The organism is Hallella bergensis DSM 17361 (assembly GCF_000160535.1).
GTDB lineage: Bacteria > Bacteroidota > Bacteroidia > Bacteroidales > Bacteroidaceae > Prevotella > Prevotella bergensis.
In genome coordinates, this window is the sequence record NZ_GG704783.1 from 158850 (window position 1) to 216520 (window position 57671).

The window sequence follows — 57671 nt, forward strand, 5'->3', positions numbered from 1 at the left end:
TTCAGAATTGCAAAACTATATGCCTACCCCCATTGAAATACTACTGAGCCGTCAGCTCCTTGTGAATTGAAAATTGTGACGAGTTGATGAACTCGCAAATCATTGTGAATTACAACTCCGTTGTGAGTTGTGAAAGATGCATGCCATTTGAGCCTTTGACAAGGATGCAGTAGCCGGAAGGCTGTTCAGTGGCGAGCGCTGCTTTCACTTCCTCCACATCCTTGAACTTGCGGAATTTGCACGAAGTCTTGGCAAACTCCCCTCCGACAAGCCAAATCGTATCGATGTCAGAAGCCTTGAGACTGTCTGCTATCTTCTGATGTTCCTCTTCGCTCACCTCTCCCAGCTCTCGCATGTCGCCCAGAATCGCCATTCTGGGCTGCGTCATGCTCATGCGTTCAAAGTTGTCTATGGCTGCCGCCATACTCGTGGGGTTGGCGTTGTAAGCATCTATGATGAGTCGGTTGCGGCTTGTTTCAACAAATTGCGATCGGTTGTTGCTCGGCGTGTAGCTTTCGAGCGCCTGACGGATTTGCTCTTCCGACACACCGAAGTGCAACCCCACCGTGATGGCTGCCAACACATTGTCAAGGTTGTAGGCACCGACAAGATGGGTCGACACCTCCTGCATAGAGGTGGGAGAATGATGTTCGGCATGTGAAGCCCCCCATTGCAGCTTGAGAAATGGGTCACAGCTCATCACCTCACCCCACACTTGTGCCCCATCGTCCTGGCCATAGCTGATGATGCGCTCAAGCCTGCGCTGGTGAGCCATGTCCACCAGATGCTCGTTGCTCGTGTTGAGAAAAACCGGCGCGTGGCACGCCTTGAGATAGTCATAGAGCTCGCCCTTGGCCTGCATCACACCCTCGAACGACCCGAAACCCTGCAGATGGGCACGCCCCACGTTGGTGATCAGTCCGCAGGTGGGTTCCACGTAGTCAACCAATTTTTTAATGTCGCCCACGTGAGAGGCTCCCATCTCCACCACCGCGATGTCATGCGTCTTGTTCAGTCGAAGTAGCGTCTTGGGCACCCCCACATCGTTGTTGAAGTTGCCCTCGGTGTGCATCACGTTGTATTTCTCCGACAGCACCGCCGAAAGCAGTTCTTTGGTTGTTGTCTTGCCGTTCGTCCCGGTAATGCCAATCACCGGTATGTCGAACTGTCGGCGATGCTCGCGGGCGAGTTCCTTATAGGTAAGAAGACAGTCGTCCACCAGAATGATGCGGTCGTCGGCCTCGTCATCGTATTCCTTCTCGTCGATAACGGCATAGCTGCAACCCTTGTCGAGCGCAGCCTTGGCAAACTTGTTGCCGTCGAACGAAGCCCCTTTCAGGGCAATAAAGATGCTGTCCTTGGGGCAGTTGCGGCTGTCGGTCGTTACCTCCGGGTGCTGCAGGTATAGTTGATATAATTCTTTGATGTTCATGACTTTTCTTAATAGGATGATAATCGTTTTGTGTTCGCGTTTCTCAAGGTGCAAAAATACTCCAAAAGTTCATGACCTGCAAGAAATGGGTAAGAAAAAAACAGGTCGACTTGTCCCCGTGGTCAGGACAATGGACTCATATAGACAGGCGATCTTCTTGACCCTTCCTTCACAAGTATTCCGAGTTCGGTGAGTTGCTTGAGCCATTGCAAGGCAGCCGACTTGCGCAACCCAAACTCGTCCTCCATGATTTTCCGGTTGATGAATCGATGACTGGCAAGATAAGACCTCACTTTTTTCGCCATTTCATCGGCATTATACCGGTGCGAACGCGTGGTGCCCTCCATGCGCAAGAACCTCACCCTGCCTTGCATGTCGCTCATGACAGACGCTTCGGGACGAAACAAGATGCCCGAGGCATAGAGATGGTTGCCCCTCATCTTTTTCCGGTCTTCGAGCTTGATGCTCCTCACTTTCAACGAAAAATAACCAATGCTCGACAGATGTAGGCGACGACCTGCCGAGAGTTCCGTGGTCATGACATGGTTCAGGGCCGCCAAGACGCTCCTGATGTCGCTGGCGGTGAGGGTGCAGTTGTGGCTTATTTTTTCTTCCAGTTCTCTGGGAGAAAGGGATTGTTCATACTGCGGACGGGCATAAAAACGTTGCTCGCCGCTTCCGTTAGAATTCTCAATGGAATGAATGTCAAATTTGATGCTCATAATTGTTGAATGAATTTGTTGAATAGATAGGGTAGAACATGCGCGTAAGCTTGGACTTTTCCGCATTCCACCGTATGTGTGTTGTCGTGTGGCAAAGATACGCAACCCTTTCCCTACGATCATCACCACATGGGGGTATGGCGGCAACCATGTCGTATGGCGAGTGCCGGACACCCGTCGCACGGACGCAGTTCATGTGGATGTCGGCCGCCGAACAGTTGTTTCGCGGTCGGAAAACAGCAAGGTGCAGTTGTGATGAGAAAAGTATGTGACGAAGATGAATATTTCATTGGCAGTTTACTGATTATTTTGTAAGTTTGCAGAAAAGTATCGCAACAATGGACTATACAATCAATGTTCGTGGTCGCCTGATGTCTCTGGGCGAACCGCAGGTGATGGGTATTATGAATGTCACGCCCAATTCGTTCTACGCGACGAGCCGCGTACAGACCGAGACGGCTATCCGAGCTCGTGTGAAGCAAATCCGTGCAGAGGGAGGGACCATTATAGACGTGGGTGCCTGCTCCACGAATCCCTATCTCGAGAAGCTCACCTCCGAGGAGGAAGAGATGCGCCAACTTGACATGGCGCTGACCGTGTTGAAGGAAGAGGATGCCGAAATCGCTGTTTCCATCGATACTTTTCGTGCCAAGGTGGCACAGATGTGCATTGAGAAATATCATGTCGACATCATCAATGACATTTCCACCGGGGAAGACCCCGAGATGTTTCCCCTCGTGGCGGAAACCGGTACGCCCTATATCCTGATGACGCAGAAGGCGACCCTCCACGATATACTGATGGAATTCTCGGAAAAGGTGCAGCAGTTGCGCGACCTTGGACAGAAGGATATCATCCTCGACCCGGGATATGGCTTTGGCAAGACGATGGCCGAAAACTTCAAATTGTTCGATGAAATGGACCGTTTTGAGGTGATGGAGCTACCCTTGCTTGTAGGAATTTCGCGCAAGCGTATGATTTATCAGACTTTTGGCACCACGCCCGAGGAATCGCTCAACGGCACTACCGTACTCAACACCATCGCGTTGACGAAGGGAGCCTCAATCCTTCGTGTGCACGACGTAAAAGAAGCCGTAGAGGCCGTCAGGCTGTATAAGGCACTCCGAAGTTAGGAACTGCCTTCTCAACATTTTCACTCCCTAAAGTAAAGAAGCTATGTTCTTTGAATTTGGAATTAAAGACGCCATCGACATCCTGCTTGTCGCCCTGATGCTTTACTATATCTACCGACTGATGAAAGAGAGCCGGTCGCTCAACGTTTTTGTCGGTATCATGGTGTTTGTGCTGATGTGGTTGTTTGTGTCGCAGGTACTTGAAATGCGCCTGCTGGGAAGCATCATGGACAAGTTGGTGAGTGTCGGTGTCATCGGGTTGATCGTGCTGTTCAAGGACGAGATACGCAAGTTTCTCTATCAGCTGGGCGAGCATCAGCGGGTGAAGCACCTGTTGAGGTTTTTCAAACAGAAGAAAGACGGCAGTGAGGAAGAAGACAAGGAGACCATCATGCCCATCGTGTGGTCGTGTATGGATATGGCCAAGGGTAAAGTGGGTGCACTCATCGTGATAGAACGGGGTATTCCGCTCGATGACATTGTGCAGACCGGAGAGGTGGTGGATGCAGCGTTGAACAAGATTCTGATCGAGAACATCTTCTTCAAGAACTCACCGTTGCATGACGGAGCCATGATTATTTCCAAACGACGCATCAAGGCGGCCGGTTGTATCTTGCCTGTGAGCCACAGTATGGACATTCCCAAGGAGTTGGGGCTTCGACATCGGGCTGCCTTAGGCATCTCTCAGGATTCCGATGCCATTGCCGTGGTGGTGTCTGAGGAGACCGGTCGAATCAGTGTGGCCATCAAGGGTCGGTTCCATCTGCGTCTCTCGGCAGAGGAACTTGAAAGCACGCTGGCGCGGGAGATGACGAAGCGGACTTGACGAAAAATGTTAACGACATTTAACCCAAGCCCGTTGCACGATTTCTTGCCAGGCTCGCAAAAGATAAGTAACTTTGTGGAAATAACAGTTATCTAATCGAATAAAATCAAATTATGAATTTATTAGAAAGCATTGTAGCGCGTGCTAAGGCTGACAAGCAGCGCATCGTTCTGCCCGAAGCAGAGGAGGAACGCACATTGAGAGCAGCCGACAAGGTGCTGGCCGATGAAATGGCCAATTTGATACTCATCGGCAATCCCGATAACATCAGGAAAAAGGCTGAGGAGTGGGGATTGAAGCATATAGACAAGGCTACCTTGGTCGACCCGTCGAACTGCGACAAGACCGAGGAATATGCAACCTTGCTGGCTGAACTGCGCAAGAAGAAGGGCATGACGGTTGATCAGGCTCGCGAATTGGTGACTAAGAACAATCTCTATTTGGGTTGTATGATCATCAAGACTGGCGATGCCGACGGTCAGATCTCCGGAGCATTGAGCACCACGGGCGACACACTCCGTCCGGCTCTCCAGATTATTAAGTGCGCACCCGGCGTTACCTGCGTGAGCGGTGCAATGCTGTTGCTGACCAACGAGCAGCAGTATGGCGAAAATGGTATTGTGGTGATGGGCGATGTGGCCGTGACACCTAATCCAACCGCCGACCAGTTGGCTCAGATTGCCTATACCACGGCTCAGACGGCCCGTAGCGTTGCAGGAATTGAACAACCACAGGTTGCCATGCTGAGCTTCTCTACCAAGGGGTCGGCTAAGGATGCCATTGACAAGCAGACGGGCAAGAGCGTCTATATTATCGACAAGGTGTTGGAGGCAACGAAGATAGCCAAGGAGAGGTATCCTGATCTGAAATTGGATGGGGAACTTCAGGCCGACGCAGCGCTCGACCCTAAAACGGCTTCAACGAAAGCACCGGGTAGTGAGGTGGCCGGTAAGGCCAACGTGCTCGTAGTGCCTAACCTTGAGGTAGGAAATATTGGTTATAAATTGGTGCAGCGCTTGGGTGGTGCAACGGCTATCGGCCCAATCCTCCAGGGTATTGCTCGTCCGGTGAACGACCTCAGTCGTGGCTGCTCGGTAGATGACATCTATTATATGGTGGCCATTACGGCTTGTCAGGCGCAGGAAGCGAAGGGCAATTCATAATTCATAATTCATAATTCATAATTGGTGCAGCGCGTTTGCAATTCCCAATTTACAATTTACAATTCACAATTGGCGCTGCATCAATTCTTCATTCTTCACTCTTATCTCTTAACTTTCATCTCTTAACTTTTAATTTAAAATGAAAATATTAGTACTTAACTGCGGAAGCAGTTCTATAAAATATAAGCTGTACGACATGGCCGACGAGAGCGTGCTCGCTCAGGGCGGCGTGGAGCGTATTGGGCTCGACGAAGCCTTTATCAAGGTGACTCTTGGTAACGGTGAGAAAAAGCAAATTATGGCAGACCTACCTACTCACAAAGAGGGGGTTGCCTTGGTGTTCAAGGTGTTGCTCGATCCGGAGATCGGCGCGCTGAAGAGTGTCGACGAGATCGACGCTGTGGGGCACCGCATTGTGCAGGGTGGCGACCTGTTCGAAAAAAGTTGCCTCGTTACACCGGAAGTGGAAAAAGGCATTGAGAGCCTGATCGATCTGGCTCCTGTACACAATGCCGGACACCTGCGTGGACTTCGCGCGGTAGATGAACTGATGCCAACTGTGCCTCAGGTAGTGGTGTTCGACAATGCATTCCATAGCACGATGCCCGATTATGCCTATTTGTATGCCATCCCCTATGAGCTGTACCAGAAATATCATGTACGCCGTTACGGATTCCATGGAACGAGTCATCGTTACGTTTCCCAGCGCGTGGCCGAGATTCTGGGCAGGGATATCAACGACATGAAAATTATCACCTGTCACATCGGAAACGGTGCCAGTGTTGCAGCCATCAAGAATGGTAAGGTGGTCGACACCTCCATGGGACTCACCCCGCTGGCCGGCCTGATGATGGGCAGTCGTTCGGGCGATATCGATGCCAGTGCCGTGACGTATCTCATGGAGAAACTTGACAAGAAACCGCAGGAGATGGCCGACTTCCTGAACAAGGAGAGCGGTATGCTCGGAATTACGGGTATATCCAGTGATATGCGCGAGATTGAGGCTGCCGAAAAGGCCGGCAACGAGCGAGCTGTTCTCGGTATGAAGATGTACAGCTATCGTATCAAGAAATACATCGGTGCCTATGCTGCGGCCATGGGTGGTGTGGATGCCATCGTGTGGACGGCCGGTGTGGGTGAAAACCAGATTGGTTTACGCATGACGGCTGTCGAAGGCCTTGAATTTCTTGGCATCAAGATGGATGCGGAGCGCAACAACTGCCGTGGCGTGGAAAAGATTATCTCTGCCGATGACTCCAAGGTGAAGGTGGTGCTGGTGCCCACCGACGAGGAGATCGTCATTGCTCGGGATACGCGCGACTTGGTGGAGAAATCATGAAGATTGTAACCTTTGGTGAACTATTGCTCCGGCTGTCGAAGACTGACAGCCAGAGGCTGTTTCAGGCCGGTGGGTTTGCTGCCAACTATGGAGGCTCAGAGGCTAACGTAGCAGTGAGTCTGGCACAGCTGGGCGATAGGGTGGAATACGTGACGAGTGTGCCCGACAACCCCATCGGCGACGCTGCGCTCAACCATCTGCGCAGTTTGGGGCTCGACGTGTCGCATGCTGTCAGGAGGGGCGCGCGCTTGGGAACCTACTATTTCGAGCCATCGGCATCGTTTCGCAGCACCAAAGTGGTTTACGATCGCGACAATTCCTCATTCAACACCATGGCTCATGGCGACATAGACTGGGATGCTGTATTCAGCGACGCCACCCTGTTCCATTGTTCGGGCATCACATGTGCCACCAGCCGTGACGCACTTTGCACCACGATGGAGGCCGTGGAGTTGGCCCATGAGCGTGGGGTAGAACTCACATGCGACATTAATTACCGAGGGTCGCTGTGGAAATATCCCGGTGCAGACGCCCGCCAAGCTACGCGTGAACTGATGAAATACAGTGAATTTGTGTTTGGCGACCAGATTGAATGGTATGTGGCCAGCGGCTTGAACCCCATTCCCTTTACAGCTGTCGATGCCTCATACGAGTTTGACAGGGATGCTTACCAGCGCTATTTCGACAAGATTCATAAGATGTTTCCCAATTGCAAGCGCATGCTTGTGGCTCATCGCAACCAGCTTTCTTTCCAGCATCATATCAATGCTGCAGTGCTTTGGGCCGAGGGTAAGATTTATACGTCGCGCATTTGGAACATCAATCCTGTGGTGGACCAGATGGGCGTGGGCGATGCCTGGGTGGCTGCATTTATCCATGCCCGCCACAAATGGCCTGACGACGACCAGCAATGCTTGGAGTTTTCAGTGTCGGCATCAGCTCTGAAAAATACCATTCCCGGAGATCAAAACCTTGTTACTGAAGCCGAAGTGCTTGCCAACATGAGCAGAACCGGTGGGCGCATTGACCGGTAAACAGGAAATGGTATGAAAAACAGCACCCGGACAAGATGCCCGGGTGCTGTTTTTCGTACTAACCCATTTTGATATCCACAGATTAGGGTTGGCTCTCGCCCTCTATATATTGTTCAAGGAAGAGATGCTCGCCATCGAACACGGCATACGTGAACTGCCATATCCAGTCGCCGAGGATGAGCACACGTGCCTTGTTTTCCAATGTAAGGTCGAGTTCAATATGCCGATGCCCATAGAGGAAATAGTCGATATTGGGGTGAGTCTTCATGTACTCTTTGGTCCAGCGAACGAGGAACTCCTTGTCTTCGCCCTGAAAGGGAAGTTCCTTGCCGTCGGCGCGTTTCATCCTGCTGTGCTTGGCCCAGTTCAGGCCGAGCTGCATGCCCCACCAAGGATGCAGGAAGTTGAGCAACTTCTGGCAGACAGGGTTATGGAACATCTTTCGCAAGAGTTTGAAATTGTTGTCGGGGTCGCCCAGGCCGTCGCCGTGTGCAATGTAAAATTCCTTACCATAAAGCTCGGTGGTGAGCGGCTTTCTATGCACAATCAGTCCACACTCCTGCTCTAAATAGCCGTAGGTCCACAGGTCATGGTTGCCGGTGAAGAAATGAACCTCTACGCCCATGTCGGTTATTTCGGACAGTTTGCCCAGGAATCGGGTGTATCCTTTGGGCACCACATACTTGTATTCGTTCCAGAAATCAAACATGTCGCCCAGCAGATAGATAGCATCAGCCTTGTTCTTGATGCTGTCCAGAAATCGCACCAAGCGTCTTTCCTGCGTTCTTTTATGCTTGAAAGCCAGCGAGCCCAAATGCGCATCAGATAAGAAATATATTTTTTTCATGATGAGTTGCCAATTCTTGATGATTTACTCAAATCCCAGTTCCACCCGTGCTTCCTCGCTCATCATGCTTTGATCCCATGCGGGATCGAACACGAGGTTCACATTGGCAGACGTCACACCCTCGACACTTTCCACCTTGGTACGCACGTCTTCGAGAATGAAGTCGGCTGCGGGACAAGAAGGAGAGGTGAAGGTCATGTCCAGATCCAGTGTGCCATCGTCTTGGAGATCCACCTTATATATCATGCCAAGATCCCAAATGTTCACGGGAATCTCGGGGTCGTACACGGTTTTGATAACGTCCACGATACGCTCTTCAATCTTGGCTTTTTCTTCTTGTGTCATGTTGCTAATGGTTTGTTTATGCTGCGAATTTAAGAAATAAAATTGAGAAATCCGACGAATCTATTGTAAGAAATCGGTGATGTTATAGAAGACGGCTCGTAAAAGCAAGGTCAAATACATGCAAACGCATGCATGACGGACTGGTGGAGTTATAGTTTTCCCTCCTCGTGATAACTGTAGTATTGGCCGTCGGTGATGATGACGTGATCAAGAAAACAAATGCGCATGGTTTCACAGGCTCTCTTGATTTGCTGTGTCAGCCGGTCGTCGTGCATGCTGGGGCAGGTGTTTCCGCTGGGGTGATTGTGGCATACGGCCATGACGGTGGTGTTGTTGAGCAAGGCATGCTTCATGATCACGCGGATGTCCACGGCGGTTTCGGTCATGCCACCATGGCTGATGGGGATGGCTTTGATGAGCTTGAAGGCCTGATTCATCAGCAGAACATGGAACTCCTCCACATCGAGGTCTTGCAGTTTGGGGTGCATATAGTTGTAGATGGCTGTGGCGGAGCCGAGGTCTTCGCGCTGTTCACGGTCAGACTCCCGTCGGCGCTTGCCCAGTTCGCAGGCGGCCAGGATGGTGATGGCCTTGGCCGGTCCCATGCCGTGATAGCGCTGCAGTTCGCTAATCGACATTTTTCCTAAAGAATTGAGATTGTTGTGGCAGTCTTTAAGAATGCGGCGCATGAGATCCACGGCACTCTCTCTGGCCGACCCTGACCCAATGAGGATGGCCAGAAGCTCAGCATCGCTAAGTGCTGAGGCTCCGAGGCGCTCCAGTTTTTCGCGTGGCCGGTCTTCTTCGGCCCAATGATTAATGGTAATGTTGCTCATGAGTGGAAAAGGTTTCGGGGGCGTGTGAAAGGTCGTTGACGGAATGGGTAGGATAGGATGAGAGAGGAAGATCAGCCTACTTGTAGAAGTTTTTCTCGTAAGCCGAGAACTCGCTTTTCTGGAGTACCATTCGTTTCCATATTGCCTCCATAAATCCACAACCATATCCCATGAGTTGCGTGAAGGCAGCACGAATGGACAGAATCCCGATTTTCAGGCTCTTGTTCAGAATTGACGAGTGGATCAAGACGACGAGGGCATAGAGGAGGATGGGCAGCGACCCGTAAACCATGGCTGCAAAGCCGAACGACTGCTGCATGTGGGTGGTGCCCCAAAAGTAGTTGAGGATGCCGAGGCACACAACGAGTACGAGGCCTATCACGCCAACGGTGAATACCATTGGTAGTACATGCACCAGCTTCAGGCTCTCAGGATACTTCATGTAGAGGTTGATGCGCGCGATGCCGCTGTTGTAAACTTGTCGCCAGAACTTGCGGAAATCGGTTCGGCGCTTGTGATATACCCATGCACCGGGAAAGAGGCGACACTTGCAGCCGGCCTTGAAGATGCGGATGGAGAAGTCGATGTCTTCGCCAAAGCGCATCTTGGAAAATCCCCCGAGCCTCCGGTAGACCTCGCGGCGAATGCCCATGTTGAACGACCGAGGATAGAACTTGTCGAGCTTCTTCTTCCCTCCGCGGATACCTCCTGTAGTGAAGACGCTCGTCATGGAATAGGAGATGGCCTTTTGCGTATCGGTAAACGAGTGGTGTGCGCGGTCGGGTCCGCCAAAGGCATCGCATGGTTCACGCAGCAATTCGTCGTCGATGGCCTGCAGATAATCTTCGGGTAACACCACGTCGGAATCTAATATAAGCATATATTCTCCCTCTGCGCGTTCCACACCATAGTTGCGGCTCTGCCCCGGGCCGCTATTGGCTTTCATGAAATACTTGATATCCAACTGGTTTTTGTATTTCTCACAAATCTCCTGGCAGGGCGTTTGCGATCCATCCTCGACGACAATCACCTCGAAATCGCGCACAGTCTGGCGTGTCAGGCTTTCCAGCAGCTCGTCCACCTCGTCGGGACGGTTGAAAACGGGAACAATGATGGAGTATTTCATAAAGGTAAAAGGTAATAAGATAAATAAGGTGTGAAATGAAAAAGCAAAGTGGAAGAAAAAGGATAAAAGGGGTGAAAAAGTAATAACGCGAAGCTCTCGCTCGGTTGGTTATTACTTTTTCACCCCTTTTATCCTTTGGTTTCCCGCTCTCTCATTATTTTGCTGTTACGCGTCCCACGTAGCTTCCGTCGCGGGTGTCTACGGTGATGGTCTCACCCTCATTGATGAAGAGAGGCACGCGTACTTCTGCACCAGTCTCCAGCGTAGCCGGCTTGGTGGCGTTGGTGGCTGTGTTGCCCTTCACGCCCGGTTCGCTGTGTGTAATAACCAAGTTGGTCTTGATGGGCATCTCGGCAGAGAGGATGGTGCCGTCTGAGGTGTCGGTCTGCACATCCACCACGTCGCCTTCTTTCATAAAATCAGCGCCGGTAATCATGTCCTTGGAGATTGGAATCTGCTCGAAAGTCTCCTGGTTCATAAAGATACAACCGGTGCTATCCTCGTAGAGATACTGATAGGGGCGATGCTCCACGCGTACATCATCGAGTTTCAGCCCAACGAGGAATGTGCGCTCCAGCACACGGCCATCGGCCACATTCTTGAGCTTGGTGTTCATAACAGTGTTACCTTTTCCGGGCTTGCGGTGTTGAAAGTCAATACACTTCCAAATGCCACCATCCATACGGATACATGTTCCGATTTTAATTTCCTGAGAATTAATCATTTGATGTTATTATTTAAATTTGTTGTTGTGCAATATGTTGCCTGCATGAAGCAATGGCTTGAGGCATGCAAAGTTACTATAATTTTATAAAAAAACGCAGAAAAGGCGTTGAAAAGGCACTTAATTCTTTGTTATTTCGAAATTTATGAGTAATTTTGCAGCCCAAACGGGTATTATTGTGCCCTTTAAATCAGAAATAACAAGTTAAAATAAGAATAGAAAGATGAAAAGAACATTTCAGCCTCACAATCGTCGTCGCGTGAACAAGCACGGTTTCCGCGAGAGAATGGCAACAAAGAACGGCCGTCGCGTGTTGAATGCCCGTCGCGCCCGTGGCCGCAAGAAGTTGACCGTGTCAGACGAGCACCACGGAAAATAATTTCCGCATACGTTTTATAGACGACAACAGGAGGGTGTGCCAAAATTTTGGCACACCCTCCTGTTGGATATATGCCTTGGCTTTCACATAAAAAAGGATCATCCGACATTTGGAGTTGAACACGAGGAGCAAGATTCTTCCTGACGAGGATGCCTTCTGTGTCCTATCACATCAACTAAGATGGATCATTGTTCATCCATGCAGTTTTGTTCTCATCAACAGATGTCCGGGATGAATCCTAAGACAACAGATACTGATATTTTTTCTGACAAACATCTCTCTGTATTTCGCGAATTTAAAAAAAAGAATCCTTTGGTTTGAAATTCGAGAAATTTGAGATAATTTGTAGTGGGCTAATAATCAGAGTTTTAATAAATATAGTTTTACAATGCGATTTTTGTCGTCTACGATTAGATATCAAATGCCACTGCGGTTAAACTCTAATCACGATGCGACAATGGTGCGGTCGCGCAATCGATAAGCTCAAATCGCGGTGCCACAAGACTGTAACCGCATCAGTCTTGTGTTTCTGAGGTTCTTCAGGAGCAAAGTTATCCGCAAAAACATGGCGCATCTCTGTCCAGATGAGACGATAGGAAATGGCCGGAAACGGTAATAATATTTTATAAAGTGAAGAGTGAAGAATGAAGAGTGAAGAGTGAAGAATGAAGAGTGAAGAATGAAGAATGAAGAATGAAGAATGAAGAGTGAGGAATATGCACTTCATGACTGTCGTATCACTCGAAATGTCGGATGAACCATAAAAAAGTTCACTCACAAACATAAAACAAGATTTATGGCTGTAATGGTACGTTTGCAACAATATATGTTACATTTTCCAATAAATGTCTTATTTTAATTTTTTATTTTTGCAGTGATTATAGTCGATGACACTTGTGAATTCTGGTCGTCGTAACATGTGGTGACACCTATACTAAGCTCACCTATTTAATCCTAAACATAAAGATGAAACGACTCATTAACTTATTTCTTCTGTGGCTGAGTTTGTTGTCTTGCACATTGACAGCAACGGCTGCCGAGAGTGCAGCTCACCAGCATGAACGCCAATTTACCAATCCGATGGCATGGGCCGACCTGCCCGATCCTGATGTTATCAGGGTGGGAGACTATTTCTATATGGTCACCACCACCATGCATCTCATGCCAGGAGCGTCCATTATGCGTTCGCGCGATTTGGTCAACTGGGAGACGGTGAGCTTTGTCTTCGACCGGCTTACAGATTCGCCTAAGTACAATATGGAGGGTGGAACCGTCTACGGACGTGGTCAGTGGGCCACGTCACTGAAATACCACAAAGGCCGTTTCTATGTGCTTTTTGCCCCTAACGACAATCCTGGTGGTGATACCTATATCTACTCCACGGCCGACCCCACAGGTCATTGGACGCTTGTCTCGCGTCTTCGTCATTTCCACGATGCCTCACTTTTCTTCGATGACGACGACCGAGTATATGTCATTTATGGCACAGGTCAGATGTGTGAGCTGAAGTCTGATTTCAGTGGAGTCGTCGAGGATAGCGATCGTCAGTTGTTCCAGCGGGAGCCTGATGAGACAGGACTACTCGAGGGTAGTCGTATGGTGAAACACAACGGTAAGTATTATCTGCTCATGGTTTCATGGCCACAGGGCAAGCCTCGTCGCCAGGTGTGCTACCGTGCTGAAAAAATAGAGGGTGCATACGAGAAGAAAACTATTCTGGAAACTGAATTTGGAGGCTTTTCCTATGTGGGACAGGGCACCATTGTCGATGCACCCGATGGGCGTTGGTATGGTGTGATATTCCAAGACAGAGGTGGAGTAGGGCGCGTGCTCACGCTGATGCCTTGCTCGTGGCAAGATGGCTGGCCCATTCTTGGCGACCGTTCGGGTCATGTTCCAACAATCATGGACAAGCCTGTTATGGGTAGTGAGGAACTGCATATTGTGCAGAGTGACAACTTCGGTTCGGACCACTTAAAGTCTGTATGGCAGTGGAACCATAACCCCATCGACAGCCTATGGTCGCTTTCCGAGCGTCCTGGATTCCTGCGGCTTAAGACAGGACGTGTGGTTAGCAGCATTTTTGCAGCTCCTAACACGATCTCGCAACGTATGGAAGGACCTGGATGCACGGCCATTGTAGCTCTGGATATATCTCATCTGACCGATGGCGACAAGGCCGGTCTGGCAGCCTTTAATGGTGATTCGGGACTGCTCACACTCTCACGCATGGGAAAGTCATTCACACTTGAAATGTCAGAAGCTTCTGTCTCTCTTTCCGACCGCGAGAAAGCTATTACCAATGTCAAGGAAACTGTAGTTGAGCAGGTGAAGGTGAAGCAGCGATATGTGTATCTGCGAATAGATGCCGACTTCCGACCCGGCCGAGACATCGCCTCATTCTACTATTCGCTCGACAACCGCACATGGCATAAGATAGGTCGCGACTTCAAGATGCGATTTGACTATCGCCGTTTCTTCATGGGAACCCGGGTGGCGCTGTTTTGCTATGCTACGCAGAAGGCTGGCGGATATGTAGACATCGACACATTCACCTATCATAAAATCCAACTCCCCGAAATAAATAACTCGAATAAGTTATGACATCATGGAAAAAGGCCTTCCCTTTTTTGAATCTAAGGAGTCTTTTATGAACTAATTAGTTAGATATGCACATGGTAATAGACTCTGTCTATTGTCAAAATAAGAAAATTATTACATATTTGGCGCACATTTACAATATTATTTAGTAAATTTGCGCTGAATTGTTTTAATGGCAATCTATTAATAATCAATATGGAAAATATTTTCAGTTATATCATCAGCTTGGGAGCAAGTGTGATGATGCCTATTATCTTCACCGTCATTGGGTTGTGCATAGGCATGAAATTCGGTAAGGCTTTGCGATCAGGGCTTTACGTCGGTGTTGGATTTGTAGGCTTGGGTATCGTGACGGCATTGCTCACGTCAAACTTCGGAGATCCGTTGACATTGATCTCGCAGATATATCATCTGCAACTCAACGTGTTTGACATGGGGTGGCCGGCAGCGGCCGCTGTGGCATACAACACAGCTGTGGGTGCACTGATTATCCCCATTTGTCTGGGTATCAACTTCCTGATGCTCATCACCAAGACTACCCGAACGGTCAATATTGACCTTTGGAACTACTGGCATTTTGCCTTTATAGGTGCTGTGGTGTATTTTGTTTTCGACCAAAGCCTGGCTTGGGGTTACTTTGCAGCCATTGTGTGCTATATTATCACCTTGGTCATGGCCGATCTCACAGCTGATAAGTTTCAGGGTTACTACGAAGGACTGGACGGAATATCGGTTCCACAGCCGTTCTGCCAGAGCTTTGTTCCGTTCACGCTGTGCATTGACTGGGTGTTGGAAAAAATCCCCGGATTCAACAAACTTGATGTCGACGCCGAGGGTCTTAAGAAAAAGTTTGGTGTGCTGGGCGAGCCCCTTGTGTTGGGTGTGATTGTCGGTGCACTGATAGGTCTTGTGGCACAGCTGGAGGTGAAGCGAGTGCTTTTCCTCGGCGTGACAATGGGAGCCGTGATGGAGCTGATTCCCCGCATCACCAAATTGTTTATCGACGGACTGATGCCTATATCGGACAAGACCAAGGATATTGTCGAGAAGAGATTTCATGGCAAGAGGGTTTTCATCGGAATGAGTCCTGCACTCGTTATCGGACACCCCACCTCCTTAGTTTGCACCTTGTTGCTGATTCCCACTTATCTTGTTATCTCCGTAGTGCTGCCCGGTAACCAATTTCTGCCCCTGGCATCGTTGGCCGGACTGTTCTATCTGTTCCCCATTATGTTGCCGTATACTAAGGGTAACGTTGTGAGGACCTATATCATAGGCCTCGTTGCACTGCTTGTCGGTCTTTGGTTCGTTACGGACATGGCTCCCGACTTCACCAAGGCTGCAGCATCGGTGTTTGCGGCCACCGGTGACAAGGCAGCCGATGTTCCCGATGGATTTATGGCCGGTAGCATGGACTTTGCAAGTTCACTGCTGGGCTACACCATCTATGCGGCTACGAAGTATGCCAAGATGATTGGAGCTGCCGTTCTGGTGATCGTCACCGTAGGAATGATGCTGTGGAACCGTAGACTTATCATTAAGGACGAAAAAGCTGCCAGCCAAGCATTGGACTCGCATAGCAACAAGAAACAGTAATTAATAAATAAAATTATCAAGATGAAAAAGACTCTATTGACAATCGCGTTGTGCCTGGTTGCCGGATATGGTTTGGCACAGAACTCTATCAAAGCATACGAAGTTCATGCAGAGAATGCTTACACCAATTATAACATGCGCTGGGCAACAGGGCCGGACGATGCCAAGCATTACACCACAGACCGCCTGCGCAAGGAATATCTTGTGGACAAGGTTTTTGCCCCGGGCGAGGTGAACTGGACCTACACGATGTATGACCGCTTCCTCGTTGGTGGTGCAGAGCCAACCTCTACACCGCTCAAGCTCGTTTCCATAGCACCGCTCTATGTTGATGCCAGCAAGGGTGATGACGGACGCAACCTGCTCGACAACCGCGAGTTGGGTATTATCAACGTTGGTGGCGACGGCACCGTAACAGTCGATGGTAAAAAGTATGACCTCGGTTTCCAAGAGGCATTATATGTAGGACGCGGCGCCAAGGATATTGTGATGTCGAGCAAGAATGCTGCAGAGCCGGCCAAGTTTTACATGAACTCTGCTTGTGCTCATGCCACATTCCCTAACAAGAAAGTTACGCTGAAAGAGGCCAACAATATCAAGGCCGGTAGCATGAAGGAGAGTAACGACCGAGTTATCCACCAGTTGCTCATTGATGGTGTGGCCAATGTTCGTACTTGCCAGCTGCAGATGGGTGTAACGGAGTTGAAAGAAGGCTCTGTTTGGAACACCATGCCGGCTCACACTCACTGCCGTCGCATGGAAACCTACCTGTATTACAAGGTGCCCAAAGGTCAGAAGATTCTGCATATGATGGGTGAGCCTCAGGAAACACGCCCCATCTGGCTTAACAATGAGCAAGCTGTGATTTCTCCGCAGTGGAGCATTCACTGTGCTGCTGGTACAAGCAACTACACTTTCATCTGGGGTATGGCCGGTGAAAACTTAGTTTATACTGATATGCAAGTGGTTCCTATTCCCGACTTGAAATAATCAAATCAACTACTTATAAAACACTACAATGTCTGCTATTCAAACAAAAAAAATGTCCAACTTCAGGTGGGTCATCTGTGGTTTGCTGTTTCTGGCAACCACAGTGAACTACCTGGATCGTCAGGTATTATCCCTGACTTGGAAAGACTTTATCGCCCCTGAGTTCCATTGGACCGACAACGATTATGGCACAATCACTGGCTGGTTTTCTATTTTTTATGCCTTAGCCAACTTGTTTGCTGGAAAGTTTGTCGATTGGATGGGTACGAAAAAAGGCTACCTGATTGCTATCGGCGTATGGTCTACGGGTGCAGTGATGCACGCGGGATGCGGCTGGGTAGCTATGCAAGCAGAAGGCTACAACTCCATCGAAGCGCTGCGCATGGTACAGGCTGGAAGCGATGCGGCTGTGGCTATTGCCACGATTAGTGTGTGGCTATTTCTCTCATGCCGCCTGATTCTTGCCGTCGGCGAGGCCGGCAACTTCCCTGCAGCAATTAAGGTGACAGCCGAATATTTCCCTAAGAAGGACCGCGCCTTTGCTACGTCTATCTTCAACAGTGGTGCGTCGATCGGTGCGTTGGCAGCTCCTGCCAGCATTCCTCTGATTGCGCGTGCGCTGGGATGGGAAATGGCGTTTATCATCATCGGTGCACTGGGGTATGTTTGGATGGCATTTTGGATTTGGCTTTATGACAAACCCAAGACGAACAAGTATGTTAACCAAGCGGAACTGCTGTATATAGAGCAAGATAACGAAGATCATGCTGCCAGTGTGTTGACCACAACCGACGAGGAGGAAAAAGAAGAGAAGACCATTGGTTTTTTCAAGTGTTTTACCTATCGTCAGACTTGGTCGTTCATCATGGGTAAGTTGCTCACTGATGGCGTGTGGTGGTTCTTCCTCTTCTGGGCTCCGGCATATTTCTCCGACCAGTATGGTTATACGTCTGACTCCACCATGGCTATCGCCTTGATCTTTACGCTCTACGCTATTGTAACGGTGTTGAGTATTGGTGGCGGTTACCTACCAACCTATTTTGTGGAGAAAAAGGGAATGAACCCCTATATCGGTCGCATGCGCGCCATGCTCATCTTTGCCTGTTTCCCCATATTGGGTTTGCTGGCTCAGCCGCTGGGAACCTACAGTGCATGGTGGCCAGCTATTATTATTGGTTTGCTGGGTGCGGGACACCAAGCTTGGTCCGCCAATTTGTATTCAACCATTGGTGACATGTTCCCCAAATCCACCATTGCGACAATAACCGGCATTGGTGCCATGGCGGGCGGTATCGGATCTTTCCTCATCAACAAAGGGTCAGGTATGCTCTTCGATTACGCTCACGCACAGGATACAGCTTTCGCATTCATGGGTTTTCACGGCAAACCGGCCGGATATATGATTGTGTTTAGTATCTGTTCTGTGGCTTATCTCATAGGATGGGTAGTCATGAAACTTCTTGTGCCGAAGTACAAGCCTATCATTGTAGACTAATGGCGATGACATAATTTATACGGCGCGAACATCATCGCTGTATGATACATAAAATCCTCCCGGACAGGTTCATGATGAGCCTTGTCCGGGAGGTTTTGTAATTCAAAATTCACAATTCACAATTATCAATTGTACATTGTGAATTGACAATTGACTGCGCGTTGTCGGCTTCTTTCATTTTTCAATCACTCGATGGAAGAAAACCTTGTGTGCGCAGAGCTTTCAGCATACCCTCCGACATGGCCTCGTTATCCTTTTTGGTATAGCGAATATCGGTAAAAATTTGCGCCAGGGTCTTCTTGTTGTTAATTTCAACGAAGTGCCGGTTCTCGGATAGTTGCTCCTTGGTGACGTAGAATTCATCTATTCTTTCGGGCGTATAGTCTTCATAGGCCTCCTCGTGGATAATGCTCTCAAGCGGAAGCCGATCAGTCATGGCCGGCGATTCGGCAGGCCATCCCAGTGTGATTGTCGCCACAGGAAAAACAAGTTTGGGAAGTTTTAATGTGTCGATTATCATTTGTGGCATATATACGGTGGTTCCCAGAAAACACGTCCCTAATCCTTGTTCCTCGGCAAGGTTACAAAAAGTCTGGCAGTAAAGCAGGGCATCGGTTGCCGCATTGATGAAACTCAAGAAGTTGTCATAGCCCGGTCGGGCACTTCTTGCCTTTGCCCAAAGTGTCGTCCTACGAAAATCGGCGCAAAATGTGAGCACAACAGGAGCTTCTTTCACCATAGGTTGATTGAAGTGAGCCGGCGAAAGTTGCGCTTTCTTCTGGTCATCCTTTGTGATGATGACACTGTATAGCTGCAGGTTGCCCATCGTGGGCGTTCGCTCCGCCTGCTCAAGCAGTTGATGAAGCAAATCAGTGGAAACCTTTCTGTCAGCATATTTCCGGATAGTCCGTCGTTGTGTTAAGTTTTTCATTTTGGAAAATTTAATTATTGCAAAGTTATCAAAAATTTTCAAATTAGTAAACTTTGCCAATAAATATCTCCGAGAAGTTGGTCCAAATCCAAATTTCTTTTGTAGTTTTGCAATGACAAAAACTATACTATATATATCTGATGGAAAATCAAAAGACATTCTCTTATGATGAGGCTTTCGAGGCCTCATTGAAGTATTTCGACGGTGATGAGCTGGCCGCCAGAGTGTGGGTGAACAAGTATGCCATGAAGGACAGTTTTGGCAACATCTACGAGAAATCACCGGAACAGATGCACTGGCGCATTGCCGGTGAGATTGCCCGGATTGAGCAGAAGTACAAAAATCCCCTCAGTGCTGAGGATGTGTTTGGTCTGCTGGATCATTTCCGCTACATCATTCCAGCCGGTAGTCCGATGACAGGCATTGGCAATAACCAGCAGGTTGCATCGCTGAGCAACTGTTTTGTGATTGGGCTTGACGGCGACGCCGACAGCTATGGAGCCATCATGCGGGTGGACGAAGAACAGGTGCAACTGATGAAGCGTCGTGGAGGCGTTGGTCACGATCTGAGTCATATACGCCCCAAGGGCAGTCCTGTCAACAACTCCGCGCTGACTTCCACCGGTCTCGTTCCCTTCATGGAGCGATACAGCAACTCCACCCGAGAGGTTGCACAGGACGGTCGCCGTGGTGCCCTCATGCTGTCGGTTGGTATCAAACATCCCGACTCAGAGGCCTTCATCGATGCCAAGATGACCGAGGGCAAGGTGACCGGGGCCAATGTGAGCGTCAAGATAGACGATGCTTTCATGGAAGCCGCCGTGGGCGACAAGTTCTATATGCAGCAATTTCCGCTCGATGCGAAGAAACCCATGGTCGAAAAGGAGATTTCCGCACGCAAGCTCTGGGAGAAAATCGTACACAACGCATGGCAGAGTGCAGAGCCTGGTGTGCTGTTTTGGGACACCATCATCCGCGAGAGTATACCAGATTGCTATGCAGACTTGGGATTCCGCACGGTGAGCACCAATCCCTGTGGCGAGATCCCCCTCTGTCCTTACGACAGCTGCAGATTGCTGAGCCTGAACCTGTACAGCTATGTAAAAAATCCGTTTACCAAGGAAGCCTCGTTCGATTTTGAGAAATTTGCCAAACATGTTCAGCTGGCACAGCGTATCATGGACGATATCGTCGACTTGGAAATGGAGAAAATCAACATGATATTGGACAAGGTGGGCACCGATCCCCAGAATGAGGAGGTGAAGTGCACGGAGCGTCATCTCTGGGAGAAGATACAGCGCAAGAGTGGCATGGGACGCCGAACCGGTGTTGGCATCACTGCCGAGGGCGACATGATAGCAGCCATGGGACTGCGCTATGGCAGCGAAGAGGCCACTGAATTCTCGGTCAAGGTGCACAAGACGCTGGCTCTGAACGCCTACCGGTCGTCTGTGACGATGGCTGCCGAGCGTGGAGCTTTCGAAATCTATGATGCCGAGCGCGAGAAGAACAATCCCTTTGTCAACCGCCTGAAGGAGGCCGACCCCCAACTGTATAAGGATATGGTGAAACACGGGCGTCGCAACATAGCCTGCCTCACCATTGCCCCAACCGGAACCACATCGCTGATGACGCAGACTACGAGCGGCATAGAGCCGGTGTTCATGCCCGTTTACAAGCGCCGCCGTAAGGTCAACCCCAGCGACACCGACGTGCATGTGGACTTTGTCGACGAGGTGGGCGACTCTTTCGAAGAGTATATTGTCTATCACAAGAAGTTCCTGACATGGATGGAGGTGAATGGCATTGACACCAACAAGAAATATTCACAAGAAGAAATTGATGAGCTGGTAGCCCGGTCTCCATACTATAAAGCCACGGCCAACGATGTGGACTGGCTGATGAAGGTGCGCATGCAGGGAGCAGTTCAAAAATGGGTAGATCACAGCATCTCGGTCACCGTGAATCTCCCAGGCAATGTAGACGAGGCTTTGGTGAACAAACTCTATGTGGAAGCCTGGCGTTCGGGATGCAAGGGATGCACCATCTACCGTGACGGAAGCCGATCGGGCGTGATGGTGTCGGTGTCGAAGAAGGATAAGAAGAAGGAAGAACGACATGAAGCACCGGAACCGATTACCGCCCCCACCCTGAACCACCCCATGGTGCAGGAGACCCGTCCGAAAGTCTTGGACTGCGACGTTGTGCGCTTCCAGAACAACAAGGACAAGTGGGTTGCCTTTGTCGGTCTGCTCGATGGTTACCCATACGAAATCTTCACTGGTCTTCAGGACGACGACGAGGGGATCGTGCTGCCCAAGTCGGTGGTGAAGGGAAAGATCATCAAGCAGACTTGCGAAGACGGAACCCACCGCTACGACTTCCAGTTTGAAAACAAGCGCGGCTACAAAACCACTGTTGAGGGACTGAGCTCGAAGTTCAACCCTGAATACTGGAACTATGCCAAGCTGATATCCGGCGTGCTGCGCTATCGCATGCCCATCAGTCACGTCATCAAACTTGTCAGCTCCTTGCAGCTCAAGGATGAGAGCATCAACACCTGGAAGAATGGTGTGGAGCGCGCCCTCAAGAAGTATGTCACAGACGGCACCATAGCCTCCGGACAGACGTGTCCGGTGTGTGGTCAGGAGACGCTTGTCTATCAAGAGGGTTGTCTCATCTGCACGAACTGCGGGGCAAGCCGCTGCGGATAATCTAAGGCAATGCTCACCAACAGCTATATTTATATACGCAAACTGCGCTTTCATGCCTTTCATGGTGTGGAGGCGCAGGAGCGTCTGACGGGCAACGATTACGAGCTAGGCCTGCGCATGCAGGTAGATGTGTCCAAAGCCATGACCAGCGACGATGTAGCCGACACGGTGAACTATGCCGAAGTCTATGCCTTGGCAAAGCAGGAGATGGCAACGGCTTCCAATCTTTTGGAGCATGTAGCCGGTCGTATTGGCGAGGCCGTCATCAGTCGGTGGCCAGCGATAAGCACTGTGGAGGTCGACCTTATCAAACTTAATCCTCCCATGGGAGGTGAATGCAGTGGCGCCGGTGTCCATTTACATTTAATAAATGATAAAACTGTAAGCCCATAAGCGGTTTACAGATAGTTTTCACTATTTTTGCAAGAGATAATTTTCTAACATGTTCAGACGACTCTTTACTCCTTTCATGGTTCTCCTGATGTTTGCATTAACAGCAAATGGTGCTGACAAGCGTTTCAAGCTTGTCATCGATGCTGGGCATGGAGGCAAGGATCATGGAGCTCCAGGAGCCGTGTCGAAGGAAAAGGATCTCACGCTGAAGTACGCACTGTCGCTGGGCAGGATGATCGAACGAAACTGTCCGGATGTCAAAGTGTTCTATACCAGAAAGTCAGATCAGTTCGTCGCCCTGAAGAGTAGGGCAGACTTCGCCAATAGCAAGAAGGCCGACCTTTTCATCTCGATTCATATCAATGCCGTTCCTGGCAACCGTTTGGTGCGCGGTTTTCAAAGTTATACCTTGGGCCGGGGACAGAGAACCGGCAATGTGGGAATACTCGAGAACCTTGACGTGGCCAAGCGGGAAAACTCCGTGATTTATCTTGAAGATAACTATAAAACTGTGTACAAGGGCTTTGACCCTAATTCAGTGGAAAGCGATATCATGTTCGAATTTATAGCCGACAAGAATCGCGAACGCAGTGTGGAGTTGTCGCGGCTGATGCAGGCAGAGGTATGTGCGGCCACGGGACGCCGGGATGCCGGTTCTCACCAGAACAATCTTGCGGTGCTGAGATGGGTCTCCATGCCCGCTGTACTGCTCGAACTGGGCTTTATCTCAACACCCGACGAGGAGCAGTTCCTTAATTCCGAAGCCGGGCTGGATTGCTACACAAAGGGCATTTACAATGCATTTGTTCGTTATAAGAACAAGTATGACACCAACATCAGGGTGCCCTACCGCAGCAGCAAGACCAACCGTATGGCCAAGGTCGTGGCAGTACGGCCGCCACAGACGCAGGTGACCAACCAACCGCAAGAGAAAGCTCCTCAGAACAGTCAGACGAACCAGGAGGCTGTTTCCGATAGGGCTGTGGAAAAAAAGGCTGTGAAAAAAAAGATTGTCTCGCCGACAGGGAATGCAGATCAGTCCAAACCCGTGTTTAAAGTGCAGATTTTTGCCAGCAGAAATCTGCTGAAAGCCGGAGATCCAAACTTCAAGGGACTCGTAGGATGTGACAGCTACGAGGAAGGAGAATACAAGAAATACACATACGGGGCAAGCAATGACTATAACATGATATACCGGCTGCGGAAAGAAATTCTGGACAGATTTCCCGAATGTTTCATCATTGCCTTCAAAGATGGAAAAAAGATCAATGTGAATGAAGGGATCAGAGAGTTTAAAGCCAACAGATAACAAATAGAGTATCAAGAGAATATATGAAGTTTTTCACAAACGAGGTCAAAATAGCTTTAGTGGCTATTGTGGGGATTGTGCTATTGTACTTCGGCCTCAACTTCCTTAAGGGAACGTCTGTGTTTTCACACAACAGCACATATTACATCAAGTTCGCTGATATCAACGGACTCACGGAATCCTGTCCCATTTATGCCAAAGGCTTCCAAGTGGGGCTTGTCAAGGAAATCCAATACGATTACTCCGGCAAACAAGGCATCCTTGTGGAGTTTGAAGCAGACAGAGCCTTGCACATCCCCTATGGATCGAGGGCCGAGATTGTGAGCGACATTATGGGGAGTGTGCACATGAACCTGATTCTCCCTGATAACAGACAAGCACTGCTGCAACCTGGCGACACGATCGATGGGTCAATCAACGATGGCGTGACAGGTGCCGTGGGCAAGTTGATGCCGTCTATCGAGCGCGTTGTACCCAAGATGGACAGTATTCTGGCCAGCATCAACATGCTGACAAGAGATCCCGCTTTGGCTCATTCGCTGCAAAATGTGGAGACTATATCCAGCAATCTTACCACGACAACTGCAAGTCTAAACAGGTTGATCGCCAGTTTGAATGTAAGTTTTCCCAAGGTGATGGACAAGGCAGAAGTGACACTCGACAGGGCAAGCACAACCTTCGACAATACAGCCATACTGACAGCCAAGCTCGCTGCTGTGGATATAGATGGAACCATGCTTAAGGTCAATCAGACCTTGACCAACGTACAAAATTTTACGGACCGGCTGAACAGCAACGAGGGAACCTTTGGAAGGTTGTTGAACGATCCTACTTTCTATAACAATCTCAACTCTGCCGTGGTGAATGCCGATTCGTTGGTTACGAACGTCAAAGCACATCCGAAGCGCTATGTACACTTCTCCATATTCGGCAGAAAGAACAAATAATAATTGCTTGGAATCAAAAAAGCATTTATTTATTTGGCATTTACAAAAAAACTAACTACCTTTGCACCCGCTTATAATTACTATAAGTTGGTACAAAGATCCGCTAGCTCAGTTGGTAGAGCACAACACTTTTAATGTTGGGGTCATGGGTTCGAGCCCCATGCGGGTCACAAAGTACTAAAAAAGAGGATTTCAGCAATGAAGTCCTCTTTTCCGTTTATACAAGCCACTTGTTAGCTAAGTTGCACATTTAGAGGAAGTTATGCTAAATGTTGAACCTGCGGCTAACAGGACGTAACGGGAATTAAAAAGCCCTATCGGGAACAAAATGTGTTACCAATATGTGTTACCACCCCCCAAAAATGTGTTACCACTTGTACATGATGACCCCAAAATTACTCCTTTAGCCGATTTAATTAGTTAAATTATGCTAAAAGAGAATGTAACGGTTATTTTTGACCGAAAGAAACAAGTAGAGAAACGCGGCTCTGGCAAGGTAGAATTACGCATCTATCTTGGCAGAACTGAGCGTAAGTACATTTCTTTAGGTGACTTCCCTGCTGAAAAGTGGGAAAAATTTGCTTCCTCACCACAGGTGAAAGCCGAGCGAAGAAAGTGTGAACAGATTGTCGGAGCTATGGAGCTACTGGGCAATGAAATGACAATTGCCACTTTCGATGCTTATTATTATGGTGCAGAACAACGGCCTACCTTCATTTCCTCTCCTAAGAAGATAGCCCCCACAAAGTACAAGGTGAAAGTTCAACCTTCGATCAACCTCATAGAATACATGAAAGAGCATATCGAGGCTGAAGATATTAGTGAGGGTACTCGAAAACACAAGCAATGCACGCTGGACGCATTGAAGAGATTTGGCAAGATACAGAAGCTGACAGACCTGACAAGCAACAATCTGGTGGCTTTTGATGAATGGCTACACGACGGTACACGATCAGATGTCGGAATACATACCTATCACAAACATCTGAAAAAGTATTCTCACCTATTATATATTGAGGGTAAGATTGAAGTAGATCCATATACCCAGGTCAAATTCAAGCGTGGAGAATGCAAGGAAAGAGAGCCTCTGACAGAGGCTGAGCTACAAAAGTTGAGAAAGATTAAGTTGGACGAAAAATTAGATAAGGTTCGAGACCTGTTCGTCTTTTCTGCATACACTGGGCTGGCCTATTGTGATGTGCAGGCCTTTGATTTTGAGAAAATGACAGAACAGCAGGGAAAGTTGTATTACATAGATGGAAGCCGTATCAAGACTGCATCGAAGTTTTTCACCCCTATCCTGGGACCAGCCATGGAAGTGCTAAAGAAATACAAGTTTGTCCTTCCTAAGATTTCAAATCAGAAGGCAAATGACTTTCTTCACCTCATCGAGACTGCCCTGAAGTTGAACAAGCCGTTGACTTTTCACGTCGCCAGGCATTCTTTCGCAACATTGGCTCTCGCACATGACATACCTATCGAGAATGTATCGCGTATGCTCGGACACAAGAACATCCGGACTACACAAATCTACGCTAAAGTACTAAAGACCACGATAGAACGGCACGCTGAGAATCTTCAGCGGGCAATTAGATGATTTATTGACACACCACATAGAGCCATACCTCCCACTTCGAGGTGTGTTTTATGTTTTACGCTCCACCAGATAATTCACCAAGTAGGCAATGCCACCAAAAATCATCCACAAGACATACAAAAAGCCTTTAATCACCCAACCTATCAGCTGGAAGATGACCCTGAACATGATATATACGAAGAGAAACACTTGCATCTTAAAACATTATTAGTTCTACTAAAGGTACGAAAAATAACTGAGAAAAACAAGCAAAACGCAATCTAAAACATTGATAATCAGTAGTTTTTTGTGGTTATATATTCTCGTAATGTCACGATTTCACGGCTTCGGCTTTTCGGCTTTTCTCGAAGCAACGGACTCATGACTTCGGTTTATCCCAATATCAACAAATCGGGATTTCGATATTCCAATTTCACGAAAACTCTTTTATTGAAAAAAGGGCGAGGGACATTGCAACTCATCATTTCTTGCTAACTTTATTACAGACAAGCAAGTGGCGGGACTACATTTCCCTTACGGAGTTTGGGTAGCAAGTTGTACTTTTGTGCGGACAAAAGTGAATTGCCAACTCTGTCAAGTTGGGGATTATTCTTCGCAACTCAGAATATAAACAGAGGAATATGGAACGAAAAACGAAAAGACTCTGGATAAGGATTTCTGCACAGGATGCCGAACTGATTAAGCAGAAAGCGGTCAACTACAAGACGGTAAGCAGTATGATATGGGATGCCATCAAACAATTTGACGACACGGGAACAAAGCGGAAGATAGCCGCGCTCAACGAGATGACGGCTCTTTACAAAAAGTATCAGCAGGACTTGGCATGGATGGGCGGCAACTTCAATCAGGTGGTCAAGCGTGCCAACGAACTGGCGATAGCCAATGAGCTGACACTTCCCTATTTTGAGAAAGTGCTTTACCCTCAAATCATGGAGCTGCAAAAGCTCTTAACAGCGGTAAAACAGGAACAGCATCAAATAGTCAAACGATTAACACGATAAAGCGAAAAACCGTCATCGGTAAATACCGATTTACCGTTTCCATCGTCTCACGATAACGTAAAATCACAAGAAAGCAATATGATAGCAACCATACTACCCTCCAGCACAACATTCCATGCCGTCGAGTACAACGAGCGAAAGGTGGCCAAAGGTCAGGCCGTGCTCCTTGAAATGCAGAACTTCGGTTATGTGGGAGCCGTCGATGGCTACACGCCCAAGCAACTGCAACAGTACCTGATGGACTACTCGGCAAGAAACGAGCATATCCGCAAGGCGCAGTTCCATGTGGCTATCTCCTGCCGGGGACATGAATATTCTCAAGAGCAGCTTTTGGATATTGCCCACCAGTATCTTCACGAAATGGACTATGATGATGAGGGGCAGCCGCTTCTTATCTATGCGCACAATGACACCGACAACAATCACCTGCACATCATCACCAGCCGGGTGAATCCCAATGGCCAGAAAATAGACCACAGTCACGAGCGCATCCGCTCGCAGGAGGCCATCAACAAAATTGTTGGCGAAGATGAGGAATTGCGTGCTAGTTTGTTTTTGAAGGAGGCTCTTGGTTACAATTTCAATTCGCTTACACAATTCAAAGCCATCATGGAAGCATCTGGCTATGAATGTTTCGAGCGTGACGGCAACCTCGAAATTGCACGTGGCGGACGGGTACGAACAAAAATCGAAATGGAAGATTTGACCTCAAAATTCTCTGTTATTGATGAAAAGAAAACCTACAAACGTCGTAGGCAACTGGGGGCTGTTATGAAAAAGTATCGCAACATGGTTGCCAGCCGCAGTGAACTGTCAGACATCTTGCAAAAGAAGTTTGGTGTATCGCTCGTCTTCTTTGGTTCAAAGGACAAACCATACGGTTACATGATAGTGGATCACTACAAACAAGCGGTGTATAAAGGAGGCAGCGTGCTCTCTATCAAACAACTGCAACACTTCATGAGCGAAAAGGAACGAATCAATAAGGTAGAGCTCTACGTGGATGCCATGCTGGAGGATAATCCCCGGATGATTGCTTATGAACTCAACAGAATGTTATGGCGACAGTATGGTACTCGCATTTCCAAAGGCCGTTTCAGGCTGCTCAATGGTAGGGAGGTCGCCCTATGCGACAGTGTGCAAAAGGTATTAAAATTCAACTTTATGGTGCGCTGTGTCCAGGCCTTTTGCCCCACCAACGAGGTGGAGCGTGATATACTCTGTCGAATCTGGAAGATTGAAAATCCCTACCTTATTTATATAGATCCACACAACAAGCCCAACAATGGCTTTGCCGTAGAAGTGCTGAACAATCTGGCTGCATCAACCGAGAAGCAAGACTTGTGGGCAGCATTAAAAGAAAATCATCTTGCCATTTTCAGACAAGGCGACGAATACTATTGTGTCGATTTCTCGCACAAGTGCATTTTTAATTTGGCTTCAGAAGGTATCAACTTCAAAGCCTTGCTCCCTGCTCTGCAAGTGCTCCAACCTATGTCTATCCACGACACTCATCTTTCTAATAGCATCCTGAAAAATATTCTTTCATACCAGACATCGGCTTCCGAAAGAAATGCAGAATGGGAAGTGGGTAGTAAAAATAGCTATGAGGTTGATGACGAACGAAGCCTGAAACGATAGACTTGTAAGCCCATAGACCAAGAAGAGCCGGGCAAGTCGCCCAGCCCATGTTCTATCAATAAATTTTAGATGACTTGTAAGCCGAGGTCTGATACCAGTTGGTATCATGTTTATACCTTGAAACTGCTATAGTCGGACTAATTCCATACTTTTCAGCTTCTTTTGCAATAGCCTTCACTACAATGTGCGGCGATAGGCTACTGCTTTTACCTGAAAGTATTTTATTCCAAACTTCACATGGAATTAAATGCTCTTTAGCAAAGTTGTTAGCCTCTTTTTCCCTTGGATCTTTTGAGTAGATAGTTCCTTCGATAGAGATAAACGATGTGTGCTCTTCTGAGAAATGCTTTTCGATATGACACAATTCATGAAGAACATCAAATGCTAATTTATCAATATCATTATACCGATAGGTAACCGTCACTATAGGATGTTGGTTTACATAAGTAGAGAAAGCATCAACAGGGGTTTTATCCAACTTTTCCACTACAACATAACCTATACCGTTTTGATAAAGACTATCCTTGATGGCCTTGGCTGTAAGTTTCCGCTCATTAGCCAATTTTGCGATTGCATCGGCGGCCTTTATTCCATTGCCATGTACATAAGTCCTTTCTACTTTTTCACGTGAAGTTGCCAACCAGCTCAGCAGAAGCCAAGTCTGCATATTCTTTTCGTCAATCTGAACCTTGTCGCTGTGCTTATATAATCCAGCTACTTGCTTACTCATCTCTGCAGATGACAGCAGGTCAAAGGAGAAAAGCGATTTTATTTCTTTCACCCGTTCAAGGAGGGGAAGAACAGCTAAATTCAATTTCTTATAAAGAAGTTTAAGATTGAACACACGAGCACATGCGTCCTCAAACGAACGTGCATTTTGTTCTTCCGATTGTTTCTTGCTGACAGCTTTGCTGTCATACATATAACCATTGTGCAAGCTCATCCAGGTTTTATAGGGAATCCCTAAATGGTTTTCCAGCTTCATGGCCAGATCGTCGTTCAGATTGCGTTTGCCACGAATAAACTCACTCAGATGGGTAGCTTGCATACCTATCTGCTTTGCAAAGTCCTTTTGCTTGATACCACGTTCCCGCAACTCTTCACGCAAGATTTCTCCTGGGTGGATTGCCCTAACAGGAACCAATCTGTTACTTCTTGTTGCCATAATGTGTACTATCAATTTCAATTAGTTCTACTTCGATGCCATCCTGTGTCTCCTTGAACAACAGGCGTTCTACCAAACCGTTTACAAGTCGAACAGAGCTTAGAGGCTCTTTCTGCTGATGTCTCAATTTCTCGTAGTGTAAGAAGCTGAAATTCTTTAGTTCGTCTGTACACTCTACATCATAAATGATTCCTACTGCCCGGATGTAGCCATCTACCAAACGTTTATTCTTGCATATCTGTTTGTATTTCTTGTCTTTGGTTTTGCCTGTTTCATACAGCTCAGATAAGGCTTCTTCCTTGAAGATGATATTCATGCGGTGAAATGTATCTTAGCCTTTATGCTGCAAAGATAAGATAAAATTCCCAAATGTGGTAATTTTTAATGGTGTTATTGTTCACTATATACATATTTAACTTTTCCACATCTTTTATAAAGTACAAGAAGAATGTTTTTGTTGTTATCCCATGATATCGTTAACAGCCAGAAACATAGCAGGGCTTTACGGATATTTTCATCTCCTGTAGTTAAACTACGTTAAAGAAAAAGGATTGCAGCCTACAATCCATATTCCCAATAAGTTGTGCGTACTATCACTACCTTTCTATAAATATTATTATGGCTTGAAACCATCACCAGAATATCGGCATTATCGTGCTTGCTGACGAGTTAATAACCTCTTGCAAATTTCATTTCCATTTTTTATCTTTGCCAATGATTTCACGATTTAGCATCTTCCTCATTTACCTAATTCGCAAGATACCTATTTCTCGAAATAATGCTACTGGGGCCCAACTCCATTTGATAACCGGCCTACCAAAAAGGAGTTTGTTATTATCACACAACTAATAACAACTTCGACAATGAGAGACAATATCATGATCACCTTTGCCAATCAGAAGGGCGGTGTCGGTAAGACTACGCTCTGCACTATGTTTGCCGATTACCTGGCGGCAAAGGGAGAGAGCGTACTCGTTGTGGATTTTGACCGACAGCAAACCATTTACTCCAAACGAAAGGAGGATGTAGAGAAATATAGAGGGGTACGTTTGCCTTATACCGTACAGCCTTTCGACATCAAAGACACCAATAACGTCAGGGAGTTTCTTACCAGTCTGCGCGAGGGTTACAAAGGCATCGTGCTGGTGGACACACCCGGCAACCTGTCGCAACAGGGACTGGTGCCTATCTTTGCCCTCAGTCATTACATCGTATGCCCCTATCAGTTCGAGGCAACTTCCATCAATTCCACCGCTACTTTCATCGGCTTCATCGCCAAACTCCAACGTATGCTGCCCATCATGAAGTGCCAGTTCGTCTTCGTGGTTAATAAATGGGACAAACGGTATGGCAAGAAAGCGGAACTTGAGCTGTGGGATAAAACGGAGGAAAAGCTACGCCACTTCGGTCTGGTTACGCCACGCATAGAAGTCAAGGCGGACATGCAACGATACAACACCATCGAACTGATGGGACCACAAAAGGACATCGTATCACCTACCTTCGACTTTATGTATCAACAGATATTCAAACCTAAAGAGCAGACAAAATGAAAGTAGACATTTCCCATTCGCAGACGCTGCCTACCAACGACCTGCTCAACCTGCCCGATATAGACGGGGTGTTTAATGAGGTGAAAGGACCATCTGTTCCACAACCCTCGCAAACTGCACCCAAAACAGCGCAGCCCAACATCCACAAGTCTGATGACAGTTGGCAGCTCTTCCAGCAGTATGCACAACAATACGGCTACCGTGTCAAGAAGTACGACCGCAAGAACTACGAGATAGACAACGAGGTAGTGGAGCTGCTGAAGCTCTGCAATATCAACAACATGTCGGTTACCGACATCATCAATGCCGCCCTCCGTGCCTTTATCGGCACCAACAGTGACTACCTCAAAGAGTTTCTACGCAGTAACGATTATATTGTCAATAACCTTCAAAGTCATGTATAGGCAAAATATTATCTGGACCGTATCAATGGTGGATTTCCTTATCGACCACCACAAGAAGATGAACAATACCGCTTTAGCTGGACATTTGGGTATTTCTCTGAGCTGCCTACGGCGGAAGTTGCATGAGTTGGGCTTGCGTAAACGTCCTGTCACCAAGGCGATGGCGGCGGCTGACACGGTCAGGCAGTTATATAACAATCACTCTCATAGTGAGATAGCACAGTTTACAGGTATATCTACTAGGTCGGTTTCACGAATCGTTAAGAAGTACCACCTTGAAAGAACGGCAGACGAAATCCGACAGATACGGTCGCGCAGCAGGAAGAGCATCATCAAACGGGAGAAGGCCCGCGTGTTGTTCGGACTACCACAAAAAACAAACATCAAGGTGGTGGGCAACAAGAAACGTGTAGTCTTGAAGAGCATCCTGAAATCGTATGGCTATCTGGCCATTCCTGGCCATAACACCTTATATTATAATGAACAGCTGAAGCGCAGACCGATCCGTGAGAGCAATGGGCAGAAGCTGGGATTGCAGTTTCAGCCAATGAGTGTCTATCTTGCCATGCCGGTTCAATGTCCATCGTTCACTTAATGCCAATTGCGTATGAGTTTTCAAATATTCCTTGGTTTTATTGTGGCTTGCTACCTCTGCTATTACTTGGGTACGGTGGCCTACGACCTGCTGGCAAACAGAAAGCGTGCTACCAGCGAAGACGATAAGGTACAGGAGGAAGCCATTGACATCTCCGATGAAGTAAGGGAATTTACGCCTATCCTTATCACTCGCCCCATCATCAAGAAACAGAAGACGGCTGCCCTGAAACGGAAGCAGACAGCAGAGCTCTTGATGACTGGCGGTATTGAAGTAAACAACCTGCTGGTCAAGGTGGAAGACCTGTCGAAAGACGGTGAGAACAGCGAACTGGGCAGCTTGCTTGCCAAATGGAAGGAGTTTGATCCCGAAAGAGGAGACCTTTCTCCATAAAACATACCAACCTTTTATCTTTAATATTTCTGACCTAGCACTTTAACTTGTTTGACTTTCGGCTTTAACATGGAATTGAATTTCAAATTTAATCCATTCGATTATGTCGCAATTGAGAAAACAAGCAGTAAAATGCGTGGGACGTGCTTGGAGTTTTGCGAAGTGTCAGTCTTTGAAATTAGCAGTAAGCGTGGGAATGTTCGCTATGAGTACTGGAACAATGCTGGCCAACAGCAAGGGTGCTGGCGGATTTTCCAAAGCTACCACGGAAATCTCTTCGTACCAGACCCCAGTTTCCAACCTGATGAAGGCCATCGCAGCCGTCATCGTGTTAGTAGGAGCGTTCAATGTGTATTTCAAGATGCAGAACGGCGACCAGGACGTGAAAAAGACTATCATGCTCACCATCGGTGGCTGTGTGGCTTTCATCGCCATGTCGGAAGCTCTTCCGCTCTTCTTCAAGTAATCAATCGGTGGGAGCCGGACCTGCAACCAAGCGTCTGGCTCCTACCAAATTTCAAAGTTTTATGGAAGATTTCTTTCCTATATACAAAGGCATACAGAAACCGTTGGAGTTCATGGGCATCAGAGGGCGTTTCCTAACCTTTGCCGCCATTGCCATCGGTGTATCCTTTCTCGGTTTCATCCTTTTTTCCATCATCCTGGGCAAGCTGGCTGGCTTTATTGCCATGATTGTTCTTGCCCTTGTCGGACTGGCCACCATCTACATACGGCAGCGCAATGGGCTTCACGCCAAGCATCGGAATAAGGGTATTTACATCTATCATGGGATTTTCAAACACTAACGGTTATGGTACAGCAAAGAAAACCTTTCGATAAACTTTTCTCCCAGTTGCAGGACATCAGGGATAAGGACGGGAAACTGCTCAATACGGTGCTCTGGTCCCAGAAGGGAAATCCGTCCGTACTCTTCGAGATTGAGAATCCCGTGCAGCAATATTGTACCGATGCTGACCTATATTGCCTCTTCCAGGACGTACTGGCCAACATTATAAAGACACTCGGTGAGGGGTATGCCCTACAAAAACAGGACATCTTCTGCAAGCAGGAGTATCACCATGAGCCGGAGGGAGGACAGGAGTTCTTGACCGAAAGCTACTTCAACTACTTCGAGGGACGGGAATATACCGACATACGCACCTTCCTCATCGTTACGCAGGAGTGTGCGCACAATGCCTTCGTGAAATACGACGCCAAACGATGGGAGGACTTCCACGTCAAAGTAGCCAAGATAGCTGACATTCTGCAAGAGAAAGGTATCGCCCACCGCAAGCTGAGCAAGTCGGAGATAGACGAGTATCTTCACCGCTTTATGGCATTCCAGTTCAAGCAGGGTCCATTCTCCATGACCAATTTCAAGTGTTCTGATGAGAACCTGAAGATAGGCGACCGGACGGTAAAGTCTTTTCCCTTGGTGGATATAGATGAAATCAATATGCCTAACTTCGTGAGGCCGTTCCTTTCGGTCAACATCAACGGCACCTACATTGCCACCGACCTCTTCTCTTTCCTAACGGAGATACCTTATACTGACTGCGTCATCTACAATCAGGTCATACAAATACCTGCCCAGCGCAGGCTTATGCGCAAGCTGCAAAGCAAAGCGAAGCGCCACGGCTCCATGCCCGATCCGTCGAACCGCATCGCCAAAGAAGATATAGAACGACTGTTGGACACACTGGCTGTGGATAGCAAACTGATGGTTTATACCAATTTCAATATCCTCGTCAGTTGTCCGCATGACAAGATAACGCCGGTTACATCGTACATCGAGACAAAGCTCTACGACTGTGCCATCATGCCCTCTCGATCGGCATATAACCAGCTGGAGCTCTTCACGTGTAGCTTTCCCGGCAATGGCTATGCCTTCAATCCTGATTACGACCTTTTTCTTACGCTGTCGGATGCGGCGCTCTGCCTATGCTTTAAGGAGCATCTGAAACATTCTGAGGATACGCCGCTCAAAACCTACTATACAGACAGGCAGGGACTTCCTGTGGCGATAGACATTACCGGTAAGGAGGGAGTACACAAGTACACTGACAATGCTAATTTCTTCTGTATCGGACCCAGTGGCAGCGGTAAGAGCTTCCACATGAATAGTGTGGTGCGCCAGCTTCTGGAGCAGAATACGGATGTGGTGATGGTAGATACTGGAGATAGCTACGAGGGTATATGCAGCTACTTCGGTGGCACCTATATCACCTACTCCAAAGAGCATCCCATCTCCATGAATCCGTTTAAGATTACGAAGACGGAATACCGACAGAACTTCGGGGAGAAGAAGAACTTTCTCAAATCGCTTATCTTCCTCATCTTCAAGGGAAGCGAGATGCCTTCAAAGATTGAAGATGCTATCATCAATCAGGTCATCGTGGAGTATTATGACGCTTTCTTCCACCCCTTCCGTGGTTTTTCCGCAGAAGAAAAAGATAGGTTGCGCCACCGGCTCTTGCTGGAGGATAAAAAGAACGGTGAGTATGAGAAGTATGGTGAGAAGGTGGAGCATAGCTACTATCAAGATTTTGAGGGATATCAGGGAAACACTTCTGCAAGTGTAAATGCAGAAAGCAGAGATACCATCTTTTCTGAAGCCGAGGTTGCGCATCACATCAAGGCAAAGCGCCAGGTAGAAAAGCTGCATGCTCTGGTCAATGACCAGGCTGCGACGGAGGGTGAGAAGGTGGCTGCCAACCGTCAACTCATGCGCCTCATGGCTGAGGTTATCGAAGGCAGCTACCTCATGCGCATCGAACAGAAAATCGAGAAGATGGAGCAGCGCAGACGTAAGATGACGGTCAGGAAGCTGTCCTTCAACACTTTCTATGAATATGCGCTGGAACGTATTCCACAGCTGATGACCGAAAAGAAGATAGCCTTCGACATTGACAACTTTGCTGCTATTCTCGAACAGTTCTACCGTGGTGGCGAGCTGGAGTGCACGCTGAACAACGATCTGGAACAGTCACTCTTCGATGAACGGTTTATTGTCTTCGAGATTGACAAGATCAAAGATGACCCTGTGCTGTTCCCTATCGTGGTGCTCATCATCATGGATGTGTTTCTCCAGAAGATGCGTATCAAGAAAGGCCGAAAAGCTCTCATCATCGAAGAGGCATGGAAAGCTATCGCCTCGCCTACGATGGCAGAATATATCAAGTATCTCTACAAGACGGTGCGTAAGTTCCACGGCATCGCCGGAGTAGTGACACAGGAACTGAACGACGTGATTGATTCTCCCATTGTCAAGGAGGCTATCATCAACAACAGCGACGTGAAAATTCTGCTTGACCAGGCCAAATTCAAGGATCGGTACGATGACATCGCGGCTATCCTCGGACTGACAGCGGTTCAACGACAGCAGATCTTCACCATCAACAGTCTTAACAACCACGAGGGGCGGAATTACTTCAAGGAGGTATGGATATGCCGTGGACAGGTATCGGATGTGTATGGTGTGGAAGAACCGCCTGAATGTTACTGGGCCTACACCACGGAACGGGCGGAAAAGGAAGCCCTCAAGATTTACACGAAGCATTATGGTGGTAACATCCAACGTGCCATCACAGAGATAGAGAAAGACCGCAGAAAGGCAGGGATAAGCAAATATCTCGATTTCGCGCGGCATGTCAACGAACATCAAAACATTATGAGCTTATGGAAAAGTTAAGGTTAATTTTCGTTCTGGCGATGCTCCTTGCCTCGCTGAACATTCGGGCTGGCTGGCGAGTGGTGATAGACAAGAAGACCACGGCCGCCGTTATGTCCAATGCTGCTTCGCAGAAACTCATAGAGGACAGGCACAACGGGCGTCTGGATTCCATCAATACCAAGCAAGAGAAGCTGATGAAATATACAGCTACGATGGCAAGCATCAAGGAACTTTACCAACTCTCCATGCAGAACATCACTGGTTTTGGGGAAGAAAGCAGATACTACGGTGAAATCGTCTCGCTCACAGCCAGCATCTTCAAGGATGTGCCCATCGTGCTGAAACAGCTCGGCAAGTCACCGGGCAAGAACTATGTGGTATGCCTCAATGAGATGACCAATCTCGTATCCGAGACGCAAGGACTGGTACACGACTTTGTGGATATTGTAAACAACGGCAAGGTACGCAATCCTTTGGACACGGCCAAAGATGATGGCCAGGACGACGGATATAACCTGCTCAACCGCTATGAGCGGCTGACGATGGCCAACAAGATCTACAGTCGTCTGCTTGAAATCCACTATAAGCTGAAGGTTATGGTGATGATGTGCCAGTTCGGTAACAACTGGGGGGACGTGCTCATGGCCATTGACGTGGAGTCGTGGGCTGCCTATATCACGGCTCAAAACTCCGTTGACGGGTTGATTGATAACTGGAACGGCTTGGGTGTCTAAAAATGTTTGGCTTATGAAAAAGGCATGGAATATAAAAAGATATGGGCTGTTGTTATGGTGCTTCATGGTAGCAGCTCCCATCTTTGCCGATGTTATACCGACGCCGAGGGATCCGCTAACCATTGAAGCCCTTATCAGTCTCCATAAACTCATCAAGGGTGAAGAGGACAAGGCCTTGGCAAAGGTGGCAACGAGTTTTGGTGAACAGAGCATCATCACAAAGGGTGCTACCAAGTTCAATGATGTCAGAACGACCTTGGACAGCAAATTGAATAATGGCTATTCCTACGTCATCTTAGCCAGTGCATTGGGTTCGACAGTCAACAGCATGTATCGCTTGATACAGGAGTACTCACAGTTTACACGCTCCACTTTTCAATATACCTTAAAGAAGCCGATGGTGGCATGGTACTATACAGAAGCGAATATGGCTTGTGCAAGAGAAATCAAAAACATCAAAGCCCTTTATGCATCGCTTGCCGCCAGCGGTGTCAATGTAATGAAGGCCTCGATGGACGAGAAGCTTCACCTTATCATGGAGTTGAAGACTTCCATAGAAAACATGAGAGGTATCATCGACGGTGCCAACGTCTGGTGTAGCATCATTACCGTCGGCGGGGTCAGATACGATTATATTTGGGACATCCTCAACAGTGAGGTGACAGACAAAATAGCAGAAGGAGTAATTAACAAATGGAACAGTATTTGAGAAAATTTCTATTCATCACGGCTGGGTTACTTTATCTTTCCCTGTCCACATTTGCACAGCATCCGACCTACGATGACCAGAAGGAAAAGCAGTGGAAGTCGATGGAGAACGGACCATGGGACTTTGCTCCAGCATGGTATTATTACTTATTACACAAGAAATATAGCGGCGGTGAGGCTTACTGGCAATGGAGATTTCTCAAATCTGGCTGGAGAGTTAGGTTTAAGGAAAGTAAGTCCAGCGTGAAACGCATCATGCCCACTCGTATCACCGCCGAAGAGACGCAACGACAGAAGATGAAGGAAACCGAGCAGGAACGTGCGAAGATAGAAGAACTCTACAAGGAGGAAGTGGCGCGTGCCGCTGACAGGAATGTCGATCTGGTTTATTCCTCCTTCAAAGCCGACTTCGAACGCATGCAGAAATCTATTTCCGACGGACTGCTCTTCTGTATGCAGAGGAGCAGCGGCAAACTGAAATTTCAGGTCGATGAGCTGACCCGGCAGAACGAGATGATTTGCCAGGATATAGCCTATATCCATCGGACGGGTGTGGGATATGAACTTGAAAACGCCAAACGGCAGAAAGCCTACCAACAATATAAGAAACAGATGGAGGAAATTGTCAGCCGCGTGGCGCATCTTGTAGGCATGGCGCAAAACTATTACAAACGATAAAATTATGGTTACAGATATTTTGATGAATATTGCAAGTCAGCTACTCACCATGGGACTGCCCTCTATTGACCAAAGCCTTGAGAAGCTGCTGGTGGCGATGGAGACTTTTCCGAAGTCGGCGGTGCTGGGCAACACCGTGGGCTACGCCCGTGTCATAGGCTTGTGCCTCGCCCTTTGTGTGGGTTCCTACGAGTGCTGGATGATGATGCTTGGGCGTAGGGCGATGGACGTAATGAAACTTCTCCGCATCGTGGGACTGTCCATCTGCATCACTTACAGTTCTTGGATCTGTCAGGAACTGGCCCGACCGGGCAAAGCGTTGGAGGCGACCACCAAACAGATGGCGAGCAGCAAGAACAAGGAAGTGGCTGCGCTGGAACTCAAAGTAGCACAGAAGCAGTCGGACTATCTCAAACGACTCCGCCAGGTGCAGGACAGTATTGAGACAGCGAAGCAGGTACAGACCATCGGGGAGGATGCCCATTGGTGGGATAAGCTCATCTACAACATGGAAAATCTGGGCACGACCATCAACAACTATGCGCAGCGAGCCACCGTAGCCGCTGAGACAAAGGTGTCGGAATGGATAAACGACGTGATACGTTTCATCGGTGAACTGATATTCCAGATGTCGTATTATGGCATCTTGGTAGCCCAGCGTATTTTCATGGCCATACTGGCCACATTTGCCCCCATCATGTTCGCCCTCTCGATAGTACCGCCATGGAACAGTGCATGGTCGCAATGGATCAGCAAATATCTGTCCTTGTCGCTATGGGGATTTGTCACCTATATGTGCCTGTACTATATTGACTTCATCCTGATGTATAACCTCGGCGAGGACCTCAATGCCTATGGCAGGCTTCTGCAGGGGCAGGTGAACTCTTGGGGACAGATAGGCGCTTTGGGCATTCAGGGCATCGGCTCCAACTGCATGTATGCTATGGGTATGCTGGTGGGTGCCTATATCATCCGTTTCGTCCCTGAAGTGGCATCATGGCTAATTCCAGGTGGTGTGAGTTCAAGTGCTGGCAGTGCAGCCGGAGGTGTCGTGGCAGGAGCCGTAGGTGGAGCTGTGGGCAGTGCCGCTTCTACTGGAGTGGGTATCGCTTCAGTGGCTACACCAATGGCGGGGTCGGCACTCTCTGGTGCGGCGCATCTTGGCGCAGCTGGTATGGCAGGAGCTGTGAGCGGCGCAAGTGGCTATTCTGATGGCGGAGTGGCTACTATGGCTGGAGTCATGGGAGGTGCTGCCTCAGGTATAGCGAAAGAGGCCAAACACATGTTCACAGAAAGCTCTGCTGGCAAGGCGGCATCGAAGATGGGCAGCTCCATGAGAGATTCTTATAACAGAGGAAAATAAACTAAAAACGACAGGATATGTTAATACAAAGTTTGGAACAGAAAACAAGGCTCGCGCTGACAACTGTACTGCTGACCATCATCGGCAGTACGGTGGTCTGTGCCTGCTGCATCTTCTACTGTGCCAAGTTGGTAACGGAAGAGCGTAATCAGATTTATGTCCTCGATGGCGACATTCCTTTCCTCGCTGAAAGGAGTAAGCAAGAGGCGAATTTTGTCATGGAGGCAAAAGCACACATCCAGCTCTTCCATCAATATTTCTTCAATCTGCCACCCGATGACGACTATATCAAATGGACACTGTCCAAAGCCATGTATATGGCGGACGGTACGGCACTGAAACAGAAACAGGCGATGGAGGAAAATGGTTTTTACTCGGACATTGTCTCTTCTTCGGCCGTGTGCATGATCATCTGTGACTCCATCAAGCTGGACGAACACACTCGGAAATTCAAATACTACGGTACGCAGATTATTAAACGTCGTTCACGCGACATGAAACGCTCTCTTATTACGGTGGGCGGCATTGAGAATGTGCCCCGGACAAGGAACAATCCGCACGGTCTGCTTATTACCAACTGGAGAACATTGGAGAACAAGGATTTAGACTACTAAGGGTATGAGGAAGAAAATGAAACGTGCGAAAGAAGCCAAAGCCAGATGGGAACAGGAAACCAAGGGGAAGCTGGAGTCCTTTGTAAGGAAGCTCTCTTTGCAATGGAAGATACGGGAACGGATAGATGCTGCCAACGCATGGGCTGTGAAACATCCGAAACGTACGGCAGCCATGACCATCGGTGCGCTGGTCTGTTCGCTCTGCTTGGGGATAGTCGTGTCCCTCTATACTCCGCAACCCAGCAAGGATATTGTAGGGGAGATAGAGAATGTGCAGCCTATGTTCGCCGGACTGCAGAGCATACAGAACGGCAAGAACGTACAGGTTCGAGAGGTCGGACAACTGGCTCTGCGAGGACAGCGGCTGAAATGGGAACTGGATTCCTTGGTGCGTATTCCTATCAAGACGCATCAGGATTCCACACTTATCATCTATAAATATAGGCAGCTCGAAATGATAGTGACAAACTTAAAACATTAATGATATGAAAGAACTGATTAAGAAATTCTTGCTTAAAGCTGGACTAAGAAAGGAGGATGATCCGTCGGACGCTGCACGGACGGAGACTGATGCAGAAGCGCAGGGCGAGAACAAGGAAGAGTCCGACGAAAGGGAAAAGACAAGTCCGAAAGAACCTCCAGTGGTGAAGCCCTTGTCACAGGGCAAGAGTTGGTGGCGCATCGATTTCAAGCAGCCCAAGTATATCTTTCCATTGGCCATTCTCCTGCCCATCTTGTTCTTAGGCTATGAGCTGATAGGTGTGTTCGGAGGTCAGGACGATGCCAAGAAGGGCGTTGCCACCGACAGTATCAACGCTTCGCTGCCCACAGCAGCCAATGATGAAATGGGGGACAAGATGGCGGAGATGAACAAACGTTATAACGAGGAAGATGCGGCATCGGCAGTGAACGGCATCGGTGAGGACCAGCCACAGCAGGACTCGCTCAGCAACAGTTATCAAGAGCATGAGCTGGACGATATAGACCGGCAGAATGCTATCAATGCACAGCGGCAGAAGGACATGGAAGCCTTGCAACAACGACTGGAACAGTCTCGGAAGCACATCAATGCCTATGAGGGTGGAAATTACGGCGGTGCATCCAGATACGGTTCTGGCAGCAGCTACGGCCGTAGATCCCGACAAACGGAGATGGATGACTATGCAAGGGAGGTGGAAGCGATTCAGAAGAGAAGCCTTGCCCGGCAAAAATCCTTGGATAGGAGCATGGGCATCGGCGATGAGGATGAAAGTGTCAAAGAATCAAAAGTGTCACAACCCTTCAATGCAACTAATCGTAAGACCAAAGAGAAACCAGCTATTGTCAAGAAGGTGATGGAGGGTAATGCGGATAAGTTCAACACCGTCAGTGCCGAGTCTACGGCGGAGGTTCCGTTGATCCGTGCCATGATAGACAAGACGACCAAAGCACACGAGGGTACGCGCCTCCGCTTCAAACTCCTCGATGATGTGACGCTCAAAGGGACAAAACTGAAGAAGGGTACCTATCTCTATGGTACGGTGACGGGATTCGGTCAGCAGCGTGTCATGGCTTCCATCACCAGCATCTTGGTCAAGGATAAATTCATCAAGGTGGGACTATCCGTCTATGACAATGACGGCATGGAGGGCTTTTATGTGCCGGAATCGGCATTCCGTGACTTGATGAAGGATGCCAAGGCGAACGCCTTGCAGAGCAATATCAACTTCGACGGTGGGTATGGTGGCGGACTGAGTTCTGAGGCAGTGGCTCTGCAGGCCCTACAGAACATGTACCAATCAGCAACCTCTGCCGTATCTGCCAATATCAGAAAGAACAAGGCACGAATCAAGTACAACACCATCGTCTATCTGGTCAATACCAATGCTGAGTAGCATTCAACAATTCATCAAACATTAGAAAATATGAAGCAGTTTTTAGTTATCTTGGTTGCCCTCATGGGATTGTGTGGCAGCCTTCAGGCACAGAAAATGTATAAGAACATTGAGGCAGACTCGGTTTCGGTGAGATATATCCGCAACGCAAGGCTCACGGACAGCTACATCTTTGACGAGAACAGACGCAAGGATGTGGTGTTTGTCAACGAAGAGGTGACAACGCATCTGCTGATGCCAGAGAATATCAAGCTCGTGGACATTTCGACGAACAAGATTGTAGGTAACCAGTGTACGGACAATATCGTGCGTATTAAACCCTCCAGGAGAATGTACGACAATGAGTTGGTAGGTACAGTTACCGTTATCGGTGAGCGGCATATCGTACAACTCAACGTGGTTTATACTGCCGGACCAGCGAAAGCCAACTCCATCTATCGCATCAAGACCAGGGATATGGGCAGATATGAGAATCCCGACGTGACGATGCCACGTAAAGAAATGGCAGCCTACGCCTGGGCTATCTTTGCCAGTAAACCGCAAAAGCATATCCGTTCCCATGAGTATGGCATTAGGGCAAGAGTGAACAACATTTTCAGCATCGGTGATTATTTCTTCATCGATTATTCACTCTACAATGCCACCAAAATCAAGTATGACATCAGTGAGGTACGCATCAAACTCACGGACAAGAAGGAGCTGAAGGCCACCAATTCGCAGACAATTGAGCTGACTCCAGTCTATTCCCTGAACAGTGCCAAGAGCTTCAAGAAGGCATATCGTAACGTGCTGGTACTCGACAAGCTGACCTTTCCTGAAGAAAAGGTGCTGAAACTGGAGATTTCGGAGGAACAGATTTCTGGTCGTGTCGTCACACTCAACATTGACTATAAGGATATTCTTCATGCCGACGGCATTGGTGAACAGATAATGGCGTTCCTCCCGGTTCTTAATTCTCAAAAGTAGCATCATGGCAGTAGAAGAGACAAGGGAACAACAACAGATGTACAACACGTTCAGGAGTTGCATCTACCTTTTCTTGATTGTAGAGCTAATCATGAATCTCCCCATCACGGCGGACAACCGTGTGACGGGATTTATCCTGGAACTCATCACACGCTTCAAGGTTTTCAACAATGTAGCATCGTGTAAGCTCATCGAACTGATATGTATTGGTGTGACCTGCATCGGTACACGTCCACAGAAGGCGTTGAAGTTCAACGTCAAGACAATGGTGCTTTACCCTATCGGCATCGGCATTACGTTCATCGCGCTCTGCATGATGCTTCATAAAGGCGTCTGGGGCGGAGTTTCATTTGGCTTCCCTACCAATCGCGTGCTCTACGCCATGACTTCCATTATCGGTACGATGCTTCTGCATCAGGGGTTAGATGGTATCTCTCGCTACTACAATTACAAATTGGGTGAAGACCGTTTCAACTTTGAGAATGAGTCGTTCCAGCAGTCGGAGGACCTGAATGAGAATCCTTATTCTGTCAATATCCCGATGATCTACTATTTCAAGGGACGCATGCACAAGGGATGGATTAACATCATCAATCCGTTCCGTGGAACCATTGTACTGGGTACGCCCGGTTCTGGCAAGTCGTTTGGTATCATCGACCCATTTATCCGTCAGCATGCGGCCAAAGGCTTTGCCATGATGGTGTATGACTACAAGTTTCCGACATTGGGAAAGACGCTGTTCTATCAATACTGCAAAAACAAGAAACTGGAGAGGCTGCCGGAAAACTGTGGTTTCCACATCGTGAACTTTACCGATGTGGAGTATTCCAACCGTATCAACCCTATACAACGGAAGTATATCCCTGACTTGGCAGCAGCGGCAGAGACAGCTGCAACGTTGCTTGAATCGCTTAACAAGGGAGGCGACAAGAAAGGCGGATCGGAGGCGTTTTTTCAGAACTCGGCCATCAACTTCCTTTCGGCTATCATCTATTTCTTCGTCAACTTCCATCCGACGGGGTTCAAGGACGGCAAGAAACTCACTCGTTACATCAAATACAAGGGGAAGAAACTAAGACTGATGACAAAGAACTGGCATGACTACCGGGCTGTTGATAAGAACGGTAACATGATTCTTGACTTTGTGGATGAGCTGAGCCACGATGTGTCGGTGGATGAGGATGGCATGTTCGTGGATCTGAATGATTTCACTTATATCAGCCGTAACGGACAGAAAGTGCATATCGCTTCGTCCTGGTATGAGGATGAGCAGGGGCAGGTAGTGGAGCCTGACACCATTACAGGAGAATATTCGGATATGCCACATGTACTATCCTTCTTAGGTAAGCAGTACAGTGACGTATTTGACATCCTGATGCAGGATCAGAAAATACTCTCGCTCATGGCTCCGTTCCAGTCGGCTTATACCAACAAAGCGATGGACCAACTCGAAGGTATGGTGGGTACGCTCCGTGTCAATGCAGCTCGCTTGGTTTCACCGGAAGCCTACTGGATATTTACGGGGGATGACTTCGACCTGAAGATTTCAGACCCTGCCAGCCCTTCCTATCTCGTGATTGCCAACGACCCGGAGAAAGAGCAGATTGTGGGGGCACTGAATGCGTTGGTGCTCAACCGTCTCGTGACCCGTGTGAACAGCAGAGGGAATATCCCTGTTTCCATCATCGTGGATGAGCTGCCAACCTTGTACTTTCATAAGATTGACCGACTGATCGGCACGGCGCGAAGCAACAAGGTAGCAGTGACGCTTGGTTTTCAAGAGTTGCCACAGCTGGAGGCGGACTATGGCAAGAATGGGATGCAGAAGATTATTACCACCTGTGGTAACATTTTTATGGGTGCCGCCCGCAACAAGGAAACGCTTGAATGGGCGCAGAATGACGTGTTCGGTAAGGCGAAGCAGACGTCCAAGTCTATTACCATCAATGACCAGAAGGTTTCCACGTCTATCTCGGAGCGGTTGGACTTCCTAGTCCCTGCTGCTAAGATAGCGGACATGGCGACTGGTTGGCTCGCTGGTCAGTCAGCTCGTGACTTCACACCTACGGAGGGCAGCATGATGCAGGGGTTTGACATAGAGAAGTCGGAGGAGTTCAAGACCTCGAAGTATTTCTGTAAGACCCACTTTGATATGGAACAAATCAAACAGGAGGAAAGTCTGTATGCCGACCTGCCAAAGATTTATCAGTTTGCCTCCAACCGTGAGAAGGAAATCATGCTGGGGCGTAACTTCAAGCGTGTCAATGACGAGGTGGATGCGATGATTGCGGAGTTATTGGGCAAAGAAAAGAAAACAAAGTGACATGATCCTCGTTCAAGGTAAAGGGTTGTCAGGAAGCGCATTGAAGGTAATTGCATTGGTGTCCATGACATTAGACCACATAGCCTATTATCTGATGGACAAAAGCATTGCCTACGATGCCATGCGAACGGTGGGTAGGATGGCTTTCCCCATCTTCGCATTTCTGCTGGTGGAGGGATATGTGCATACCCGTTCCGTAAGGAAATATGCGCTGAGTCTTTTCATTTTTGCTCTTGTGTCGGATATTCCGTGGTGGCTACTGAATCATGACAATACACATAATGTGTTCTTCACCCTGCTGTTGGGACTGGTGGCAATAGAGGGGTTAAGCAATATTGGTAAGAAGTTTTTGCCCTGTTGCGTCTTGATAGTTGCAGTCTGTGGCATCGCTATGTGGCTACACGTCGATTATGAATATTCAGGAATACTGCTGGTTTGTACGTTTTACGTGTTTCGCAAACACAATGTAGCGAAATGTCTTTTGGCCTCCCTTTTTATGTACCAGTACAATGTGATTGGGGTTTGGCTGGGATTGGCTGCTATCCTTTGCTATAATGGGCAGAGGGGGTTTATTAGTGGACAATATGCGAAGTATTTGTGCTATACGTATTACCCCATACATATAGCATTATTACAGTAACATTGTATCTTACTTGAGCAAATTGAAAGAACTATGTTACCCGTGTTGTAGGGCGGGTCGATATAGAATACGTCTATTTTCCCAGCATGGGTGTAGCTGAGGGCGGTGAGGGCGTGCAGATTGTCGCCCTCTATCAGGATGTGGTTGGGATAATGCTCGGTTTCCGTGTCACCCACAATAGCACGCTCTTTCACCTCGGTAAGCGCAGGTAGTTTCTCTTCGAGTTGCGCCTCCACGGCCTCGGGCTTGTCCTCCCACACCAGCCCATATTTCTTGTGGCTCCGAAGCAGCCCTATAAGCGCCGCCTTCTCGTCGTCGGTCAGCCCCTGCAGGGTTTTCAGCTTCTTCACCAGTTCGTATTTGTCCATATATTGGTTTGATGTTTTAAGTTCTGTTCTTATCTTCTTAAAGATACTACTTTTAGTTGTGGAGCATTTCCACAAAAACGTTGGATAACATCTATTGGTAATTGGAAAGCTCGTGACAAATCAAAGTCTGTGTAGCCCAACTCTGTCTTGAAGAGTTGATAAGCTTGCGTGAAACTTTGAGGTAAGTCTAAGAAAACCATACCCGGCTCATGTTTTTTATAATGGTGTCGGCTCAACTCAATGTTAAGATATTGATATCTATTTTTATCTATACATCCCAACGACCATGCCCGCCTGATAATAGCAGCCATAGATGTAAGCCAATGTAGCTTAAGAGGCATCAGACTGGAGAGACGAAGGCCATAGAGAGAGTTGCGGATTTCTTTTTCAGGCATCAAAAACTCGGAAGCAAATCGGAAAGCTTCGTCTTCCTTGTCCCGATATTCGGGTATGGCAAATTCTCTGGATAGGTGCATCACAATATGCCCTAACTCGTGTGCAATGGTGAGTCGCTTCCGATCATTACTGAAATCTCGATTGATCACCATCACAGGTATGCCCTTGTCGGTAAGGAAGGACACGCCGTCAAAATTTTCCTTATCGTAAGTTTGTTCCACAATGATGATACCATATCGTTCGAGCATGGTACAAATTTCTTTGACCGTTCCTTGTATAATGCCCATATATCTACGAGTGAACTGAGCAGCATATTCAGGAGTGAAGTCATCCTCCAAGTCAATTGTCTTGAGTGTAAAAGTTGGAAAATCTATAGAATCAGCCATTTGGTCTACAATATACCCTATCAGCTTGTTAGATTTCTCTATATCTTCTTTCGTTCTTTTAGTCATGCCTGATTTGCGCCTGTAGTGGGCATTCTCCACGTTATTGGATATAGATAATGTGTAAAATCCTTCAGGGAAACCTAAAAATTCTATGATTCTCTTTAAAACTTCATCAGAGAGTACTTCTATACCTTTCTCAAATTTAGATAAGTTGGATTGGGATAAACCTACGATACGAGAAGCCAGCTCACTTTGGGTGTACCCTCGGTATTCCCTTGCAAATGTTAGTTGTTTTGGACTTATGTTCATATCGTTTTATTATTAATATAAAGTATATGACAAGAGTAAGGTGTCTCTATCTATTATTCTGCTTTCTTGATAAGGGCCTTTGCACTTTTCTTTACAGAGACTCCACCTGTAGGCGGTGTCGGTGCAAAGTCTAATTGGGGAAGCGTATTATCTTGAATACCTTCTTCATCAATGATCCACTTCACCTTCTCCTCGTCTATGTAAACAATGCGTGGATGAACAATAACACCAAAATCGTTAGTAGTATAACCAAAAAACAAAATGGGCGAGTTTCCATCCTCATCTGGGCCAAACAGGTTCCCCTGATATTGGTTTCCAATACTCGTGGAATTCTTGGTCTTGATATTCATCGGCATACCGTTTCTACCCAACTTCTTAAACAAAATGACATAGCCCTTGTTAAACAAAAAGAGTCTATCGTATTTGCCACGTTTGACATTGTCCCCAAAATGTCTACGCCAGCACTGCATCACCTTCGACTGTAGAGTAACAGCAGCTTGTGTCCTCACTCTGTCTTCGGGTGCAGTCAAACCTAACTCCTGCTGGTACAAGGGTAGGGCTTCATGGAAGCCCATAAACAACTTGGTGATGTCATCGCCAAGATCGAATTTGCATTCATCTGGGTTAGTTACTCTTTTTCGTTTTGCTTTCTCAGGTAAATTGTTTACCTTTGCATCGAAATTATTATGCTTCATACTTAATAATTTTATGAGTCATCTGACTCGGTTAGTAATCTCTGTTGCCGCAGAGATTATTTTCTGTGCAAAGATATATATTTTTTTAGAAAAGTTGTAGTTTTGACTATATATTTTTTTAGAAAAAATGTATTTCAATGCTCGACCATTCAAAATTTTTTCTGTGATCACAAAAATTATAAGCTATAAGCAACCTGCTTCACTTTATTTATATATTCACAATCTTCCGAATACCCGATTCTGTTCAGGAAATCGTAGTAGTTGCCGCCCTTATATTTGTACTGCACATAGTCTTTATAGGCTTTGACGCTCTCTTCCCATGAGCTGAATGTGTAGTAGTTGCCGTTGCTGGGACGACGTAGTCCAAAGAGGTTATTGTTTTCAAGACAGACTCTGGAAGTGAAGTAACCTGTTTCAAGCAGGGCTTGTGCCACTACGATTTGGGGGAACTTCACATCATACTGACGGAGAACGGCCATCAGGTTTTTGATGTTCAACGCTCGGTCTGGCTTTGTGCCGAAGCGGAGATATGCCATTTTATCTTGTAATTCAGTGATGTAGACTTTGAGATAATCAACGAAGTGGTTAGGGTCCACACTTCTGCCTTCCTTTCGTAGTCTGATGTGTAGATGTGGTCCTGTAGTTTTACCTGTATTCCCTGATATTGCCACGATGGTTCCTGCCGTCACCGCATCGCCCTCATGGACGGTTATCATGCTAAGGTGTCCGTACAGACATTCAAAGATGCCATGCTCCAACACGATATAGTTGCCGTAGCCTTTGTTCCCATAGTGTACTTTCTTGATGATACCAGGCAGCATAGCATAGACATGGGCATGGTTGCATTGCAGGTCGATGCCGTTATGAAAGACAGTGCAGTTGCTCACAGGGTCTTTTCTATAACCATAGGCAGAAGTGAGTTTCAGGAAGTCAAGAGGTAAGCAAACATTCATACGCTGACTAATCAAGCCAAAAAGCAGGGAGTCCTTCACGTTGACAAACAGTGGTACATCCTTTTCGATACTCACTTCCATGCCGTTTCCTGTCTGGAACGAAATATCCATAGGACGAACCTTTATAGTGTCCTTTTGTTGTGTCGTAACTCTTTGTTTTACAGCCATTTTCTGCTTTGTAACTATCTGTGGTCTGAGGGTAAAGAACTGTGCTGCCATATCACTACTAAAAAACATGGCAGCAGTGACAATCAGAAATAATCGGTATCGTTGTCTTATATTCATCTTCTTTTGATAATTTTGTTCAGTGCGGTGCCCTCTTTTCGGGTTTTTCGTTTACAAATTTACCTTCAAACATTTAACGTATGGAAGATGTGATTACTTTTCAAGCCCAAGAAACTGTTTTAGACAAATTGAAGCAGTTGGGTATCAACGAGGAGAAACTGGCGTTGATGCCTGATGCTCTGAAAGTTCCGCTGCTTTGTGGAGAGGTAACGCCTGTTTTCATAGCCAACACGGAAACATCAAATGGCAAGGTGATACAGTTACCGATGAAAGCCCAATTCGTACTGGATGATAACGAAGAAGTGTTACTGATGACTTACCCACTCCGTAGAGAGGTTGCCAATGAATTAGGACTTAACCAAAATGAGCTCCAACGAGTGCTGTCTGGCGAGGTAATACGCAAGGAAGTGGACGTGGAGGGAGAAAGGAAAGTAAGATTTGTTCAGCTGGATAAGGAAACGAACTCGCTCATGCACCGTAATGTGACCAGCATTCCTATCGAGACAGAACTACAAACACGAGATAAAGTGAAGGACATCGAGCTGGGTGCCAATCAAAAGGAGGCTTTGCAGAAAGGTAAACCTGTGGAATTGGATCTCGGCGACACCAAGGTAACGGTGGGCGTTGACCTACGTGAGCCACAAGGCTTCAAAATTGTCAACGGCGACATGAGGGAGTGGGAACAATTGCAAAAGATGCGCTACGATGATGCTCACGAGGATTTTATGGGTTATGTGATGACCGACGAAAACCGCTGGGAATACCAGAAAGTGGTGGAACGCCAAGCCATGACCAACAACCCCTCGGAGTCTATCGAAAAGAAACAGCATACTGGCTTGATTCGATAGCACAAGACGAATAACCATCCTCCCAACAAGGGATTCTTTAATATTCTGCTCCCGGCTTGTCACTTTCATAAGAGCCAGTGAGTGCTTTAACATTCCTCTCTATTGGCGAGTTCTTCTGTTGTAGAACTGTAGCGTTAAAGCATATCACGACAAGCAAGGTGGGTAGAAAGAAATATAAAAATCTTGATTTCGACTACATCGTCAGCTCCGTGGCTGGCTATGCCAAAGTTGCTCCTATTGCCCGAAAGGTGAAAGCTGGGGACGACATGGCCATTGCCAAGGCTGCGGCGATGATGACTGCGGCAGTCAGGAATGTCATGCCTAAAGACAAGCAGGTGGTACTGGTACCTATCCCAAACCGCACCGGCAGGGCCGGTTACACCAAGACGCTGGCCGAGAAAATAAGCGAAGCACTGCATCTGCCTGTCATCGACGCGCTGGCAAGCAATACCCACGATCCGCTTTATCTGGTGAAGAAGGCCAATGGCTCGCTCGATGAGGTGCCGCTCTATTTTTATCGCATCCGCAGGCTACCCAGGAACAAGATACCCATACTCATTGACAATGTACTCGACACCGGGCATACGGCAATGGCCGCATATGAAGCAATGGGCAGACAGGACACGCTGATGGCGGTACTCGGTGATACGCATAAATTCACGCCCAACAAATGGAAGTCGGATATTTACCCTTTAATTGACAACAATATGGCAAGTAAGAAAAAAGAAGAGGTGCAGCAGCAAGCTACCCTGAAGGAAGAGCCGACGGCTCAAACCGAGAAAAAAGCTGCAAAGAAAACGACAAAGCTCCCGAAGTCAAAGACGCTGGCAGAGCTGTACGAGAACATGAAGGAGATGCACCCTGATGCCATCCTGCTCTTCAGAACGGGAGACTTCTACACAACCTTGAACGCTGATGCCTCCAAGGTGGCTGACACATTGGGGCTCAAAGCGAACAAGCCTGCCAAGGCAGAAGACGGCTCTCTGCAGGTTACATTTCCCCATCATGCGCTGGACACGAATCTGCCCAAACTCATCCGGGCTGGTCTTCGTGTGGCTATCGTGGACAGTCTGGAGAAGAAGCAAAATGTGGAGAAAGCCGTGTCTGAGAAAACGGAAACGACAGCACAGGAAAAGAAAGAGGAAGGAAAATCGGTGGAAAAAACGGAAACCGTCAAGCAGGAGCATCAGCCGCGTGAGCCGCAGATGGTTACGGTCAATGGCGACAAGGTTTCCCATGCCCATGCCTTCCAGTCCAAGGTGAATCCAGCCGACTGGTTCTATGTGGCGCAGCTCAATGGGAAGCAGCTCAACCCCATGAAGATGGACGCTGTCGACATCGCTGCCTATCAGAAACGGGAAGCGAAGGTGGAGAATATGATGCAGAAATATTATCCCACAAAGCTGGCACCCAAAGTATCTGCCGAGGAGTACAAGGCCGCCAACATCCTATCTGACGGCAGGGTGATTGACAAGATGACAGTGTATAAGGAGAAAGATGAGCAGCGGGCTGACTATGGCAAGTACAAGCTCTATGCCCAGGTGGGCGACCAGCGAATGTCGGCTCCTATGACCAAAGAAGACCAGAGTGCTTTCTTCGACCGCGTGACGACACCGGCGGCATTGGTGGAAAAGAACTTTGGCGAACGGCTGCACCTGGCATCGGCCTACGCCGTCTATCAGCTCCCTGCCAACATCAAAGTGGAGGATATTCGGGTGGCAAAGGACAACATGGACGGCAAGTGGAAGATTTCAGCAGCCGTGGGCGAGAACGGACGCACGGACAAGAAGGCGATTTCCTTTGACGACGGCTTTTCTCTCTTCCAAGCCAAGACCGTCACTCGTGAACAGCTGGCAGCCAAATATCTCTCAGATGACATCAAAGTACTGTCGGGTCAGAAGCAGGCTATCAGCAATGGACTGAAGATGTAGCCCTTGGGGGGATTTCTATAATGAACACAGATAACATAAATTTAAAGAAAATGGCATATAGTTTTGAAGAGCTGGTCCAGCTCAAACAGGACAGACGGATAGGATGGCTGCAGTTCACGCTTGAAGGTGAACATGCGGACGACTTCATGCAGTGGTGCAAGGAACACAACATCCATCCCAGCGAAGATACCGCAGAGTTCTATATGGAGTCGGTGGAACTGAGTATGCAGGATAAGCAAATCTTGGCGGAGGACGACTATGACTACAGCTGGAACTGAAACAAAGACGCTCGGTCAGAAAGCCGTGGACAGGTTCACGGAGATGATGATTGAGCGCATGGAACAGATGAAGTCCGTTGGCTGGCATAAGGGGTGGATTGGCAGTGCTACTGCCCCTGGTGCCATGCCGCAGAATGTATCTGGGCGTGGATATTCGGGAAGTAACTCTTTCTTCCTCCAACTGGACACGGCTCTCCGTGGCTACTCCATGCCCGTGTACCTCACTTTCAAGCAGGCCAACGACATGGGAGCACATGTGAAGAAAGGTGAGTCGGCTATGCCAGTGCTCTACTGGGATATCATGGCAAGGGACAAGGATGGTAAGAAAGTTTCTAAAGAGGCCTACCGCAAGATGAGCCTTGCAGAGCGGATGCAGGTGCAGACCATTCCTTTCCTGAAAGCCTTCAATGTGTTCAATGTCGATCAGACCAATCTGGTTGAGGTGAAGCCTGACAAGATGGAAGCTCTCAAAAAGCTGTTTGCCCCACCGGAGCTGCGTGATGCCGAGGGGATGTTTACCAGCAAGGCTCTCGACCGTATGTTTGAGAAGCAGGAGTGGATTTGTCCTATCCAATATGACAAGCAGGTACCCGGTGCATACTTCTCTCCCTCCAAGGATATCATCGTCATTCCAAAGAAAGAGCAGTTCAACATCGGCAAGACACTGGAAGAGGTCTATAAGGACGGTATGGAATACTACTCCACGGCCCTGCACGAGATGGCTCACTCCACCGGTACGGAACCTCGGCTGAACAGGGGCAGCCATGAGAAGTTCGGCGATGCGAAATATGCCAAGGAGGAACTGGTGGCTGAGCTGACGGCAGCGATGGTAGGCAACTCAATGGGCTTTGACAAGCGTATTCTGGACAACAATGCGGCTTACCTCGATAGTTGGATCTCCACTCTCAAGGAAAATCCTAAGTTCATCGTGTCGGTGATGGCCGACGTGAACAAGGCTGCTAACATGGTACTGGAAGAGGTGGACAAGCAGAAAATGGCGTTGGGTGAAGAGCCTTTACTCGGTAAAAACAGAAACCTTTCTACCGACATTCCCAAGGACAAGGTCGTTTTTGAGAACGCCTCCATCATCAAGCAAAATGATGGCGACTATGCGGTGCGAGCCTCATTCCAAGGTCAAGATTTGGGACTCAAACCGATTGACCGAAATTTGGGCATCCTTTATTTCTCTCTCTCGGAAGAAACGGAGAAGGCGCGTCTGCTCTCCCATACGCTGGAAAAAAGTTTTGGCGATGTGGTCATGGCACAGACACAGCAGCATGCTCATCGTATGAAAATATAACCCTTTATACTTGTAGGCAGTTATGAAACAGAGTGTAAACTACAAAGACCTGAAAACAAAGGTAGGCGTAGATGATATTGCCTATTATCTGGGCTATCGTCTCGACCGCTCGGCTGGTGTGGGAAGATACATTGAAATGGTCTTGTCTGACTCCACGGGTCATCAGGACAAGCTCATCATCAAGAACCCGAAGGAGAAGGCGGCGCAGACTTATTTCCGGCGTAACGGGGCAAGAGGCGGTGATGTGGTATCTTTGATACGTGAGAACCTTAGCAGCTTCCACGAGTCTGGAAGAAACGAGTGGGAAATCATCGGCAAGGTGATGGCCCACTTCGCCAATGAGCCGATTCCTGACTATGGGGATAGCCAGTATCTTACGAAAGCTGGGTACACGGGTAGTATCGTGTTTGATCCGAAACGCTATGAAACGAAGGATGTTAATGGTGCGCCTTCTGAAGTGATGGCATTCTTTGCCCAGCGTGGCATCAACGAGGAGACGGTGAGTGCCTTCGCACCATTTATCAAGCAAATAAGGGACAACAGCCATACCACCTACAAGCAGTTCAACATCGGCTTCCCTTATACGGAGGCTGGCAAGGACAAGGTGGTGGGCTATGAAATCCGTGGCTTTGGCTCATTCAAGAGTAAGGCAGCTGGTACTAACTCGACGACGGGGGCATGGATTGCTGATCTCTCACAAGGTGGAGAGCCTACAGACATCAGACATGTCTATTTCGCTGAAAGTGCCTACGACATCATGGCGTTCTATCAGCTGAATCACCTTCGCTTAGATGGTACTCATTCGGCATTCGTATCGCTGGGAGGCACTTTCTCCGACAGTCAGATCAAGGGTATCATGGCGCATTACCCGGAAGCTAAGGCGATGGACTGTTTTGATAATGACCTTGCCGGGCGTATCTATGGCATCCGCATGGCTGCCTTGCTGGAGGGCATCCGCTTGAATGTGCATAAGGAAGAGGACAAGGTGATGATTACTGTTGGCGCGAAGAACTTTGCCATTGCTAATGAACAGCTGTCTATCCGTGAGCTTCGCAAGCATATCCACATCCGCTATAATGTAGGTGAATGGAAGGCTGCTGCGAACTACAAGGACTGGAACGACCAGCTGATGGGTAAACAGATGGAAGTTGTGGCGGTAGAAAACAAGTTTGCAAGAGATCGGAATCTGGCTGACCGCCGTGAGAAAGGGGTGGGCTTATGAAACGAATCTTCATCATATTATTGTTGGGTAGTTTAACCTTCTGCCCTATGATGGCACAACAGACGGACCCGACGCTGACGGGTGCAGTGATAGCGCAGAGCGGAATGCTGAAAAAGATTTTCAAGGACCGCGAGAAGACACAGAAAAAAATCATTGCTGCGGAAACGGCAGTCACTGTGGCGATGGACAGAATGCACAAGGTGGAGGACAAGATGCTGGCGTATCTCTCCAATGCACAAGGAGCCATGCAGAACCTTTATCAGATCAAGCGAGCGGCAGAACTGACAACAGTAGAGATTCCACGAAACATGAACCTGTTGCGCCAGTCGCTGCCCGGTCATCTGAAAGGAACGGCCATTGCTCTCTTGGTGTCTGATGAACTGACGGATGCTGCCACGCAAATGGCTTCGCTCTATCCGTTCATGAAACAACTGGTAACGAGCGGCACATACAACGTGAGTGGCTATGATGCCACCGGCAAGTCTGTGAATGAGAAGCATAAGGTAAACCTACTGTCCTCAGCGGAACGGTATTACATTGCCAATGAGGTGGTGACGAAACTGGAGACGATCAACACCGATCTGTGGCTGCTGGCATGGCAGGTAAGGACGTACTCGTGGAATGACCTGTGGTTTGGGCTTGATCCTGAAGGTTGGGCCACGGTGATGTCAGGAAAGGCGATTGTGGATGGACTAATCTATGAGTGGAAATATATTTGAGAGGTCTGAATATGGGCATTTTTCTGTACTTTTGCATGGCGACACTTTGTTATTTCGAGGAAGAGCAGTGCAAACAACGGATTTGCCTGGTAATCATTAAACTTTAAGAAATAGCAAAGATATGAGTGATACAAATAACTTAATGATTTGCCCCGTTTGTGGCAGAGGTACAATGGTGCACGACGAGCAGGACTGGAAGTGCAGTGAGCAGTCCTGTGGATTCGTTATCCCTAATCGTTTGTTTAATTTGGAGGTAACGGAGGAACTGGTGGCGCCACTTGTCAAGCATGGTCATACGGGGGTGCTCTCGCTGCAAAACAAGGACGGACAGTATTTTAAGGCGGCTCTCGTCATCCGTAATGGAAAGGTGGAGGTATCATCAGGTGTACATTATATCGACGGAGTATGTCCTATCTGTGGAGGTAAGATGCGCAAGACTTCAAAGGGCTACCGATGTGAAAATTCCATCGGTGAGCATCCATCGTGTGACTTTATGATTCCGGGTATTATCTGCAACCGTAGGATTATGGAGCAGGATGCCGTGGCGTTCTTGAATGGCAAGCATATCGCCCTGGAGGGCTTTGCCTCAAATGAGTGGAAGATGTTTGCCTCGTCGTTGTCGATAGCCGAAGGCAAGGTGAAGCTGGAATCGCGCATCGCAAAGTGTCCGCATTGCGGCGGCGACCTGCATGTTGGACTGAAGGCCTACAACTGTGCCAACTATCGCAATGCCGAACATCCATGCAAGTTCTCTATCTGGCGTAACATCAGCGGTCATGCCGTATCGGTGGAGGAGGTGAAGCAAATTTGCGAACAGGGCGTAACCAGAGACTGCATCGAATTTTACAAGGAAGACGGTACGGTGTACTACAAGCGGCTGCAACTGACACCTGAAAAAGACAGAATAATCATGATTTAAGCAGTTATTAGTGATGAAAAGAAAAAGTATTATATATGTAGTGGTGGCATTGTTATGCCTCACTGGTTGTAAAAATAAGCGTCATGCGTTGAAGCAGTTGGCTGTGGAGAATCTGAAACAGTCGGTGGAATATCCTAAGCAATTGCAGATGCTGGCTATATCAGAGCCTGATTCGGCTTTTGGGTTCAGCTACTTCTCGCAACAAGAGAAGGCAGGCATCATCCGTATCATGAAGTCGGTCACGGATAGTATTATGAA

General features: G+C 47.9%; 57 protein-coding genes, 1 tRNA gene and 1 pseudogene (1 of these 59 only partly in view). 44 read left to right on the plus strand and 15 right to left on the minus strand.

The annotated features are described in order from the left end of the window. Window positions 1-109: 109 nt before the first annotated feature. Complete coding sequence (locus HMPREF0645_RS11045; protein ID WP_044123613.1) at window positions 110-1432, minus strand: UDP-N-acetylmuramoyl-tripeptide--D-alanyl-D-alanine ligase; 1323 nt, start codon at window positions 1430-1432, stop codon at window positions 110-112. Window positions 1433-1554: 122 nt separating this feature from the next. Continuing rightward, window positions 1555-2154: an HU family DNA-binding protein gene (locus HMPREF0645_RS13020; protein ID WP_007175093.1), complete on the minus strand. Its 600-nt coding sequence runs from the start codon at window positions 2152-2154 to the stop codon at window positions 1555-1557. An 88-nt stretch (window positions 2155-2242) separates the two neighbouring features. On the opposite strand from HMPREF0645_RS13020, the gene HMPREF0645_RS13700 reads away from it, so the two are divergent. The 6 genes from HMPREF0645_RS13700 (at window position 2243) to HMPREF0645_RS11075 (ending at window position 7649) form a co-directional block, all read left to right on the plus strand. Beyond that, window positions 2243-2410, plus strand: a complete 168-nt coding sequence (locus HMPREF0645_RS13700; RefSeq protein ID WP_156777922.1) for a hypothetical protein — start codon at window positions 2243-2245, stop codon at window positions 2408-2410. Window positions 2411-2492: 82 nt separating this feature from the next. Beyond that, window positions 2493-3287 (plus strand): dihydropteroate synthase, encoded by a 795-nt coding sequence (folP, locus tag HMPREF0645_RS11055; protein ID WP_007175095.1) that lies wholly within the window; start codon window positions 2493-2495, stop codon window positions 3285-3287. Between the two features lie 43 nt (window positions 3288-3330). Beyond that, a complete protein-coding gene (gene cdaA, locus HMPREF0645_RS11060; protein ID WP_007175096.1) occupies window positions 3331-4113 on the plus strand; it encodes a diadenylate cyclase CdaA in 783 nt (260 codons plus the stop codon). A gap of 113 nt (window positions 4114-4226) precedes the next feature. Next, entirely contained in the window at window positions 4227-5276 is a 1050-nt protein-coding gene (gene pta, locus HMPREF0645_RS11065; protein WP_007175097.1) for a phosphate acetyltransferase, read from the plus strand. Window positions 5277-5415: 139 nt separating this feature from the next. Then, on the plus strand, window positions 5416-6615 hold the full coding sequence (locus HMPREF0645_RS11070) for an acetate/propionate family kinase (protein ID WP_007175098.1): 1200 nt from the start codon (window positions 5416-5418) through the stop codon (window positions 6613-6615). Next, window positions 6612-7649, plus strand: coding sequence for a sugar kinase (locus tag HMPREF0645_RS11075; RefSeq protein WP_007175099.1), 1038 nt, complete (start codon window positions 6612-6614; stop codon window positions 7647-7649). Before HMPREF0645_RS11070 ends, HMPREF0645_RS11075 begins: the two co-directional genes overlap by 4 nt. 82 nt (window positions 7650-7731) lie before the next feature. Here the strand turns inward: HMPREF0645_RS11075 and HMPREF0645_RS11080 are convergent, their stop codons facing one another. The 5 genes from HMPREF0645_RS11080 to efp form a co-directional block, all read right to left on the minus strand. After that, entirely contained in the window at window positions 7732-8496 is a 765-nt protein-coding gene (locus HMPREF0645_RS11080; protein WP_007175100.1) for a UDP-2,3-diacylglucosamine diphosphatase, read from the minus strand. Between the two features lie 24 nt (window positions 8497-8520). After that, window positions 8521-8841, minus strand: a complete 321-nt coding sequence (locus HMPREF0645_RS11085) for a metal-sulfur cluster assembly factor (RefSeq protein WP_007175101.1) — start codon at window positions 8839-8841, stop codon at window positions 8521-8523. 149 nt (window positions 8842-8990) lie between these two features. After that, entirely contained in the window at window positions 8991-9677 is a 687-nt protein-coding gene (radC, locus tag HMPREF0645_RS11090; RefSeq protein WP_007175102.1) for a RadC family protein, read from the minus strand. 76 nt (window positions 9678-9753) lie between these two features. After that, window positions 9754-10803: a glycosyltransferase gene (locus HMPREF0645_RS11095; protein ID WP_007175103.1), complete on the minus strand. Its 1050-nt coding sequence runs from the start codon at window positions 10801-10803 to the stop codon at window positions 9754-9756. Between the two features lie 154 nt (window positions 10804-10957). Further along, window positions 10958-11527, minus strand: a complete 570-nt coding sequence (gene efp / locus HMPREF0645_RS11100) for an elongation factor P (RefSeq protein ID WP_007175104.1) — start codon at window positions 11525-11527, stop codon at window positions 10958-10960. A gap of 223 nt (window positions 11528-11750) precedes the next feature. Here efp and rpmH point away from each other — a divergent pair, with 223 nt between their 5' ends. The 5 genes from rpmH (at window position 11751) to HMPREF0645_RS11125 (ending at window position 18588) form a co-directional block, all read left to right on the plus strand. Continuing rightward, window positions 11751-11906 (plus strand): 50S ribosomal protein L34, encoded by a 156-nt coding sequence (rpmH, locus tag HMPREF0645_RS11105; protein WP_044123589.1) that lies wholly within the window; start codon window positions 11751-11753, stop codon window positions 11904-11906. A gap of 966 nt (window positions 11907-12872) precedes the next feature. Continuing rightward, complete coding sequence (locus HMPREF0645_RS11110) at window positions 12873-14510, plus strand: glycoside hydrolase family 43 protein (protein ID WP_007175107.1); 1638 nt, start codon at window positions 12873-12875, stop codon at window positions 14508-14510. Window positions 14511-14702: 192 nt separating this feature from the next. Then, window positions 14703-16103, plus strand: coding sequence for a PTS galactitol transporter subunit IIC (locus tag HMPREF0645_RS11115; protein ID WP_007175108.1), 1401 nt, complete (start codon window positions 14703-14705; stop codon window positions 16101-16103). 21 nt (window positions 16104-16124) lie between these two features. Then, window positions 16125-17093 (plus strand): 5-dehydro-4-deoxy-D-glucuronate isomerase, encoded by a 969-nt coding sequence (kduI, locus tag HMPREF0645_RS11120; protein ID WP_007175109.1) that lies wholly within the window; start codon window positions 16125-16127, stop codon window positions 17091-17093. A gap of 28 nt (window positions 17094-17121) precedes the next feature. Further along, window positions 17122-18588 (plus strand): MFS transporter, encoded by a 1467-nt coding sequence (locus tag HMPREF0645_RS11125; protein ID WP_007175110.1) that lies wholly within the window; start codon window positions 17122-17124, stop codon window positions 18586-18588. A 181-nt stretch (window positions 18589-18769) separates the two neighbouring features. Here HMPREF0645_RS11125 and HMPREF0645_RS11130 read toward each other — a convergent pair whose 3' ends face one another. Continuing rightward, window positions 18770-19519, minus strand: a complete 750-nt coding sequence (locus HMPREF0645_RS11130; RefSeq protein ID WP_044123590.1) for a nitroreductase family protein — start codon at window positions 19517-19519, stop codon at window positions 18770-18772. 140 nt (window positions 19520-19659) lie between these two features. Between HMPREF0645_RS11130 and HMPREF0645_RS11135 the strand changes: the two genes are divergently transcribed. The 6 genes from HMPREF0645_RS11135 (at window position 19660) to HMPREF0645_RS11160 (ending at window position 26479) form a co-directional block, all read left to right on the plus strand. After that, a complete protein-coding gene (locus tag HMPREF0645_RS11135) occupies window positions 19660-22233 on the plus strand; it encodes an adenosylcobalamin-dependent ribonucleoside-diphosphate reductase (protein WP_007175112.1) in 2574 nt (857 codons plus the stop codon). A gap of 9 nt (window positions 22234-22242) precedes the next feature. Further along, window positions 22243-22626, plus strand: coding sequence for a dihydroneopterin aldolase (folB, locus tag HMPREF0645_RS11140; RefSeq protein WP_007175113.1), 384 nt, complete (start codon window positions 22243-22245; stop codon window positions 22624-22626). Between the two features lie 49 nt (window positions 22627-22675). Next, entirely contained in the window at window positions 22676-23935 is a 1260-nt protein-coding gene (locus tag HMPREF0645_RS11145; protein ID WP_044123591.1) for an N-acetylmuramoyl-L-alanine amidase family protein, read from the plus strand. A 23-nt stretch (window positions 23936-23958) separates the two neighbouring features. After that, entirely contained in the window at window positions 23959-24882 is a 924-nt protein-coding gene (locus HMPREF0645_RS11150) for an MlaD family protein (protein WP_007175115.1), read from the plus strand. 97 nt (window positions 24883-24979) lie between these two features. Next, window positions 24980-25052, plus strand: a tRNA-Lys gene (locus tag HMPREF0645_RS11155). 257 nt (window positions 25053-25309) lie between these two features. Continuing rightward, on the plus strand, window positions 25310-26479 hold the full coding sequence (locus HMPREF0645_RS11160) for a site-specific integrase (protein WP_007175116.1): 1170 nt from the start codon (window positions 25310-25312) through the stop codon (window positions 26477-26479). 48 nt (window positions 26480-26527) lie between these two features. On the opposite strand, the gene HMPREF0645_RS13880 is transcribed toward HMPREF0645_RS11160, so the two are convergent. Beyond that, window positions 26528-26674 (minus strand): hypothetical protein, encoded by a 147-nt coding sequence (locus HMPREF0645_RS13880; protein WP_007175117.1) that lies wholly within the window; start codon window positions 26672-26674, stop codon window positions 26528-26530. 425 nt (window positions 26675-27099) lie between these two features. Between HMPREF0645_RS13880 and HMPREF0645_RS11165 the strand changes: the two genes are divergently transcribed. Further along, on the plus strand, window positions 27100-27480 hold the full coding sequence (locus HMPREF0645_RS11165; RefSeq protein ID WP_004347529.1) for a hypothetical protein: 381 nt from the start codon (window positions 27100-27102) through the stop codon (window positions 27478-27480). 78 nt (window positions 27481-27558) lie between these two features. Then, the gene (locus HMPREF0645_RS11170) at window positions 27559-29121 is read left to right on the plus strand and encodes a relaxase/mobilization nuclease domain-containing protein (RefSeq protein WP_007175118.1); all 1563 of its coding nucleotides are present in this window, start codon (window positions 27559-27561) and stop codon (window positions 29119-29121) included. A gap of 55 nt (window positions 29122-29176) precedes the next feature. Here the strand turns inward: HMPREF0645_RS11170 and HMPREF0645_RS11175 are convergent, their stop codons facing one another. Together HMPREF0645_RS11175 and HMPREF0645_RS11180 are read right to left on the minus strand one after the other, a co-directional pair. Beyond that, the gene (locus HMPREF0645_RS11175; RefSeq protein WP_007175119.1) at window positions 29177-30286 is read right to left on the minus strand and encodes a HigA family addiction module antitoxin; all 1110 of its coding nucleotides are present in this window, start codon (window positions 30284-30286) and stop codon (window positions 29177-29179) included. Beyond that, window positions 30270-30602, minus strand: coding sequence for a hypothetical protein (locus HMPREF0645_RS11180; RefSeq protein WP_007175120.1), 333 nt, complete (start codon window positions 30600-30602; stop codon window positions 30270-30272). Before HMPREF0645_RS11180 ends, HMPREF0645_RS11175 begins: the two co-directional genes overlap by 17 nt. Before the next feature lie 547 nt (window positions 30603-31149). Here HMPREF0645_RS11180 and HMPREF0645_RS11185 point away from each other — a divergent pair. From HMPREF0645_RS11185 to HMPREF0645_RS11260, 17 genes are all read left to right on the plus strand, one after another. Then, a complete protein-coding gene (locus tag HMPREF0645_RS11185; RefSeq protein ID WP_007175121.1) occupies window positions 31150-31839 on the plus strand; it encodes a ParA family protein in 690 nt (229 codons plus the stop codon). Continuing rightward, the gene (locus HMPREF0645_RS11190) at window positions 31836-32243 is read left to right on the plus strand and encodes a hypothetical protein (protein ID WP_007175122.1); all 408 of its coding nucleotides are present in this window, start codon (window positions 31836-31838) and stop codon (window positions 32241-32243) included. The genes HMPREF0645_RS11185 and HMPREF0645_RS11190 overlap by 4 nt, the downstream gene beginning before the upstream one ends. Beyond that, a complete protein-coding gene (locus HMPREF0645_RS11195; protein ID WP_007175123.1) occupies window positions 32236-32838 on the plus strand; it encodes a hypothetical protein in 603 nt (200 codons plus the stop codon). Before HMPREF0645_RS11190 ends, HMPREF0645_RS11195 begins: the two co-directional genes overlap by 8 nt. Window positions 32839-32850: 12 nt before the next feature. Further along, a complete protein-coding gene (locus HMPREF0645_RS11200; RefSeq protein ID WP_007175124.1) occupies window positions 32851-33231 on the plus strand; it encodes a hypothetical protein in 381 nt (126 codons plus the stop codon). A 103-nt stretch (window positions 33232-33334) separates the two neighbouring features. Further along, window positions 33335-33697 (plus strand): DUF4134 domain-containing protein, encoded by a 363-nt coding sequence (locus HMPREF0645_RS11205; RefSeq protein ID WP_004347460.1) that lies wholly within the window; start codon window positions 33335-33337, stop codon window positions 33695-33697. 61 nt (window positions 33698-33758) lie between these two features. Then, window positions 33759-34037: a DUF4133 domain-containing protein gene (locus HMPREF0645_RS13435; RefSeq protein WP_004342148.1), complete on the plus strand. Its 279-nt coding sequence runs from the start codon at window positions 33759-33761 to the stop codon at window positions 34035-34037. A 5-nt stretch (window positions 34038-34042) separates the two neighbouring features. Further along, window positions 34043-36922: a TraG family conjugative transposon ATPase gene (locus HMPREF0645_RS11210; RefSeq protein ID WP_007175126.1), complete on the plus strand. Its 2880-nt coding sequence runs from the start codon at window positions 34043-34045 to the stop codon at window positions 36920-36922. Continuing rightward, window positions 36910-37638, plus strand: a complete 729-nt coding sequence (locus tag HMPREF0645_RS11215) for a hypothetical protein (RefSeq protein WP_007175127.1) — start codon at window positions 36910-36912, stop codon at window positions 37636-37638. The genes HMPREF0645_RS11210 and HMPREF0645_RS11215 overlap by 13 nt, the downstream gene beginning before the upstream one ends. Window positions 37639-37651: 13 nt before the next feature. After that, window positions 37652-38347, plus strand: a complete 696-nt coding sequence (locus tag HMPREF0645_RS11220; RefSeq protein ID WP_007175128.1) for a hypothetical protein — start codon at window positions 37652-37654, stop codon at window positions 38345-38347. Further along, window positions 38332-39024 carry a DUF5045 domain-containing protein gene (locus HMPREF0645_RS11225; protein ID WP_007175129.1) on the plus strand — a complete coding sequence of 231 codons (693 nt, stop codon included), beginning with the start codon at window positions 38332-38334 and terminating at the stop codon, window positions 39022-39024. The genes HMPREF0645_RS11220 and HMPREF0645_RS11225 overlap by 16 nt, the downstream gene beginning before the upstream one ends. A 4-nt stretch (window positions 39025-39028) precedes the next feature. Then, on the plus strand, window positions 39029-40387 hold the full coding sequence (locus tag HMPREF0645_RS11230; protein ID WP_007175130.1) for a TraJ family protein: 1359 nt from the start codon (window positions 39029-39031) through the stop codon (window positions 40385-40387). Window positions 40388-40404: 17 nt separating this feature from the next. Further along, a complete protein-coding gene (gene traK, locus HMPREF0645_RS11235) occupies window positions 40405-41001 on the plus strand; it encodes a conjugative transposon protein TraK (RefSeq protein WP_007175131.1) in 597 nt (198 codons plus the stop codon). 4 nt (window positions 41002-41005) lie between these two features. Beyond that, window positions 41006-41482 carry a hypothetical protein gene (locus HMPREF0645_RS11240; RefSeq protein ID WP_007175132.1) on the plus strand — a complete coding sequence of 159 codons (477 nt, stop codon included), beginning with the start codon at window positions 41006-41008 and terminating at the stop codon, window positions 41480-41482. 4 nt (window positions 41483-41486) lie between these two features. Continuing rightward, window positions 41487-42875 carry a conjugative transposon protein TraM gene (locus tag HMPREF0645_RS11245; RefSeq protein ID WP_007175133.1) on the plus strand — a complete coding sequence of 463 codons (1389 nt, stop codon included), beginning with the start codon at window positions 41487-41489 and terminating at the stop codon, window positions 42873-42875. 30 nt (window positions 42876-42905) lie between these two features. After that, window positions 42906-43841 carry a conjugative transposon protein TraN gene (gene traN / locus HMPREF0645_RS11250; RefSeq protein ID WP_004347476.1) on the plus strand — a complete coding sequence of 312 codons (936 nt, stop codon included), beginning with the start codon at window positions 42906-42908 and terminating at the stop codon, window positions 43839-43841. A 4-nt stretch (window positions 43842-43845) separates the two neighbouring features. Beyond that, the gene (locus HMPREF0645_RS11255; protein WP_007175134.1) at window positions 43846-46164 is read left to right on the plus strand and encodes a type IV secretory system conjugative DNA transfer family protein; all 2319 of its coding nucleotides are present in this window, start codon (window positions 43846-43848) and stop codon (window positions 46162-46164) included. Between the two features lies 1 nt (window position 46165). Beyond that, complete coding sequence (locus tag HMPREF0645_RS11260; RefSeq protein WP_007175135.1) at window positions 46166-46804, plus strand: TraX family protein; 639 nt, start codon at window positions 46166-46168, stop codon at window positions 46802-46804. A gap of 35 nt (window positions 46805-46839) precedes the next feature. On the opposite strand, the pseudogene HMPREF0645_RS11265 reads toward HMPREF0645_RS11260, so the two are convergent. The 4 genes and pseudogenes from HMPREF0645_RS11265 to HMPREF0645_RS11280 all read right to left on the minus strand — a co-directional run. Further along, window positions 46840-47172 (minus strand): annotated as a pseudogene (locus HMPREF0645_RS11265) (site-specific DNA-methyltransferase); the annotation flags it as partial. A 29-nt stretch (window positions 47173-47201) separates the two neighbouring features. Continuing rightward, complete coding sequence (locus HMPREF0645_RS11270; protein WP_007175137.1) at window positions 47202-48263, minus strand: helix-turn-helix domain-containing protein; 1062 nt, start codon at window positions 48261-48263, stop codon at window positions 47202-47204. Window positions 48264-48316: 53 nt separating this feature from the next. Further along, window positions 48317-48958 carry a hypothetical protein gene (locus HMPREF0645_RS11275; protein WP_007175138.1) on the minus strand — a complete coding sequence of 214 codons (642 nt, stop codon included), beginning with the start codon at window positions 48956-48958 and terminating at the stop codon, window positions 48317-48319. A 176-nt stretch (window positions 48959-49134) separates the two neighbouring features. Next, window positions 49135-50196: a peptidoglycan DD-metalloendopeptidase family protein gene (locus HMPREF0645_RS11280; protein ID WP_007175140.1), complete on the minus strand. Its 1062-nt coding sequence runs from the start codon at window positions 50194-50196 to the stop codon at window positions 49135-49137. Between the two features lie 80 nt (window positions 50197-50276). Between HMPREF0645_RS11280 and HMPREF0645_RS11285 the strand changes: the two genes are divergently transcribed. The 8 genes from HMPREF0645_RS11285 to HMPREF0645_RS11320 all read left to right on the plus strand — a co-directional run. Continuing rightward, a complete protein-coding gene (locus HMPREF0645_RS11285; RefSeq protein WP_007175141.1) occupies window positions 50277-51044 on the plus strand; it encodes a DUF4099 domain-containing protein in 768 nt (255 codons plus the stop codon). A 158-nt stretch (window positions 51045-51202) separates the two neighbouring features. Then, window positions 51203-52975 (plus strand): MutS N-terminal domain-containing protein, encoded by a 1773-nt coding sequence (locus HMPREF0645_RS11290; protein WP_007175142.1) that lies wholly within the window; start codon window positions 51203-51205, stop codon window positions 52973-52975. Between the two features lie 50 nt (window positions 52976-53025). Beyond that, window positions 53026-53253, plus strand: a complete 228-nt coding sequence (locus HMPREF0645_RS11295; RefSeq protein ID WP_025072511.1) for a hypothetical protein — start codon at window positions 53026-53028, stop codon at window positions 53251-53253. Beyond that, window positions 53234-54553 carry an ArdC family protein gene (locus HMPREF0645_RS11300; RefSeq protein WP_007175144.1) on the plus strand — a complete coding sequence of 440 codons (1320 nt, stop codon included), beginning with the start codon at window positions 53234-53236 and terminating at the stop codon, window positions 54551-54553. Before HMPREF0645_RS11295 ends, HMPREF0645_RS11300 begins: the two co-directional genes overlap by 20 nt. 22 nt (window positions 54554-54575) lie before the next feature. Further along, window positions 54576-55775, plus strand: a complete 1200-nt coding sequence (locus tag HMPREF0645_RS11305) for a toprim domain-containing protein (RefSeq protein WP_007175145.1) — start codon at window positions 54576-54578, stop codon at window positions 55773-55775. Next, window positions 55772-56494: a hypothetical protein gene (locus HMPREF0645_RS11310; protein ID WP_007175146.1), complete on the plus strand. Its 723-nt coding sequence runs from the start codon at window positions 55772-55774 to the stop codon at window positions 56492-56494. Before HMPREF0645_RS11305 ends, HMPREF0645_RS11310 begins: the two co-directional genes overlap by 4 nt. A 121-nt stretch (window positions 56495-56615) precedes the next feature. After that, entirely contained in the window at window positions 56616-57413 is a 798-nt protein-coding gene (locus tag HMPREF0645_RS11315) for a topoisomerase C-terminal repeat-containing protein (RefSeq protein ID WP_036893559.1), read from the plus strand. Between the two features lie 13 nt (window positions 57414-57426). Continuing rightward, on the plus strand, window positions 57427-57671 hold the start of the coding sequence (locus HMPREF0645_RS11320) for a hypothetical protein (protein WP_007175148.1). The gene runs 259 nt beyond the window's last position; the window shows 245 of its 504 coding nt (coding positions 1-245); it begins with the start codon at window positions 57427-57429; its stop codon lies beyond the right edge, outside the window.

What these genes read in the sequence shown, in the direction of transcription:
- HMPREF0645_RS11045 (WP_044123613.1), bottom strand. Translation starts at nt 1,432, where the DNA reads ATGAACATCAAAGAATTATATCAACTATACCTGCAGCACCCGGAGGTA.
- HMPREF0645_RS13020 (WP_007175093.1), bottom strand. Translation starts at nt 2,154, where the DNA reads ATGAGCATCAAATTTGACATTCATTCCATTGAGAATTCTAACGGAAGC.
- folP (WP_007175095.1), top strand. Translation starts at nt 2,493, where the DNA reads ATGGACTATACAATCAATGTTCGTGGTCGCCTGATGTCTCTGGGCGAA.
- cdaA (WP_007175096.1), top strand. Translation starts at nt 3,331, where the DNA reads ATGTTCTTTGAATTTGGAATTAAAGACGCCATCGACATCCTGCTTGTC.
- pta (WP_007175097.1), top strand. Translation starts at nt 4,227, where the DNA reads ATGAATTTATTAGAAAGCATTGTAGCGCGTGCTAAGGCTGACAAGCAG.
- HMPREF0645_RS11070 (WP_007175098.1), top strand. Translation starts at nt 5,416, where the DNA reads ATGAAAATATTAGTACTTAACTGCGGAAGCAGTTCTATAAAATATAAG.
- HMPREF0645_RS11075 (WP_007175099.1), top strand. Translation starts at nt 6,612, where the DNA reads ATGAAGATTGTAACCTTTGGTGAACTATTGCTCCGGCTGTCGAAGACT.
- HMPREF0645_RS11080 (WP_007175100.1), bottom strand. Translation starts at nt 8,496, where the DNA reads ATGAAAAAAATATATTTCTTATCTGATGCGCATTTGGGCTCGCTGGCT.
- HMPREF0645_RS11085 (WP_007175101.1), bottom strand. Translation starts at nt 8,841, where the DNA reads ATGACACAAGAAGAAAAAGCCAAGATTGAAGAGCGTATCGTGGACGTT.
- radC (WP_007175102.1), bottom strand. Translation starts at nt 9,677, where the DNA reads ATGAGCAACATTACCATTAATCATTGGGCCGAAGAAGACCGGCCACGC.
- HMPREF0645_RS11095 (WP_007175103.1), bottom strand. Translation starts at nt 10,803, where the DNA reads ATGAAATACTCCATCATTGTTCCCGTTTTCAACCGTCCCGACGAGGTG.
- efp (WP_007175104.1), bottom strand. Translation starts at nt 11,527, where the DNA reads ATGATTAATTCTCAGGAAATTAAAATCGGAACATGTATCCGTATGGAT.
- rpmH (WP_044123589.1), top strand. Translation starts at nt 11,751, where the DNA reads ATGAAAAGAACATTTCAGCCTCACAATCGTCGTCGCGTGAACAAGCAC.
- HMPREF0645_RS11110 (WP_007175107.1), top strand. Translation starts at nt 12,873, where the DNA reads ATGAAACGACTCATTAACTTATTTCTTCTGTGGCTGAGTTTGTTGTCT.
- HMPREF0645_RS11115 (WP_007175108.1), top strand. Translation starts at nt 14,703, where the DNA reads ATGGAAAATATTTTCAGTTATATCATCAGCTTGGGAGCAAGTGTGATG.
- kduI (WP_007175109.1), top strand. Translation starts at nt 16,125, where the DNA reads ATGAAAAAGACTCTATTGACAATCGCGTTGTGCCTGGTTGCCGGATAT.
- HMPREF0645_RS11125 (WP_007175110.1), top strand. Translation starts at nt 17,122, where the DNA reads ATGTCTGCTATTCAAACAAAAAAAATGTCCAACTTCAGGTGGGTCATC.
- HMPREF0645_RS11130 (WP_044123590.1), bottom strand. Translation starts at nt 19,519, where the DNA reads ATGAAAAACTTAACACAACGACGGACTATCCGGAAATATGCTGACAGA.
- HMPREF0645_RS11135 (WP_007175112.1), top strand. Translation starts at nt 19,660, where the DNA reads ATGGAAAATCAAAAGACATTCTCTTATGATGAGGCTTTCGAGGCCTCA.
- folB (WP_007175113.1), top strand. Translation starts at nt 22,243, where the DNA reads ATGCTCACCAACAGCTATATTTATATACGCAAACTGCGCTTTCATGCC.
- HMPREF0645_RS11145 (WP_044123591.1), top strand. Translation starts at nt 22,676, where the DNA reads ATGTTCAGACGACTCTTTACTCCTTTCATGGTTCTCCTGATGTTTGCA.
- HMPREF0645_RS11150 (WP_007175115.1), top strand. Translation starts at nt 23,959, where the DNA reads ATGAAGTTTTTCACAAACGAGGTCAAAATAGCTTTAGTGGCTATTGTG.
- HMPREF0645_RS11160 (WP_007175116.1), top strand. Translation starts at nt 25,310, where the DNA reads ATGCTAAAAGAGAATGTAACGGTTATTTTTGACCGAAAGAAACAAGTA.
- HMPREF0645_RS13880 (WP_007175117.1), bottom strand. Translation starts at nt 26,674, where the DNA reads ATGCAAGTGTTTCTCTTCGTATATATCATGTTCAGGGTCATCTTCCAG.
- HMPREF0645_RS11165 (WP_004347529.1), top strand. Translation starts at nt 27,100, where the DNA reads ATGGAACGAAAAACGAAAAGACTCTGGATAAGGATTTCTGCACAGGAT.
- HMPREF0645_RS11170 (WP_007175118.1), top strand. Translation starts at nt 27,559, where the DNA reads ATGATAGCAACCATACTACCCTCCAGCACAACATTCCATGCCGTCGAG.
- HMPREF0645_RS11175 (WP_007175119.1), bottom strand. Translation starts at nt 30,286, where the DNA reads ATGGCAACAAGAAGTAACAGATTGGTTCCTGTTAGGGCAATCCACCCA.
- HMPREF0645_RS11180 (WP_007175120.1), bottom strand. Translation starts at nt 30,602, where the DNA reads ATGAATATCATCTTCAAGGAAGAAGCCTTATCTGAGCTGTATGAAACA.
- HMPREF0645_RS11185 (WP_007175121.1), top strand. Translation starts at nt 31,150, where the DNA reads ATGAGAGACAATATCATGATCACCTTTGCCAATCAGAAGGGCGGTGTC.
- HMPREF0645_RS11190 (WP_007175122.1), top strand. Translation starts at nt 31,836, where the DNA reads ATGAAAGTAGACATTTCCCATTCGCAGACGCTGCCTACCAACGACCTG.
- HMPREF0645_RS11195 (WP_007175123.1), top strand. Translation starts at nt 32,236, where the DNA reads ATGTATAGGCAAAATATTATCTGGACCGTATCAATGGTGGATTTCCTT.
- HMPREF0645_RS11200 (WP_007175124.1), top strand. Translation starts at nt 32,851, where the DNA reads ATGAGTTTTCAAATATTCCTTGGTTTTATTGTGGCTTGCTACCTCTGC.
- HMPREF0645_RS11205 (WP_004347460.1), top strand. Translation starts at nt 33,335, where the DNA reads ATGTCGCAATTGAGAAAACAAGCAGTAAAATGCGTGGGACGTGCTTGG.
- HMPREF0645_RS13435 (WP_004342148.1), top strand. Translation starts at nt 33,759, where the DNA reads ATGGAAGATTTCTTTCCTATATACAAAGGCATACAGAAACCGTTGGAG.
- HMPREF0645_RS11210 (WP_007175126.1), top strand. Translation starts at nt 34,043, where the DNA reads ATGGTACAGCAAAGAAAACCTTTCGATAAACTTTTCTCCCAGTTGCAG.
- HMPREF0645_RS11215 (WP_007175127.1), top strand. Translation starts at nt 36,910, where the DNA reads ATGGAAAAGTTAAGGTTAATTTTCGTTCTGGCGATGCTCCTTGCCTCG.
- HMPREF0645_RS11220 (WP_007175128.1), top strand. Translation starts at nt 37,652, where the DNA reads ATGAAAAAGGCATGGAATATAAAAAGATATGGGCTGTTGTTATGGTGC.
- HMPREF0645_RS11225 (WP_007175129.1), top strand. Translation starts at nt 38,332, where the DNA reads ATGGAACAGTATTTGAGAAAATTTCTATTCATCACGGCTGGGTTACTT.
- HMPREF0645_RS11230 (WP_007175130.1), top strand. Translation starts at nt 39,029, where the DNA reads ATGGTTACAGATATTTTGATGAATATTGCAAGTCAGCTACTCACCATG.
- traK (WP_007175131.1), top strand. Translation starts at nt 40,405, where the DNA reads ATGTTAATACAAAGTTTGGAACAGAAAACAAGGCTCGCGCTGACAACT.
- HMPREF0645_RS11240 (WP_007175132.1), top strand. Translation starts at nt 41,006, where the DNA reads ATGAGGAAGAAAATGAAACGTGCGAAAGAAGCCAAAGCCAGATGGGAA.
- HMPREF0645_RS11245 (WP_007175133.1), top strand. Translation starts at nt 41,487, where the DNA reads ATGAAAGAACTGATTAAGAAATTCTTGCTTAAAGCTGGACTAAGAAAG.
- traN (WP_004347476.1), top strand. Translation starts at nt 42,906, where the DNA reads ATGAAGCAGTTTTTAGTTATCTTGGTTGCCCTCATGGGATTGTGTGGC.
- HMPREF0645_RS11255 (WP_007175134.1), top strand. Translation starts at nt 43,846, where the DNA reads ATGGCAGTAGAAGAGACAAGGGAACAACAACAGATGTACAACACGTTC.
- HMPREF0645_RS11260 (WP_007175135.1), top strand. Translation starts at nt 46,166, where the DNA reads ATGATCCTCGTTCAAGGTAAAGGGTTGTCAGGAAGCGCATTGAAGGTA.
- HMPREF0645_RS11270 (WP_007175137.1), bottom strand. Translation starts at nt 48,263, where the DNA reads ATGAACATAAGTCCAAAACAACTAACATTTGCAAGGGAATACCGAGGG.
- HMPREF0645_RS11275 (WP_007175138.1), bottom strand. Translation starts at nt 48,958, where the DNA reads ATGAAGCATAATAATTTCGATGCAAAGGTAAACAATTTACCTGAGAAA.
- HMPREF0645_RS11280 (WP_007175140.1), bottom strand. Translation starts at nt 50,196, where the DNA reads ATGAATATAAGACAACGATACCGATTATTTCTGATTGTCACTGCTGCC.
- HMPREF0645_RS11285 (WP_007175141.1), top strand. Translation starts at nt 50,277, where the DNA reads ATGGAAGATGTGATTACTTTTCAAGCCCAAGAAACTGTTTTAGACAAA.
- HMPREF0645_RS11295 (WP_025072511.1), top strand. Translation starts at nt 53,026, where the DNA reads ATGGCATATAGTTTTGAAGAGCTGGTCCAGCTCAAACAGGACAGACGG.
- HMPREF0645_RS11300 (WP_007175144.1), top strand. Translation starts at nt 53,234, where the DNA reads ATGACTACAGCTGGAACTGAAACAAAGACGCTCGGTCAGAAAGCCGTG.
- HMPREF0645_RS11305 (WP_007175145.1), top strand. Translation starts at nt 54,576, where the DNA reads ATGAAACAGAGTGTAAACTACAAAGACCTGAAAACAAAGGTAGGCGTA.
- HMPREF0645_RS11310 (WP_007175146.1), top strand. Translation starts at nt 55,772, where the DNA reads ATGAAACGAATCTTCATCATATTATTGTTGGGTAGTTTAACCTTCTGC.
- HMPREF0645_RS11315 (WP_036893559.1), top strand. Translation starts at nt 56,616, where the DNA reads ATGAGTGATACAAATAACTTAATGATTTGCCCCGTTTGTGGCAGAGGT.